The sequence below is a fragment of the Gracilibacillus timonensis genome, assembly GCF_900086715.1.
In the GTDB taxonomy this organism is placed as follows: Bacteria; Bacillota; Bacilli; order Bacillales; family Amphibacillaceae; genus Gracilibacillus; species Gracilibacillus timonensis.
In genome coordinates this window covers 1-57,671 of the sequence record NZ_FLKH01000007.1, presented here as the reverse complement: position 1 = coordinate 57,671, position 57,671 = coordinate 1, and the positions used below count along the sequence as shown (strand labels likewise).

At 40.0% G+C, this 57,671-nt stretch carries 54 protein-coding genes, 1 tRNA gene, 1 rRNA gene and 1 pseudogene (1 of these 57 running past the window's edge); 40 read left to right on the top strand and 17 right to left on the bottom strand.

Going from position 1 to position 57,671, the window contains the following annotated elements:
- From BN6556_RS00845 to BN6556_RS00815, 7 genes and pseudogenes are all read left to right on the top strand, one after another.
- Positions 1-195, top strand: partial view of a beta-glucoside-specific PTS transporter subunit IIABC gene (locus tag BN6556_RS00845; protein WP_066185941.1) — the 3' portion only. The gene continues 1,722 nt to the left of window position 1, outside the view; the window shows 195 of its 1,917 coding nt (coding positions 1,723-1,917); its start codon lies off the left edge, out of view; its stop codon occupies positions 193-195.
- 12 nt (positions 196-207) lie between these two features.
- Complete coding sequence (gene bglA / locus BN6556_RS00840) at positions 208-1,662, top strand: 6-phospho-beta-glucosidase BglA (RefSeq protein WP_066185937.1); 1,455 nt, start codon at positions 208-210, stop codon at positions 1,660-1,662.
- 194 nt (positions 1,663-1,856) lie between these two features.
- Positions 1,857-2,693 (top strand): MBL fold metallo-hydrolase, encoded by an 837-nt coding sequence (locus BN6556_RS00835; protein WP_078059867.1) that lies wholly within the window; start codon positions 1,857-1,859, stop codon positions 2,691-2,693.
- 55 nt (positions 2,694-2,748) lie between these two features.
- Entirely contained in the window at positions 2,749-3,513 is a 765-nt protein-coding gene (locus BN6556_RS00830; RefSeq protein WP_235817424.1) for a TIGR01458 family HAD-type hydrolase, read from the top strand.
- Positions 3,514-3,651: 138 nt separating this feature from the next.
- A pseudogene (locus BN6556_RS00825) lies at positions 3,652-3,951 on the top strand (group-specific protein); the annotation flags it as partial.
- Between the two features lie 1,185 nt (positions 3,952-5,136).
- Positions 5,137-6,594, top strand: a complete 1,458-nt coding sequence (locus BN6556_RS00820) for a protein adenylyltransferase SelO (RefSeq protein WP_066185928.1) — start codon at positions 5,137-5,139, stop codon at positions 6,592-6,594.
- Between the two features lie 87 nt (positions 6,595-6,681).
- The gene (locus BN6556_RS00815) at positions 6,682-8,988 is read left to right on the top strand and encodes a polyprenyl synthetase family protein (protein WP_066185926.1); all 2,307 of its coding nucleotides are present in this window, start codon (positions 6,682-6,684) and stop codon (positions 8,986-8,988) included.
- Here the strand turns inward: BN6556_RS00815 and BN6556_RS00810 are convergent.
- Positions 8,985-9,221: a hypothetical protein gene (locus BN6556_RS00810; protein WP_130860243.1), complete on the bottom strand. Its 237-nt coding sequence runs from the start codon at positions 9,219-9,221 to the stop codon at positions 8,985-8,987. The two genes, BN6556_RS00815 and BN6556_RS00810, sit on opposite strands and share 4 nt — an antisense overlap.
- 139 nt (positions 9,222-9,360) lie before the next feature.
- Here BN6556_RS00810 and fabI point away from each other — a divergent pair, with 139 nt between their 5' ends.
- From fabI to BN6556_RS00785, 5 genes are all read left to right on the top strand, one after another.
- Positions 9,361-10,140, top strand: a complete 780-nt coding sequence (gene fabI, locus BN6556_RS00805) for an enoyl-ACP reductase FabI (protein WP_066185919.1) — start codon at positions 9,361-9,363, stop codon at positions 10,138-10,140.
- A 261-nt stretch (positions 10,141-10,401) separates the two neighbouring features.
- On the top strand, positions 10,402-11,382 hold the full coding sequence (locus BN6556_RS00800) for a D-alanyl-D-alanine carboxypeptidase family protein (RefSeq protein WP_066185917.1): 981 nt from the start codon (positions 10,402-10,404) through the stop codon (positions 11,380-11,382).
- Positions 11,383-11,405: 23 nt separating this feature from the next.
- Positions 11,406-12,287, top strand: a complete 882-nt coding sequence (locus BN6556_RS00795; protein WP_066185915.1) for an ATP-grasp domain-containing protein — start codon at positions 11,406-11,408, stop codon at positions 12,285-12,287.
- Positions 12,284-13,132 (top strand): ATP-grasp domain-containing protein, encoded by an 849-nt coding sequence (locus BN6556_RS00790; RefSeq protein ID WP_066185912.1) that lies wholly within the window; start codon positions 12,284-12,286, stop codon positions 13,130-13,132. Before BN6556_RS00795 ends, BN6556_RS00790 begins: the two co-directional genes overlap by 4 nt.
- 5 nt (positions 13,133-13,137) lie before the next feature.
- The gene (locus BN6556_RS00785) at positions 13,138-13,986 is read left to right on the top strand and encodes a metallophosphoesterase (RefSeq protein ID WP_066185909.1); all 849 of its coding nucleotides are present in this window, start codon (positions 13,138-13,140) and stop codon (positions 13,984-13,986) included.
- A 328-nt stretch (positions 13,987-14,314) separates the two neighbouring features.
- Here BN6556_RS00785 and BN6556_RS00780 read toward each other — a convergent pair whose 3' ends face one another.
- Positions 14,315-14,695, bottom strand: coding sequence for an SLAP domain-containing protein (locus tag BN6556_RS00780; RefSeq protein ID WP_066185906.1), 381 nt, complete (start codon positions 14,693-14,695; stop codon positions 14,315-14,317).
- Positions 14,696-14,888: 193 nt separating this feature from the next.
- Between BN6556_RS00780 and BN6556_RS00775 the strand changes: the two genes are divergently transcribed.
- The gene (locus BN6556_RS00775) at positions 14,889-16,430 is read left to right on the top strand and encodes a PTS sugar transporter (RefSeq protein WP_066185903.1); all 1,542 of its coding nucleotides are present in this window, start codon (positions 14,889-14,891) and stop codon (positions 16,428-16,430) included.
- A gap of 83 nt (positions 16,431-16,513) precedes the next feature.
- Complete coding sequence (locus BN6556_RS00770) at positions 16,514-17,026, top strand: GNAT family N-acetyltransferase (protein ID WP_066185898.1); 513 nt, start codon at positions 16,514-16,516, stop codon at positions 17,024-17,026.
- 65 nt (positions 17,027-17,091) lie between these two features.
- On the opposite strand, the gene BN6556_RS00765 is transcribed toward BN6556_RS00770, so the two are convergent.
- Positions 17,092-18,453: a PFL family protein gene (locus tag BN6556_RS00765; RefSeq protein WP_066185896.1), complete on the bottom strand. Its 1,362-nt coding sequence runs from the start codon at positions 18,451-18,453 to the stop codon at positions 17,092-17,094.
- 11 nt (positions 18,454-18,464) lie between these two features.
- Positions 18,465-18,737: an ACT domain-containing protein gene (locus BN6556_RS00760; RefSeq protein WP_066185895.1), complete on the bottom strand. Its 273-nt coding sequence runs from the start codon at positions 18,735-18,737 to the stop codon at positions 18,465-18,467.
- 272 nt (positions 18,738-19,009) lie between these two features.
- Between BN6556_RS00760 and BN6556_RS00755 the strand changes: the two genes are divergently transcribed.
- Together BN6556_RS00755 and gndA are read left to right on the top strand one after the other, a co-directional pair.
- A complete protein-coding gene (locus tag BN6556_RS00755; protein ID WP_130860238.1) occupies positions 19,010-19,741 on the top strand; it encodes a Cof-type HAD-IIB family hydrolase in 732 nt (243 codons plus the stop codon).
- 112 nt (positions 19,742-19,853) lie between these two features.
- Positions 19,854-21,275, top strand: a complete 1,422-nt coding sequence (gndA, locus tag BN6556_RS00750) for an NADP-dependent phosphogluconate dehydrogenase (RefSeq protein ID WP_066185891.1) — start codon at positions 19,854-19,856, stop codon at positions 21,273-21,275.
- A 116-nt stretch (positions 21,276-21,391) separates the two neighbouring features.
- Here the strand turns inward: gndA and zwf are convergent, their stop codons facing one another.
- Entirely contained in the window at positions 21,392-22,873 is a 1,482-nt protein-coding gene (gene zwf, locus BN6556_RS00745; RefSeq protein WP_066185885.1) for a glucose-6-phosphate dehydrogenase, read from the bottom strand.
- Positions 22,874-23,145: 272 nt separating this feature from the next.
- Here zwf and BN6556_RS00740 point away from each other — a divergent pair, with 272 nt between their 5' ends.
- Positions 23,146-23,913 (top strand): TIGR01457 family HAD-type hydrolase, encoded by a 768-nt coding sequence (locus BN6556_RS00740; RefSeq protein WP_066185881.1) that lies wholly within the window; start codon positions 23,146-23,148, stop codon positions 23,911-23,913.
- A 438-nt stretch (positions 23,914-24,351) separates the two neighbouring features.
- On the opposite strand, the gene mreBH is transcribed toward BN6556_RS00740, so the two are convergent.
- Complete coding sequence (mreBH, locus tag BN6556_RS00730; RefSeq protein ID WP_066185868.1) at positions 24,352-25,359, bottom strand: rod-share determining protein MreBH; 1,008 nt, start codon at positions 25,357-25,359, stop codon at positions 24,352-24,354.
- 332 nt (positions 25,360-25,691) lie between these two features.
- Here mreBH and BN6556_RS00725 point away from each other — a divergent pair, with 332 nt between their 5' ends.
- The 6 genes from BN6556_RS00725 to pdaA all read left to right on the top strand — a co-directional run bounded on the left by BN6556_RS00725 (position 25,692) and on the right by pdaA (position 29,299).
- Positions 25,692-26,060, top strand: coding sequence for a DnaJ family domain-containing protein (locus tag BN6556_RS00725; RefSeq protein WP_078059864.1), 369 nt, complete (start codon positions 25,692-25,694; stop codon positions 26,058-26,060).
- Positions 26,061-26,120: 60 nt separating this feature from the next.
- Positions 26,121-26,606, top strand: coding sequence for a low molecular weight protein-tyrosine-phosphatase (locus BN6556_RS00720; RefSeq protein WP_066185866.1), 486 nt, complete (start codon positions 26,121-26,123; stop codon positions 26,604-26,606).
- A gap of 17 nt (positions 26,607-26,623) precedes the next feature.
- Positions 26,624-26,917: a YtxH domain-containing protein gene (locus BN6556_RS00715; RefSeq protein WP_066185863.1), complete on the top strand. Its 294-nt coding sequence runs from the start codon at positions 26,624-26,626 to the stop codon at positions 26,915-26,917.
- Positions 26,904-27,761 (top strand): YihY/virulence factor BrkB family protein, encoded by an 858-nt coding sequence (locus BN6556_RS00710; protein WP_162840585.1) that lies wholly within the window; start codon positions 26,904-26,906, stop codon positions 27,759-27,761. The genes BN6556_RS00715 and BN6556_RS00710 overlap by 14 nt, the downstream gene beginning before the upstream one ends.
- 97 nt (positions 27,762-27,858) lie before the next feature.
- Complete coding sequence (locus BN6556_RS00705) at positions 27,859-28,251, top strand: OsmC family protein (protein WP_066185858.1); 393 nt, start codon at positions 27,859-27,861, stop codon at positions 28,249-28,251.
- A 253-nt stretch (positions 28,252-28,504) separates the two neighbouring features.
- Entirely contained in the window at positions 28,505-29,299 is a 795-nt protein-coding gene (pdaA, locus tag BN6556_RS00695; protein WP_066185852.1) for a delta-lactam-biosynthetic de-N-acetylase, read from the top strand.
- Positions 29,300-29,342: 43 nt separating this feature from the next.
- On the opposite strand, the gene BN6556_RS00690 is transcribed toward pdaA, so the two are convergent.
- The 3 genes from BN6556_RS00690 to BN6556_RS00680 form a co-directional block, all read right to left on the bottom strand.
- Positions 29,343-31,430, bottom strand: a complete 2,088-nt coding sequence (locus BN6556_RS00690; protein ID WP_066185849.1) for an RNA degradosome polyphosphate kinase — start codon at positions 31,428-31,430, stop codon at positions 29,343-29,345.
- Between the two features lie 129 nt (positions 31,431-31,559).
- Entirely contained in the window at positions 31,560-33,086 is a 1,527-nt protein-coding gene (locus BN6556_RS00685; protein WP_066185846.1) for a Ppx/GppA family phosphatase, read from the bottom strand.
- A gap of 84 nt (positions 33,087-33,170) precedes the next feature.
- Complete coding sequence (locus tag BN6556_RS00680; protein WP_066185844.1) at positions 33,171-34,514, bottom strand: tetratricopeptide repeat protein; 1,344 nt, start codon at positions 34,512-34,514, stop codon at positions 33,171-33,173.
- A gap of 490 nt (positions 34,515-35,004) precedes the next feature.
- Here BN6556_RS00680 and BN6556_RS00675 point away from each other — a divergent pair, with 490 nt between their 5' ends.
- From BN6556_RS00675 to BN6556_RS00665, 3 genes are all read left to right on the top strand, one after another.
- Entirely contained in the window at positions 35,005-37,125 is a 2,121-nt protein-coding gene (locus tag BN6556_RS00675; protein WP_066185842.1) for an ATP-dependent Clp protease ATP-binding subunit, read from the top strand.
- 220 nt (positions 37,126-37,345) lie between these two features.
- Complete coding sequence (locus BN6556_RS00670; RefSeq protein ID WP_066185839.1) at positions 37,346-38,176, top strand: dimethylarginine dimethylaminohydrolase family protein; 831 nt, start codon at positions 37,346-37,348, stop codon at positions 38,174-38,176.
- A gap of 98 nt (positions 38,177-38,274) precedes the next feature.
- Positions 38,275-38,346, top strand: a tRNA-Ala gene (locus BN6556_RS00665).
- Positions 38,347-38,661: 315 nt separating this feature from the next.
- On the opposite strand, the gene BN6556_RS21425 is transcribed toward BN6556_RS00665, so the two are convergent.
- The gene (locus tag BN6556_RS21425) at positions 38,662-38,781 is read right to left on the bottom strand and encodes a GapA-binding peptide SR1P (protein ID WP_148436631.1); all 120 of its coding nucleotides are present in this window, start codon (positions 38,779-38,781) and stop codon (positions 38,662-38,664) included.
- A gap of 228 nt (positions 38,782-39,009) precedes the next feature.
- Between BN6556_RS21425 and ald the strand changes: the two genes are divergently transcribed.
- Positions 39,010-40,125: an alanine dehydrogenase gene (gene ald / locus BN6556_RS00660; RefSeq protein WP_066185836.1), complete on the top strand. Its 1,116-nt coding sequence runs from the start codon at positions 39,010-39,012 to the stop codon at positions 40,123-40,125.
- 37 nt (positions 40,126-40,162) lie between these two features.
- On the opposite strand, the gene BN6556_RS00655 is transcribed toward ald, so the two are convergent.
- From BN6556_RS00655 to BN6556_RS00645, 3 genes are all read right to left on the bottom strand, one after another.
- Positions 40,163-40,408 carry a DUF1450 domain-containing protein gene (locus BN6556_RS00655; RefSeq protein WP_066185833.1) on the bottom strand — a complete coding sequence of 82 codons (246 nt, stop codon included), beginning with the start codon at positions 40,406-40,408 and terminating at the stop codon, positions 40,163-40,165.
- A 97-nt stretch (positions 40,409-40,505) separates the two neighbouring features.
- A complete protein-coding gene (locus BN6556_RS00650; protein WP_066185831.1) occupies positions 40,506-41,192 on the bottom strand; it encodes an LrgB family protein in 687 nt (228 codons plus the stop codon).
- Positions 41,185-41,553 carry a CidA/LrgA family protein gene (locus tag BN6556_RS00645; protein ID WP_066185828.1) on the bottom strand — a complete coding sequence of 123 codons (369 nt, stop codon included), beginning with the start codon at positions 41,551-41,553 and terminating at the stop codon, positions 41,185-41,187. Before BN6556_RS00645 ends, BN6556_RS00650 begins: the two co-directional genes overlap by 8 nt.
- A 274-nt stretch (positions 41,554-41,827) precedes the next feature.
- On the opposite strand from BN6556_RS00645, the gene recX reads away from it, so the two are divergent.
- The 3 genes from recX to BN6556_RS00630 all read left to right on the top strand — a co-directional run bounded on the left by recX (position 41,828) and on the right by BN6556_RS00630 (position 43,435).
- Positions 41,828-42,640, top strand: a complete 813-nt coding sequence (recX, locus tag BN6556_RS00640; RefSeq protein ID WP_066185826.1) for a recombination regulator RecX — start codon at positions 41,828-41,830, stop codon at positions 42,638-42,640.
- A 55-nt stretch (positions 42,641-42,695) separates the two neighbouring features.
- On the top strand, positions 42,696-43,025 hold the full coding sequence (locus BN6556_RS00635; RefSeq protein WP_066185824.1) for a YfhH family protein: 330 nt from the start codon (positions 42,696-42,698) through the stop codon (positions 43,023-43,025).
- Between the two features lie 140 nt (positions 43,026-43,165).
- Complete coding sequence (locus BN6556_RS00630) at positions 43,166-43,435, top strand: YfhJ family protein (RefSeq protein WP_066185822.1); 270 nt, start codon at positions 43,166-43,168, stop codon at positions 43,433-43,435.
- 48 nt (positions 43,436-43,483) lie between these two features.
- On the opposite strand, the gene BN6556_RS00625 is transcribed toward BN6556_RS00630, so the two are convergent.
- On the bottom strand, positions 43,484-44,473 hold the full coding sequence (locus BN6556_RS00625; RefSeq protein WP_066185819.1) for a metal-dependent hydrolase: 990 nt from the start codon (positions 44,471-44,473) through the stop codon (positions 43,484-43,486).
- Between the two features lie 185 nt (positions 44,474-44,658).
- On the opposite strand from BN6556_RS00625, the gene mutY reads away from it, so the two are divergent.
- From mutY to BN6556_RS00605, 4 genes are all read left to right on the top strand, one after another.
- Positions 44,659-45,720, top strand: coding sequence for an A/G-specific adenine glycosylase (gene mutY / locus BN6556_RS00620; protein ID WP_066185815.1), 1,062 nt, complete (start codon positions 44,659-44,661; stop codon positions 45,718-45,720).
- 121 nt (positions 45,721-45,841) lie between these two features.
- On the top strand, positions 45,842-46,015 hold the full coding sequence (locus tag BN6556_RS00615) for a gamma-type small acid-soluble spore protein (RefSeq protein WP_066185812.1): 174 nt from the start codon (positions 45,842-45,844) through the stop codon (positions 46,013-46,015).
- A 179-nt stretch (positions 46,016-46,194) separates the two neighbouring features.
- Complete coding sequence (gene ntdP, locus BN6556_RS00610) at positions 46,195-46,722, top strand: nucleoside tri-diphosphate phosphatase (RefSeq protein ID WP_066185809.1); 528 nt, start codon at positions 46,195-46,197, stop codon at positions 46,720-46,722.
- Positions 46,723-46,751: 29 nt separating this feature from the next.
- Positions 46,752-48,500 (top strand): ABC transporter ATP-binding protein, encoded by a 1,749-nt coding sequence (locus tag BN6556_RS00605; protein WP_066185807.1) that lies wholly within the window; start codon positions 46,752-46,754, stop codon positions 48,498-48,500.
- Between the two features lie 52 nt (positions 48,501-48,552).
- Here the strand turns inward: BN6556_RS00605 and BN6556_RS00600 are convergent, their stop codons facing one another.
- Positions 48,553-49,641 (bottom strand): FUSC family protein, encoded by a 1,089-nt coding sequence (locus tag BN6556_RS00600; RefSeq protein WP_235817421.1) that lies wholly within the window; start codon positions 49,639-49,641, stop codon positions 48,553-48,555.
- Positions 49,642-49,764: 123 nt separating this feature from the next.
- Here BN6556_RS00600 and BN6556_RS00595 point away from each other — a divergent pair, with 123 nt between their 5' ends.
- Positions 49,765-50,970: an MFS transporter gene (locus BN6556_RS00595; RefSeq protein WP_286171961.1), complete on the top strand. Its 1,206-nt coding sequence runs from the start codon at positions 49,765-49,767 to the stop codon at positions 50,968-50,970.
- A 39-nt stretch (positions 50,971-51,009) separates the two neighbouring features.
- Here the strand turns inward: BN6556_RS00595 and BN6556_RS00590 are convergent, their stop codons facing one another.
- Positions 51,010-52,299, bottom strand: coding sequence for a glutamate-1-semialdehyde 2,1-aminomutase (locus BN6556_RS00590; RefSeq protein WP_066185798.1), 1,290 nt, complete (start codon positions 52,297-52,299; stop codon positions 51,010-51,012).
- A 151-nt stretch (positions 52,300-52,450) separates the two neighbouring features.
- On the opposite strand from BN6556_RS00590, the gene bcp reads away from it, so the two are divergent.
- The 3 genes from bcp (at position 52,451) to perR (ending at position 54,203) form a co-directional block, all read left to right on the top strand.
- Entirely contained in the window at positions 52,451-52,921 is a 471-nt protein-coding gene (bcp, locus tag BN6556_RS00585) for a thioredoxin-dependent thiol peroxidase (protein ID WP_066185795.1), read from the top strand.
- A gap of 68 nt (positions 52,922-52,989) precedes the next feature.
- Entirely contained in the window at positions 52,990-53,547 is a 558-nt protein-coding gene (locus BN6556_RS00580) for a cob(I)yrinic acid a,c-diamide adenosyltransferase (protein ID WP_066185792.1), read from the top strand.
- Between the two features lie 206 nt (positions 53,548-53,753).
- A complete protein-coding gene (gene perR, locus BN6556_RS00575) occupies positions 53,754-54,203 on the top strand; it encodes a peroxide-responsive transcriptional repressor PerR (RefSeq protein ID WP_066185787.1) in 450 nt (149 codons plus the stop codon).
- Between the two features lie 151 nt (positions 54,204-54,354).
- On the opposite strand, the gene BN6556_RS00570 is transcribed toward perR, so the two are convergent.
- Positions 54,355-54,705 (bottom strand): YgzB family protein, encoded by a 351-nt coding sequence (locus tag BN6556_RS00570; RefSeq protein WP_066185785.1) that lies wholly within the window; start codon positions 54,703-54,705, stop codon positions 54,355-54,357.
- Between the two features lie 170 nt (positions 54,706-54,875).
- Between BN6556_RS00570 and BN6556_RS00565 the strand changes: the two genes are divergently transcribed.
- Positions 54,876-55,748 carry a nucleotidyltransferase-like protein gene (locus BN6556_RS00565; protein ID WP_066185782.1) on the top strand — a complete coding sequence of 291 codons (873 nt, stop codon included), beginning with the start codon at positions 54,876-54,878 and terminating at the stop codon, positions 55,746-55,748.
- A 293-nt stretch (positions 55,749-56,041) separates the two neighbouring features.
- A 16S ribosomal RNA gene (locus BN6556_RS00560) occupies positions 56,042-57,606 on the top strand.
- Positions 57,607-57,671: the final 65 nt, after the last annotated feature.

The window sequence follows — 57,671 nt, the reverse complement described above, 5'->3', positions numbered from 1 at the left end:
GTAAAAGTGGAAGACGGTCAAGAAGTACAACAAGGCGATGAGTTACTAGAGTTTGACCAGGCGTTTATTAAAGATAAAGGATTACAAACAATTACCCCGATTATCGTAACAAACATGGGTGAGTTTCAAGAAATAGTGTCAGAAGATGTCCAACAAGTAACGGCTGGAGACAAATTATTTACGATTGTAAAATAGGAGGAATATGATATGAGTAAATTACCTGAAGATTTCTTATGGGGTGGCGCACTAGCTGCTCATCAATTCGAAGGTGGATGGAATGCTGATGGAAAAGGACCTAGTGTAGTAGATGTGTTAACCGCGGGAGCAAATGGTGTAGCCAGGCGAATTACCGATAAAGTGGAACCTGAAGAATTTTATCCTAATCATGAAGCGATCGACTTTTATCATCATTATAAAGAAGATATTGCGAAGTTTGCCGAAATGGGATTGAAATGTTTACGGACATCAATAGGCTGGAGCCGTATTTTCCCTAAAGGGGATGAAGCAGAGCCTAATGAAGCTGGATTACAATTCTATGATAATGTTTTTGATGAACTGATCAAGTATGGTATTGAACCAGTGATTACCTTATCACACTTTGAAATGCCATTACACCTAGCCCGTGAATATGGTGGCTTTCGCAATAGGAAAGTAGTAGATTATTTTGCCAAGTTTGCCGAGGTTTGCTTTAATCGTTATAAGGATAAAGTGAAATATTGGATGACTTTCAATGAGATTAATAATCAAATGGACGTCCGAAATCCACTGTTTTTGTGGACCAATTCAGGTGTAACCGTTGAAGAAGGCGAAGACGCCAAAGAAGTGATGTACCAGACGGCGCACCATGAGTTAGTAGCAAGTGCTTTAGCTGTTGCTAAAGGGAAAGAAATTAATCCAGCTTTCCAAATTGGTGCGATGGTTTCCCATGTGCCAATTTATCCTTATTCATCCAATCCGGAAGATGTCATGCTTGCTGAGGAGTATATGCGTGATCGTTACTTTTTCCCAGATGTGCAAGTGCGCGGATATTATCCAAGCTATGCCAAGAAGGAATTTGAGCGTAAAGGCTATGATATCGTGATGGAAGCTGATGATGAGGCAATATTACAAAAAGGAACTGTCGATTATCTTGGATTTAGCTATTATATGTCTACCACTGTAAAAAGCGGTGATGTGATGGATGATTCGGCTGATGTAACAAATGGCGGTTTGCCACATGGAGTGGAAAACCCATATATCAAAACCAGTGACTGGGGCTGGGCGATCGATCCGACTGGATTGCGTTATACGCTTAATCGCTTCTATGATCGTTATCAATTGCCGATGTTTATCGTTGAGAATGGTTTCGGAGCGATCGATACGATAGAAGCCGATGGTTCGATTCATGATGAGGCACGAATTAACTATTTACGTTCCCATATTGAGGCATTAGAAGAGGCCGTGATTTATGATGGAGTGGACTTGATGGGGTATACTCCTTGGGGAATTATTGATATAGTTTCCTTTACAACCGGAGAGATGAAAAAACGTTATGGCATGATCTATGTTGATCGTGACAACAAAGGAAATGGAACGATGGAACGTTCTAGGAAAGATTCCTTTGAATGGTATAAACAAGTGATTGCGACAAATGGAGCAGATTTAAGTTATCATCGTAAGTAGAAACGGGGAAATCTTGAGATCCATTAGCGATTTGCTTAGTAAATGAAATAACCATTTATTAAAACCTAAGTCTAGTAGCGATATGTTGACGGTGCTAGGCTTTTTATTGCTGAAAATGATATAGCTAGTTATTGTATTTGTCCTATATATTCGGTAAGATAAAAATTATCAATGAAGAAAGGGCAGGTGACAGAATGGTTTATAAACAAGGCAGTGAACTTACTAAAGAAATCCAATCAACAGAGGTGTATTCAAATGAAGTAGCCATATGGAGCTTGGGTCAGTCTGGCGTTATTCTGAAGGATAAGGATACAACTCTCTGCATTGATCCTTATCTAACCTATTCGATTGAGACAGGCAATCCAGATTCAGATGGAAAAAGAAGCTTTGCGCCACCACTAGAGCCAAGGCAATTGCAAGATATCAACGCGGTACTTATTACACATTTTCATGCGGATCACATGGATTTAGAAACGTTAAAGCCCATAGCGAAGGTGTCCGAAAAGACGAAATTCGCAGCCCCTGCTTCTCATGCCGATCAGCTTAGTGAACAGGGAATTGATCGATTGATTCGAGTGGCAGATGAATCAAGCTTTGAGATCAATCAGATAAGAATTACTCCTGTAGAGGCAGCCCACACTGAGTATGAACGGGATGAAGAAGGGAATCCCTATTATTTTGGCTATTTTATTGAAATGAATGGTGTGCGTGTTTTTCATAGTGGAGACACCGTTGCAACCAAAGAAATTTTGGAAAAGGTACAAGCCTTAAAGCCTGATGTTGCATTTTTGCCGATCAATGGTCGAGATTATGCGCGTACGGATAAAGGTTTGATTGGTAACATGAACTATCGAGAAGCGGCCGATTTTGGTGTAGCCGTTGGAACAGATTTGATTATCCCCAATCATTTTGACATGATGCCGAAAAACAGTGAGAATCCAGCCTATTTTGTTGATTATCTTTTTTCACACTATCCAGATCAGAAGTTTCATATGTTTACTGCAGGAGAGCGGTTGATTTATCGGAAATAGTAATTTTGATAGCGATTCAAACTAGTAAGGTATTAGCAAGGGGCTGAAAGTGTTGGTGAAGGCATTATTAATTGATCTAGAAGGTACGTTATATTTCAAAAACAGACCGATTGCAGGGGCAAAGGAAGCAATAGCGCATGTAAAAGATCTTGGGATTCCATTACGATTTCTGACTAACACAGATTCCAAAACCCCGAAGGACATGGAAAAGAAACTACAGCAAATGGGATTTGATATTACGGAAGCAGAGATTTTTACTCCAGTAACTGCCATGTTGCGATTTTTCCAAAAACAGGACTCAAAGAATGGGTATTTTCTCGTTAGCTCAGCGCTGCAGAAAGTAGTTGCGCCTTATGCTGTGGAACAGACATCGGCAGATTATGTAGTGGTTGGTGATTTTCGTGATCAAATGAATTATCAAGTTCTGAATAAGGCGTTCCAACATATTATGGCTGGTGCGGAAATTATCGCCCTGCAAAAAGGGAAATATTTTATTAGGGAGAATGGCTATAATCTGGATACCGGTTCCTTTGTCCAGATGTTAGAATACGCTTCGAACAAGGAGGCATACGTATTAGGAAAGCCCAGTAAGCAATATTTCTCCTTAGCACTTGATGAGCTTGGGGTAACAGCGGAAGAAACTGCTGTAGTAGGTGATGACCAGACAACAGATATACTAGGGGCAGAGGCCGTTGGTGCTACAGGGATTCTTGTTAAAACAGGAAAATATGCGGAAGTAAATGGGAGTCAAGTCAAAGTTGAACCGAATAAAGTGATTGATTCCATAAGCCAACTTCCTCTGATTTTAAAAGATATCTAAATCGAGATAATTGATAAGGAGGGGTTGCTGTGCATTTTTATATAGCCTCAAGTTTTAAAAATAGGAAAAAGGTAAAAAGAACTTGCTAATAAATTAAAGCAGAGAGGTTATACCTATACTTATGATTGGACTCAAAATGAAAAAGCCAATTCTTTTGAGAGGTTATCTAATATTGGGGAAAAAGAACGTGAAGGGGTAAAGAATGCAGATTTTTTCATTATTCTATTGCCAGGAGGTAAAGGGAGTCACATTGAATTAGGGATTGCTCTTGGACTGGGAAAACGAGTTTTTTTATATTCACCGGCTAATGATATATACGAATATGATAAAACATGCACTTTTTATCATATAAAAGGTTTAAATCGTTTTGTTGGAGCATTTGACTCGTTTACGGATTATTTATTAGAACATGAAGATTTAAATTGGAATGACATTTAATAAGTTGGTTTAAATAACTTTAGGCATGAGCAAAAGATAATAAGAAAAACCGGGCAAAATTCGCCCGGTCCTTTACCGACCACTCAAAGAAGTTAATGAACTGCCGATAAGATGGATGATGTAAAGTAGTTTGCTTTCTTTAGTGGTGAGTTTGCCCGTTTTTTTGTGCTAGGCGAGCGCTGCGGGAATATGCTGCGCTTTCCATGGGGACGGCTTCAGCTAACTAAAAAGAAAAGCACTTTTTAGTGGATCTTCAGCTCGTCCTGTTCCCATAGGAGTCTCCGCATATTCCCTCCGCTAGGTAAAAGTATAACAATGGTTGTTACTGCTAGAATGAAGGGTTCTAGGTACCTAGACAGTATTGTAGCAAAAGGAGAAAATCGTCAGCTGATTCTTCGGTTGCGTAATGATCATGCTACAAATATAAAAGTCATAACGTAGGATCAAACCGTTCTCAGAAAAAGGTTATGCGGTTTGCTTATTGGCAGAAATATAGTGTCTGGAACACTTCATCTTCGCAACCATTCGATTGTAGTGCTACTACCCAGCGGAGGAAATAGGTGGAGACTCCTGCGAGAAAAGCGCAGTGTGAAGACCCCGCAGGAAGCGATCTTTGCTGACGAGGAGGCTAAAGCCTTGTCTCGCGGAAAGCGGAACCTATTTCCGGAGCGTTTCCTAGCATTGACAAACAATCAACTTTACTACATGGAATAATGGAACTAGATACTTTACATCATACATCTTATCGGTATCACCATTCGTTCAAGATCAAAATCGGTCCACATCCTTTCATACTCAGAATTTTATACTTTCTTATTTTTCAAGAAAAAAGAATTGGGAACCACTCCAACTCCTCTTTCACTACGTTTACATGCTTCACGAGATTATTTTCACATCCATGTTTTAGAATGGAATGGTGGTTTTGTCGATAGGATCATCGCTTATCTTGTTCCTGTTAAAGCAAGGGTTATCCAATACCGAATATTCAATTTATCTATCGTGTGTGGTTAAAAAGTGAATGATCAAACAATCGATAAACAGGACAAAAAAGTAACCTTTCTCTGCTTTGGTAGTCATTCCGCAATCAAATCTCATGAATAGTAACGACAAACAGTGGTATGTTATGCTAAAAGAAATATTATAGCTTAACGTCAAAAACGCCATTAAATTTACGAGGTGATACAAATGATAACCGACCAGAATCCAGGATGGCATTTACGTCATAAATATCAGGATCTTCCTGATATTTTCTATTCTTCCGTTGGTCCGACCGAAGTAGCGCAGTCGAAAATCGTTCTCTTTAATGAGACATTAGCCGAGGAACTGGGGTTGGATGACACCCTGCTTCGTCAACTTCCAGACATTTTCACAGGAAATCAGTTGCCAGATGAAAGTAAGCCAATTGCTCAAGCATATGCTGGTCACCAGTTTGCTTCTTTCACCATGTTAGGGGATGGAAGGGCTGTCCTGCTAGGTGAGCAGCAAGCCGACGATGGAAGATTGTATGATATCCAATTAAAAGGTGCTGGGCGAACCCCTTATTCACGGGGTGGAGACGGACGGGCAGCATTGGGTCCTATGCTTCGAGAATATTTGATTAGTGAATCTATGCATGGACTGGGTGTGCCAACTAGCCGAGGATTAGCGGTAGCCACCACTGGGGAAAAGGTATATCGAGAAGAGGTCTTGCCGGGCGCAGTACTGACAAGGGTAGCGGACAGTCATATTCGTGTTGGTACCTTTCAATATGCGCGCCAATGGGGAAGCAAACAAGATTTGCAGGCACTAGCGGACTATACGATCGACAGGCATTATCCAGAAATTGCAGAGGACGAAAATAAATACTTGTCCTTCTTACACAAAGTGGCCGAAAGACAAGCCGCTTTAATTGCAAAATGGCAGTTGGTTGGTTTTATACATGGTGTAATGAATACCGATAACGTAGCCATTAGCGGGCAAACTATTGACTATGGTCCCTGTGCCTTTATGGATCGCTATGATCGCCAAACGGTTTTCAGTTCGATTGATCTCGAGAGGCGTTATGCTTATGGAAATCAACCCGAGATAGGCGCTTGGAACATGGCGCGTTTTGCTGAATCTTTGTTAATACTGATCGATGAAGAGGAGGAAAAGGCACTTCCACAAGCAAAAGAGGTTATTCAAAACTATTTAAGCTTGGTAGAATCCTATTGGTTGGATGGTATGAGGGCTAAATTAGGGATCGTAGATAAAACGGATGAAGATAAGGTGCTAATCGAGCGGTTGTTGAATTTAATGGAGCAGCATCGTGCCGATTTTACCAATACTTTTCGAGCCTTGACGCTTCTACAATTTGATCCTGCCTCAAGATTGTTTCAAGCCAAGGCCTTTCAAACATGGTTTCAAGAATGGCAAAGTAAATTGGCGCTGCAGTCAATGACTGTAACAGAAGCTTATCAACTTATGAAACAGCATAATCCTTCTGTTATTCCAAGGAATTATTTAGTTGAAAAGGTATTGGACGAAGCAGTGTCCAATAATGATTATCAGCCTTTGTATGACCTGTTGGCAGTTATGCAAAATCCTTATGCCTATACAGAAATGCAAGAAGCATATGCCGCTGATCCACCTGACGAAGCCTATCAGACTTTTTGCGGTACGTAAGCAAGCAGACGAGTCGAACTTGTCTGCTTTTTCACTTCTATCTAAACATGGTATACTAAGAAAAAAACGACAAGGATTGGTTATACCATGAGTGAACACTATTATGAAATGAAGCTGCGGCAGGCAGAGGATTATTTTCAATCATTACAAGCACAAGCAACCTCCAGTCATTTCGTCGATGCTTTGATAGATGACTTGCAACAATATGAAAAGTCCAAACAAAATATATGGGTGAACTTGGATAAGAGTGCTTCTCAGCTTGGACCATCACTCCTTACACAACTAGCTAGAGCTGGAATGTTGGATCATTACTTATTTCGCAGTGTTTCTTATATTTATTTACGGGATTTAGGGCGAGACGTTACTACACCAGTTATGCAAAAACGAATAGCAGAGATAACCAAAAGCGTGAAAGGTTACCTGAAAAAAAAGCAGCAGCGACTGTCCTTTGATTTAGCTGAATTATACCGATTAGCACAACAAGAATCGCTGGAAACTGTTTTTTTCTGGGTAACAGACAAGTTATCCAATATTTCTACATTAATGCCAGAAGGTATGGATCCCGCAGAAGCCAAACGTAAATTGATTAAAATTATTGCAGGCGTAGTGATCCACGAAATCGAAGAATTAAAGGATGAAACATCGTTGCATATAAGACAGCAACGGCTGGATCATGCGGTACGTATTGGTTATTATTATGGTTTAACGTATCCATTTATTGATGACCTACTGGATGCAGCTATCTTATCTCCGCAAGAAAAACAGAATTTCAGTTTTTTTATTCGGCAAACGTTATTAACTGGAGAGGTTGTTCCGCTTGAGGCTCAAGATTGGCAAGAGCAGAATCGTGATTTGATTCAAGCGGTACATGATGAGTTGGCGGAGGCGTTTACTTTTTTGAAGAATAATCAACCAGTTGAACGAGTGCAAGACTTTTTAGATAATGCCTATCTTTTCTTTCAGTCACAGGAAATTGATCGTAACAAGTGCCTGGATGATCCTTCCTACACAAACCATCAGTTATATGTGCCAGTCATTCTTAAATCAGCATCTTCGCGACTCATCGTGCGATCCTTTCAATCCTATTCCGAGGACAAACAAGTGGAGGATAATCTATTTTATTACGGTATTTATAATCAATTGTCAGATGATTTGACGGATTTACAGCAAGATTTAGCGTTGCAGAGTGTGACGCCGTATACCTATTTTCTAACCTATGCGGATGAGCAGGCGGAAATACGCAATCCCTTCCTGATGTACTGGTCGGTTATTTATTCTTTTATCCATACGGTTCATCAAGGAAAGTCAGAGATACGAAACCTGATATTGGACCGTGTGATTAATGGTTTGCAACGCTTGCAGGATCGGCTGGGTAAGGAGCGTTATCAGGCAATCATGCAGCAAATTTCCTTCGATGCCCGCTTTGATCAAGTCCTAAACCAAGTCGTTCAAAAAACAAAAAATGTAGCCTTTTTTGATAAATTAATGCGCGATCAATTATTAGATACTTTACGGAAAAAAAAGCAAGCGAAAGAACATTTTCTATCCATTATGAAAGATACCAAGTGGCAAATAGACCGTTATTTAAGACTGGATTCGCCTGAAAATGATTTGGAGAAGGCTGTTAATTACAGCTTAGAGGGCAATGCAAAGCGGGTTCGCCCGATTATGACCTGGGTAATGGCAAAAGAAGGGTTTGGACTAAGTGAGGCATTTATTCTTCCACTGGTGAAATCTGTAGAGTACATGCATACCGCTTCGTTGATTTTCGATGACCTGCCTTCTCAGGATAATGCCCCAACTAGAAGAGGTAGACTGACACTACATGAGAAATATAACCATGCACTAGCAGAATTAACCGCCTTATGGATGACACAGAATGCCGTCGAGGAACAGGCATCGATGAAAGAGGCTGATCCGACACTGGTGCTACAGCTTATCGCTTATTCCACTAGGACAACACAAAGGATGTGTCAGGGACAACTAGTTGATTTAGAGGCAAAAGGTAAGATATTACAGCTAGCAGAGTTGAAAGAATTATCGGTATATAAAACAAGTCTTGGATTCGAAGCGGCACTGATGATGCCATTAATTATGGCAGACGCACCAGAGGAAATGAAGCAGGCTGCTACTCAATTTGCCTATCATGCGGGTATTGTTTTTCAAATCAAAGACGATCTATTGGATGTGGAAGGAGAGAGTACAGCGTTAGGTAAGCAAGCTGGGCTTGATCGACTGAACCAAAGTGCAACCTTTGTCTCTATACTGGGAATAGAAGCGGCAAAAAAGGAAATGTGGGAGCATTATCAAGAAGCTGTCCTTTGTCTCAAACAGCTTCCTAGCTTGTCTTTCTTTCAACAGCTGCTAGATTTTATCTTATTCCGTAAGCATTAATAACGAGTCATGGTTAAATAGAAAATAAACACTAATAAGCCACCAAATCCAATGATATATGCTAGGAAAACAGGGTTAAATAAAATTGGGTGTTTGGCCGTTATTTTGGTATCTTGATCATGTTCCTGTTCTTGCTCATTAACCGTTTTACCAACGCGAATGGTATAGATAAGGCCAGCTACGCCAACGATAACGACAAGAATCGATAAAAAAATAACCACGGGTTTGGTCACCACCTTCCGCTTATTGATGATTAGTTTGTTACAGAGCATGTGAAATTATGCAAGAATGTTTTTTATTTTCTTTGGCAGTTATGTTATATTAGTATGAGGTACTAAATCGTAAGTCACACCGGTTGTGAAGGAGGATATAATGGATAATTTATTAAAACTAAAGGATAAGAATATTGTCATAATGGGTGTAGCAAATGAGCGCAGTATTGCGTGGGGAGTGGCGAAATCTCTTCATCAAGCTGGTGCCAATTTGATTTTTACATATCGGAAGGAACGTTCGTTAGCGAAATTACAGAAAGCGTTAGACAAAAACGAGATAGAAGCAAGGCTGATTGTTGCTTGTGATATTAATCATGATGAACATATCAAAGAGGCTTTTGCGGCAATTGGAACAGAAGTTGGTACCATCCACGGATTGGTTCATTCGATTGCTTTTGCTCATGGAGAAGATTTAAAGAATCGTTTTGTGGAGACAAGTAGAGAGGGATACGCCTTTGCTCAGGATACCAGTGCTTATTCCTTAATTGCCGTCGCCCGCGAAGCACAAACTTTGATGACAGAGGGTGGTTCGATTATTGCCATGACCTATCTGGGTGCGGAGCGTGCCGTGCCAGGTTATAATGTGATGGGCGTTGCGAAGGCCGCGTTGGAATCTGCGGTGAAGTATTTAGCCTTAGACTTAGGTGAGCAGAATATCCGAGTCAATGCTATCTCTGCTGGAGCGATCCGTACCTTAGCAGCGAAAGGAATTCCGTCTTTTAACGAAATTTTACACAAAATAGAGGCAGAAGCCCCATTAAAACGAAACGTAACGCAAGAAGAAGTTGGCGATATGTCTCTAGCCATGCTCAGTCAACTAGCTCGTGGTGTAACGGGTGAAATTGTCTATGTTGATTCAGGTTATAACATTCTAGGGTAAACCATGATCCATCAGCACACCTTTGCCCTGCTGATGGATCATTTTTGTCACAGTATGAAGTGTCCGGAAAATCCAAGAAATTAGGTGAGGGATGAACATTAAACATCCACTTAAGCCTCGCGCTTATCTATCAGTGGGGCTGTGTAGCAGGCTAAGTTTGCGACAGCCATAACGTCTGCGCTACTACGTCCTGTGTGTTAAAAACCCTTCCACTGATGACAGTCTCGTTTTATCAAGTACACATAGAGATGGAGAATCATAATGAAAAAACGATTAATGTGGTTGATTTTATTAATAGTTGTTATTTGCAGCGTGTTTTTTATTGCCTTTGATTTTAAACAGACTTTGACCGGTAGTATGGCGCCTGGCTCAAGCACTTCTGTTCTTAGTCATAGCTTGCCGGAGAACATTATGGATCGATTCTGGTTGATTGATGAGGTCGATTTAGAGGCGGAGTCGGCATTGCTCATTGAGGCAGATACAGGGCATGTCCTGTATGAGCATAATAGTGAGTTATCCGTACCTACAGCAAGTATGTCGAAAATGATGTCTGAAGTCCTTGTATTAGAGGCGATTGAAGCGGGGGCACTTGACTGGGACGATACCGTCAAACTCAGTGAATACGCCTTAGCTATCTCAAATCATCCCGGATATGCCAGTGTTGGTTTGTCGGATGATCAAGCCTACACGGTGCGCGAGTTGTTTGAGGCGATGGCTGTTTCTTCCGCAAATGGCGCCACAATCGCTCTTGCCGAAGCAGTAAGCGGTACGGAACAAGCCTTTGTACAGGAGATGAATTTGAAAGCAGCGGAACTGGGACTAGAGGATTCCTCGTTTGTAAATAGTACGGGACTAGACAATTACTTATTAGGTGATTACTATTCTACCGGTAACCTTAATGATACAAATAAGATGTCAGCAAGGGACCTGGCGAGTCTCGCAAGTTATTTACTGGATACGCATCCTGCCGTATCACAGGTGATGAGTCAGCCACAATATAGCAAAGGGAATTTGACCTCTCCCAATACGAATCAAATGCTATCTGGTGAGTTAGCCTATGATGGTGTGGACGGCTTAAAGACAGGTTATACGGATATCGCTGGTTATTGTTTTACTGGAACTGTGGAGCGTGATGGCGTGCGCTTAATCTCTGTTGTAACAGGAACATCGAGTGAAGAACAGCGTTTTATTGATACGGCCTCTCTATATGAACAGGCCTATGATTTAATCGATAATTGGTGAAAACAGTTGGGAGGCGAGGAGAGATGGGGAAAACTGGCTGGATTGTTTATAATGGCAATTTATACACCAAAAAATTCTCTGAACAAGTAGAATGGCTGCTCTATAGCGCCAAACAACTGAATATCGAAATGGAGGCAATCGCTAACCATGACCTGCTGGTGATGACCGATCAGACCGGGCCTACCCTGTTGACAGACAAACAAGCCCCTGATTTTGTGTTTTTTTGGGATAAGGACTTGTTTTTAGCCAGACAGCTGGAGCATCAAGGGATACGCCTTTTTAACAGCGCCAGAACGATTGAAATTTGTGATGATAAGGCATTGACCCATGTAGAGTTAGCCAGCCATGGTGTTCCAATGCCTCGAACGATTATTGCGCCAAAGGTATATGTAAAGCTGGAGGATGATCGCCACCTACAGAAGGTAATGGAGACAATCGGATTTCCGATGATTATTAAGGAAGCATTCGGATCATTTGGTGAGCAAGTTTATTATATTGAAAATGAAGAGGTATTACGAAAAAAGGTTCGTGAACTCGGTAACACTCCCTATATTTTTCAAGAATATCTCCCATCAAGCTATGGTAAAGATATCCGTCTGCATGTGGTTGGTGATCGGGTCGTGGCGTCGATGCTGCGAAAATCAGACGATAACTTCCGGGCAAACGTAACAGCGGGCGGGCAGATGTTTCCTTATCAGCCAACTAAGGAGGAGGAAGCATTAGCCATAAAAACTAGTCAGTTGGTTGGTGCCGATTTTGCCGGAGTGGATTTATTGTTTGGTCCCAAGCAAGAGCCGATTGTTTGTGAAATCAATTCAAACGCTCATTTTAAGAATATCTATGATTGTACAGGGATAGATATAACAAAGGATATGCTTTCTTATATTAAGGAGCAATTATCATGAATGGATGGTTGATTTATCGAGAGGAAGACGCAGAGAGGAATCAAGGGTTTATCACATGGCTGCAAGAAGAAGCGATTGAACAAGGTATTAACCTCAAGCTTGTGCTCTATCATACCCTTTCCTATGGTGTAAGGGATGGTGAGCTATTTGTAGATGCATGCTCTACTCTTCCTGATTTTGTTATGATGCGGGTGATGGACTCTCTATTATCCCAGCAATTTGAATACTTACAGATACCAGTTTTTAATAAGGCGAGGGTAGCCGAGATTGCTAACAATAAGGCCAAGACACATCAGCTCTTTGGTAGTTATGGTATTGCGATGGCGGACACCTATTTCTTGGCAAAAGATCAAGTGAATGCTTATGCGATGGAGCACCCGTTTATACTGAAAGAAGCAAAAGGCAGAAGCGGAAAACAAGTGTATAAAATAGAACAGCAAAAGGACCTGCCTAACGTAGATGGGGAACAATATATAGTCCAAGCAGCTGCTGTATATGGCAAAGATTTACGTGTGTTTGTGATGGGAAATGAAATAATTGGAGCAGTTCTGCGCTCTTCTGATCATGATTTTAAGTCCAATTATTCATTAGGTGGAACGATTAAGTTGTATACCTTATCTGAACAAGAAAAAAATGTGGTCAAACAGATTATGGATATTTTACCGGCCGATTTTATCGGAATTGATTTTGTTTTTGATGAAAAAGGAAGGCTGTTGCTTAATGAAATAGAAGATGTGGTGGGCAGCCGCTCTTTAGTAGATTTGACAAATATCAATATTGCCTCTATGTATATCAGATATATAGTAAGCACACTGTTGAATGGTAGTCGAGCGAGAGGAAAGTGAGAAATATGTCGAATAAACCATCGAAACCTTTTTACAAAAAGAAAGGCTTTCATCTTTTGACGATATGCTTATTGTTGGTGATGATTACGGTAAAGGTATACAGGGATACGAGTATATTTAAGCTGAATAAGATGCAACTAGAGAGTGAAAAGCTGGAAAAGGGAGATCGTTTTCAAATTTTACAGTTGACGGATGTCCATAACAAGGTGTTCCGCGATAATAATGACAAGCTTGTGGCAGAAATTGAGCAAACAAAGGCCGATATCATCGTAATAACCGGTGATTTAGTCGATCGAAAAACGGATGAATTGCAGGATGTGTTAAGCTTGGTGGATCGCTTGTTAGAGGTGAATCCACAGCTTTTCTTTGTCACTGGTAATCATGAATGGGAAAATTGTCACTATGGTTTATTAATGAATGAGTTAGCGTCTAGGGGTGTAACAATTCTTCACAATGCTAGTGAACAAGTGGAGCTCAATGGGGTAAGCGTTAATTTAGTTGGTATTGATGACGCCTCGACAGAACGTGAAGACCTACGACAGGCTTTTCATCAAGTAGATACAGACCAATATACCATTTTGTTATCTCATACACCGAATGTGACACAACATTATGCAGGAATTCCTGCTGACTTGATTTTGAGTGGTCATACACATGGCGGGCAAATCAGGTTCCCCATCATTGGCGCGCTTGTCGCTCCAGACGATGGGCTTTTTCCGAAATTAGAGAAAGGATTGTATCCTTTGGGTGAGCAGCAATATTTATATATTGACAGTGGCCTTGGTACGACAGGTGCTCCCATTCGTTTTTTAAACCAAAGTCAATTCAGCTTGATTGAGGTCACTAACGACTAGCATTCCGTTTACCGATGGAATGCTTTTTTGTAACAGGCAAAGCAAGTATTGCAATGGCGAGATTCGGGTATAACACTTCCTAACTATAAGAAAAAGCTGATAAAAATAGATCGACCAACCAACTTACTTATCTATTTTACCGACAGTGCTATTTGTTTTGGTTAGTACTAAAAGACTGGGTGTGATCGCATCTGTGAATTCAGAAAACATCTTTATAAAAGAGGTATAAGGGCGTCAACTTTCTTGATTTTATCTTCTTGCTTCGCTTGATGGTTGACTTTATTAATACCAAATAACATTATAAAAAAGTTCTTTGTTTTATTGTTTCTTAAGCCTGCGTAACCATTTCCATAGATGAAGAGTCAATCTCTGCAGGCTGTGTAACATCGGTGAAGATAAATGTCCATGGCATGCTTGTGTTTGTCGGGAGTCGCAGTCTGGGATCGGTGATGGAGAGCTTGGACAGAAATTGTTTATTTGATAGCAAATGTATGGTCTCGCATGTCAAATCAATGGTTTGGTTCGAAGTGTTATGGATAAGTACAGTAACAAGTAGGTGGTTGTGATGATTGACCGCTATACGAACGATGGTAAAGGACAGATCATGATGTGCCGTATCCTTCGTTTGTTGAAAAAGAGTTTCCAGTCTTTGGCGATCCTGAGAACTGATTGTACGATCCCAAGCTTCGGTAAATATTAGTTGCTGCACACGAATGCACCTCCTGAAATGATAGGGCTTAACTGTCCTTCATCGTGATATTACTATCTTAACAGGGAGTAGAGAGATAAAACAAGATAATTCTTTTAAAAGAAAAAATATTCAGATAATAGACTGGTATCTCAGCCTATCTTTTCTTATAATAAAGGAAGTTGCATCATTTTAAGGAACATGGGGGCACAATATGAAAAGAATAGCAATTATAGGAAGCAGTGGGGGAAACCTGTATAATCTGGGAGGAAAACACCCACAGCAATTATTAGAAGAGATAGAGAAACAAGCAGAGAGTGCAGGCATTTCGATTACAGCTGTTCAATTTATTGCAGCAAATGAGTCAATGGATGCTATCAAAGAGACTACCGAGGCAGCTATCTGGGAGAAGAATGAACAAGGCATGCACCCAGGGAAAAGTAATTTATTAATAGATATTAATGAACGAACGAAAGAAATCGACCAAGCGATTGCCAAACAGATAAGAGCAGGGGATATTGACGGGCTAATTGTCATGAGCGGTGATCCAGAAGGAGCCAATCTAAATGCCTTATCGGCCGCAGCGGAAACAAAGATACCTATTGTGGGAACAGGTGGGACTTCGATGGCGGCTATTGCTTCCATGGGTTGTCGTGTCATTTCCACTTCTGGCACAACGGGAACGACTAATAGGACAAGGGCGGTTTCCTTCATCACCTCGTTAAGTAAAGAATTTCAGCTTACCTACCGGCCGATTTTGGGGAGCGGGGATCGTGAGTTATCCAACGGGAGCGGTTTGCGAAATATCAGCATCCGCGGTATTATGATGGCCTCGTTACCAGGTTTTATCGCTTTGGCGTTAGTATTAGCATTAAGCAAGATTCCGGGTTTAGGAGCATTAGGCGATGTGTTTGATGTGTTATTAGGTGCTTTACCAGTTATGATTGCCGTTATTGCTGCCAAACAGATTTCTGAATTAGACGAGGTATCGATTGTAGCTGGCGTTATTGCAGGTATCTTATCGGTAGATGGAGGAATTATTGGTGGTTTAGTTGGCGGTATATTGGCTGGCTTAACCGTGAGGCTGTTATTTCGAAAATTTGTCGAATGGCGTTTCCCGATGACAACCGTTAATATTGGAGCCGGAGGAATATCGGGGCTTATCGCCGGATTATTGGTATTCTATTTGATCGCTCCGGTTGCTTTATATATTGGGGATGGTATTAAATGGCTGCTTGAAACGACGATTGCGTTTAATCCCATCGTCGCCGGAGCTATTGCAGGTATCTTGATTTGGCCAGCTATCATTGGCGGTATTTATCATGCGGCGATTCTCCCAATTGTGCTATTGGATATGGAGCAAACAGGTAATAGTTTTTTGGGCGCGGTCGATATGGTCGGATTGGTGATGGTGGCAGCTGGTATTAATCTTGCCAATATTATTAAACCTCGTGAAAAAAGTGAGGCAGCCGTCGCAGCCCCGGGGTTTGCGATTAATATGGGGTTTGGAACGTTTGTGGAATCAGCCTATCCGTTTATGTTTTCGAGCAAATGGATATTTGGCGGTGCGTTGCTTTCAGCTGGAATCGGTGGCGCTTTAGTTGGCTTTTTTGATATCAGGGGAACGGCCTATGTGCCAACTTTCACAGCACCATTGTTAGCCAACAATCCTGCTGGATTTATCATTGCAATGCTCGTGCCATGTGTGCTGGCTTTTATCATTACATTAACCGTTAATCTTATCCAGCGGAAATAAACATGAAATAACTCTTTTAAGGCTGTAGTAGTTAGATATTCATTTATTTCTAAGCTTAGTTGGGAAGAGAGAGGTGCTGTTTGATGTCTGGAAATATCCAAATTAGATTAGTACAAGAAAGTGAAAAATCCGTGCTAAGACAATTAATGGAACTATATTCATATGACTTTAGCGAATTCACTGGGATTGATGTGAATCTGTATGGTTTCTATGGCTATCGCTACTTGGATCATTATTGGACGGAAGCTGGCAGATCCCCATTTTTTGTGCTAGTGGATGGAAAATTGGCTGGATTTGTACTAGTTAATGATCATTGCCATATATCGAAGGAGGATAATGCTCGTTCTATCGGAGAGTTTTTCATTATGCGCAAATATCGAAAGACAGGAGTCGGTTCTAAAGCAGCTGCTCTGATTTTTCAACAATTCACCGCACACTGGGAAATACTTGTACATCCTGAAAACCAGGTTGCGGATAAATTTTGGCAAAAGATGATCGAACAGTATACAGATGGGAACTATCTAACAAAAAAAGTAGTAACAGAGGATTGGGAGGGTACGGGATATACCTTTTTTAGTCAAATCAATAAACGGTGATGGACTTGCAACACGCCAAGTAATCAAAATAAAACAAAAGAAAAGCTTCTTCTGCTTTTCTTTTGTTAATTAATCAGTGATTGAAGCGGTGCCGGAATTCGCCCGCCACGCTTGATCAGCTTGTCCGAGTTAAAGTTATTGACACCGATAATGGGTGCACGTCCAAGTAAACCACCAAATTCAACGATATCTCCTGCTTCTTTTCCTATCACAGGGATGATCCTTATCGCCGTTGTTTTTTTGTTGATCATACCGATCGCGGCCTCGTCTGCAATAATCGCAGCTAGTGTCTCCGGACTAGCGGAACCTTCTAATGCAATCATGTCTAAGCCAACTGAACAGACACAGGTCATCGCCTCTAATTTCGAAAGGTTAAGCGCACCATCCTCAATACCGCGAATCATACCATTGTCTTCACTTACTGGGATGAACGCCCCGCTAAGTCCACCCACATATGAACTGGCCATCGCACCACCTTTTTTGACGGCATCGTTCATTAAGGCCAAGGCCGCAATCGTTCCATGCGTTCCCACACGTTCTAGTCCAATCTCTTCTAAGATTTCTGCCACACTGTCATTAAGTGCGTTCGTGGGTGCCAAGGATAAATCCATAATGCCGAATGGTACTTGTAAACGATCAGCCACGACACGTCCAATCAGCTCACCGGCTCGGGTGATTTTGAAGGCGGTGTTTTTAATCACATCCGCCACCTGGCCAAGGTCCGCATCAGGGTAGCGTTTGAGTGCATTCAGTACAACACCAGGTCCGCTGACTCCAACACTTAACACCGTCTCACCTTCTCCTGCACCATGGAATGCCCCTGCCATAAATGGGTTATCCTCAACCGGATTACAGAAAACAACCAGTTTGGCGCAACCGATACTATTATCTGTTTTGGTGAATTCTGCAGTTTCGTGAATAATCTTACCCATTTGCGCGACTGCATCCATATTGATCCCTGTACGAGTCGTTGCCACCGAGATGGAGGAACAGACTCGCTCTGTTTGACTTAATGCCTCAGGGAGGGCATCTAATAAAACCTGGTCTCCTTTAGAAATTCCTTTATGTACGAGGGCAGAAAAACCACCAATAAAATCAACTTCTAATGCTTGAGCCGCTTTATCCAATGTAATAGCAAGTTCAACAGCTTGTTCCTTGGTAGCATGCCCTAACAATTCAGAAACAGGGGAGATGGCGATACGTTTATTAATAATCGGCACACCATATTCTTGAGCCACTTGATTCGCTGTAGCCTGCAAGTTTTGGGCAGTGGTAGTAATTTTCTGATACACCTGTTCCTTTACTTTGGCAAAGTCATGATCAGCACAATCACGTAGACTGATTCCCATCGTAACGGTACGAATATCGAGGTGTTCCATTTCGACCATTCGAATGGTCTCTTGTATTTCTGTAAAACCAATTGGCATGTTTATTCCTCCTACACACGATGCATTGCTTGAAATACATCCTCTAATTGGATGCTGATTTTTAAGCCTAACTCATTTTCGACTGGCTTGAATTGCTTCTGCAGCATGTTTAAATTATTAGTATCCTTGATATCAATTAACATGATCATCGTAAAGAAATCCTGTAAAATGGTTTGACTAATATCCAAGATGTTCATCTCGTTTTCAGAAAGGACGGTTGTGACTTTGGAAATAATACCTATCTGATCCTTGCCAACCACACTTACTACTGCTCGTTTTGCCATTCTGATCATCCTTTTTATGATTTTATTCTGATAAAAATGTCCTTCACTAAAGACGTAGGTTTGGTTTCATTTGGAGATGAAAGGATTATACCTGATCTTCATTACATTAAAATATAGCATTATTATGCCTTGCTATCAAATTTTCTTTATTTATCTAACATGCCTTCTTTCCCTTGAAATAGAATTTCACTTAATGTATAGCCACTGTTTTTGCTAAATTTCTTCGTTTGCCTTAAAATATAAGGAGAACTGATATGGAAAGGAGTACATACATGACAAAGGATATCAAACTAATTGCCCTGGACATGGATGGTACATTGCTAGGAGCAGACCATCAAGTATCAGAAAGAAATCAACATGCAATAAAGCAAGCACAGAAAAAAGGTGTTGAGGTCATTATTTCAACGGGGAGACATTATCAAACAAGTTCCAAAGTCGCAGAGGCATTAGGGATTGATTATTTGATTACGGTGAATGGAAGTGAGATTTGGACATTGTCAGGTGAGCTTATTTCTCGACAAACCATCCAACCTAACACGATAAAAAAGCTCGTTGATATAAAAGATGAACATAATGTTTGGGCCTGGCTAGCCTCCGTAACAGATTTATGGCGTGGGGAAGTACCGACTGATTTACTGGCACATCAATGGCTGAAGTTCGGTTTTGACACGAATGATCCAACAACAAAGGAGCTCATTGTCAAGACACTAGCAGAATGGGATGATGTCGAAGTGAGTAATTCCAGTCCCACCAATATTGAAGTGAACGCGATAGGAGTCAATAAGGCAGCCGCTATTGAGACCATTTGTGAGCGGTTAGGGATAACAATGAATCAAGTAATGGCAGTCGGCGATAGCTTGAATGATATTAAAATGATTGAAGAAGCTGGCTTGGGTATCGCAATGGGTAATGCACAAGAACCTGTTAAAAAAGTAGCCAATCAGCAAACGGCGGCTAACACTCAAGATGGAGTAGCGCAGGCCATTGAAAGATGGGTACTCTAAGAGAGTGCACGATTTTGATCCGTCATACGAAATGGAAGGCATTTATCCTTTATTTATGGTAAAATAGAGAGGGAAAATATTATAGTGATAATGAAAAGGAGCGAATAAGAGCATGGCTAAACAGCAATTTGGTGTCATTGGTCTTGCTGTTATGGGAAAAAACCTGGCCCTTAATGTAGAAAGCAGGGGTTATTCCGTAGCAGTATTTAACCGTACTTATCAAAAAACAGAAGACTTCTTAAATAATGAAGCAAAAGGTAAAAACTTCGTAGGTTCAGAAACGATTGAGGAATTCGTTGATTCGTTAGAAAAGCCTCGTAAAATAATGCTAATGGTACAAGCAGGACCAGCAACGGATGCAACGATTGCCTCTTTAAAACCCCTTTTAGACAAAGGGGATATATTGATTGATGGTGGTAATACATTCTTCAAGGATACGATGCGTCGTAATGCAGAACTTGATGAATCTGGCATCCACTTTATCGGTACTGGTGTATCCGGTGGAGAAGAAGGTGCACTTAAAGGACCTTCGATTATGCCAGGTGGTCAACAAGAAGCATATGAAAAAGTAGCACCGATTTTTGAAGCTATTTCTGCTAAAGTAAATGGTGATCCATGTGTTACCTATATCGGTCCGAATGGTGCAGGACATTATGTAAAGATGGTACATAATGGCATTGAATATGGGGATATGCAGCTGATTTGTGAAGCCTATTTCATTCTCAAGCATGTACTTGGTTTAGAAGCCGAAGAATTACATGAGGTATTTAAAGAGTGGAACAAGGGTGAATTGGATAGTTATCTGATCGAAATCACTACTGACATCTTCAAGAAAAAAGATAAAGAAACAGGCAAGCCAATGGTGGATGTCATTCTTGATACCGCTGGACAAAAAGGTACAGGTAAATGGACAAGCCAGAGCTCACTAGATTTGGGTGTACCATTACCTGTTATCACAGAGTCTGTGTTTGCACGCTTTATTTCCGCTATGAAGGAAGAACGTGTAGCGGCAAGCAAAGTATTACAAGGACCATCTGCACAAGACAAGCCTTATGAAGGGGATAAAGATGAGTTAGTCGAAGCCATCCGTAAGGCACTATACATGAGTAAGATTGTTTCTTATGCTCAAGGATTTGCGCAAATGCGTGCTGCTTCAGAGGAAAATGATTGGAACTTGCGTTATGGGGATATTTCGATGATCTTCCGTGGCGGATGTATTATCCGTGCCCAATTCCTCCAAAAAATCAAAGAAGCTTATGATCGCGATCCAGCTTTGGCTAATCTTTTATTGGATCCTTATTTCCAAGAAATCGTGGAGAGCTATCAAACATCATTGCGTAAGGTACTTTCCATTGCGATGGAACGCGGTATTCCAGTTCCAGGTTTTGCTAGTGCATTAGCTTATTATGATAGCTATCGTACAGCGACATTGCCAGCAAATCTACTTCAAGCACAGCGTGATTACTTTGGTGCCCATACGTATCAACGTGTAGATAAAGAAGGAGTATTCCACACCGAATGGTTGGAAGATTAATTTAAAAGAATCGACAAAGACGCCGGCTTTATGTCGGCGTCTTTGTTATAAGCTTTCTTAAATCTTAGCATAAAAAACAACCTATCCCTCGATTGGAATAGGTTGTTTTAAGGTGCTTATTCAGGTTTAACGTTCCACCACTCAAGACCGTCTTTATTTAAAAGCATATCAGCCTCTTTAGGTCCGTTAGTTCCAGACTTGTAATTAGGGAAGTCAGCTTTTTTACTAGCCCATGCATCTGCAATCACATCAACAAATTTCCAGGAAAGTGCTACTTCATCCCAGTGGGTAAAGTTTGTAGAATCACCGCGCATACAATCATGCAAGAGGATTTCATAAGCTTCCGGTGTATTCATTTTATCCTTTGCGTTGTTGTCATAGCTTAATGCAATCGGAGTAGAAGAAGCATTATAATCTCCTTTTCGGGCATTTACATGTAAGGTAATACCTTCATGAGGCTGTACATGAATCACCAATAAGTTGGACTGTGTTTCATTTCCTTGGCCATAATAAAGGTTCATAGGCAAATCCTTGAATTCAACAACGATTTGGGTTGACTTCTCTTTCATACGCTTTCCAGTACGAATATAGAAAGGGACACCTGCCCAGCGGAAATTATCAATCATCAGTTTAGCAGCAACAAAGGTGTCCGTGTTCGATTCAGGATCTACACCATTACCTTCACGATAAGAGGCAACTTCTTCTCCATTAACCGTTCCATTATCATATTGCCCACGAACAAAGTGCTGATCAATTTCATCTTCATTGAAGACGCGTAACGCCCTTAATGCTTTCACTTTTTCACTGCGAATCTCATCAGGCGTCAATTTAATTGGTGGTTCCATCGCGATCAATGCAAGCATTTGCAGCATATGATTTTGCACCATATCCTTGAGTGCCCCAGCGCTGTCATAATAACGGCCGCGTTCTTCTACACCCAGTACTTCACTGGAAGTGATTTGAATGTTGGAAATGTATTGATTATTCCATAAAGGTTCAAACAAGGCATTGGCAAAACGGATCACTTCAATATTTTGCACCATTTCCTTACCAAGATAGTGGTCGATACGATAGATTTGATCTTCGTTAAATGCTTCACGAATCTGATCATTCAGTTCTTTTGCTGACTGGTAATCGTGGCCAAATGGCTTTTCAATCACAAGGCGAGTCCAGCCTTCTGTTGTAGTCAATCCCTCTGATTTAAGGTTCGCGGCTAATGTACCAAAGAAATTAGGTGCCATGGAGAAATAGAAGAGACGATTACCTTCTGTTTCATGTTTGGCATCTAGCTCTTTAATTAAGTTCTCCAGTTCTTGATAGTGTTCCAAGTCTTGAATATCAAATGGGTTGTAATGGAAATGACTGGCAAATTCATCTTTATCAATATGAGGATCATCGAAGCTATCGATGGACTCCTTCACCTTTTCATGAAAAATTTCATTTGTCCACGGACGTCTTGCTACACCAATTACTGCAAAATTATCAGATAATTTTCCATTACGATAAAGTCTGTAAATGGAAGGGTAAAGTTTTCTATTTGCAAGATCCCCTGTCGCACCAAATATTACGATTACTGCTTTCGGGTTATTCGTTGTCATTGACTTTAACTACCTTTCTTCTAGTTTATTTACGAGTTATATGCATATGTGTCACGATATGCTATAATCATGTAGCAACTACAGTGATAAAGTAAAATTTATCAGGCATCATACTTTACTATTGTAGCATGTTATAAACTTCAATGGAATTATTCCACCTGATAACAATCAACTATAGTGCTAGTTGTCAATTGTCATAAATATATACTATCATTTATTATGAAAATAACAAATAAAATACATAGAATTTTTAAAAAATTTAGGAGGACACGATGAAACAATATAAAGGATTTTTAATTGACCTAGATGGAACCATGTATAAAGGAACAGAGCCTATTGAAGAGGCAATCTCTTTTGTGCAAAAATTGGAAGAAAAAAAGCTACCCTATTTGTTTGTAACCAACAATTCCACTAAACATCCCCGAGATGTCTCTGAAAAGTTGCAAAGCATGGGAGTACCAAGTACAGCAGAACATGTCTTTACCACGAGTATGGCAACCGCTCATTATCTGAAAGAACAAAAGCCTAATGGGAAAGTCTACGCCATTGGCGAGGAGGGACTGCACCTAGCTCTTGAAGAATGCGGACTGGAATTAGTGGAAGAGGATGCTGATTTTGTTGTAATGGGTTTGGACCGCACTATCACTTATGAAAAATTGACTAAGGGAGTTTTGAATATTCGATCCGGTGCCCAGTTTGTAGCCACAAATGGCGATGTTGCACTGCCAACTGAGCGCGGCTTCTTACCAGGTGCAGGCTCATTGATTTCTGTCTTGTCTGTATCCACTGGTGTAACACCAACTTTTATCGGCAAGCCAGAATCGATTATTGTGGAACAAGCGATAGAAGTGTTGGGCACAACAAAGCAAGACACCCTAATGATAGGTGACAATTACGATACAGACATCCTGGCAGGTATTCGTGCAGACATCGATTCCTTGTTGGTGCATACAGGTGTAACGACTGCAGAAGACCTCGAGGTTATCGAACAACAACCAACATTCACGATGAGCAGCCTTTCAGAATGGCCTTTTGAATAACAAGGATAAAAATGATGATGGACAGCGTGCTATGTTGCCCATCATCTCGCGGACTAGGGAGAGGAAAACACGCTCCTGAGTCCGTAAGAATAAATCTCACGGACAAAAAACCGGCAAAACGCGAAATACTGTCTGTAAGAATGGATCTCACGGACAAAAAACCGGCAAAACGCGAAATACTGTCCGTAAGAATGGATCTCACGGACAAAAAACCGGCAAAACGCGAAATACTGTCCGTAAGAATGGATCTCACGGACAAAAAAACGCACAAACGCGAAATACTGTCTGTAAGAATGGATCTCACGGACAAAAAAACGCACAAACGCGAAATACTGTCTGTAAGAATAAATCTAACGGACAAAAAAACGTCAAATCGCCAAATGCTGTCCGTAAGAACAACCTCTTATAGCTAAATCCGTCAAGCCCGGTATTTCCATATTATTTTGCCGCTTTTTGCAGTTTTTGAATCATTTGTAAGGATCGACCGGTTCCAACCGCTACAGATTCTAAGGGGCTGCTCGCAAGATGAACCGGTACATTTACTTCTTCGCCGAGCCAATCCTGCATTCCTTTTAATAAGGCACCTCCGCCAGTGATAGTAATCCCTTGGTCGACAATATCGCCGCTCAACTCAGGAGGGCAATCTTCAAGTGTTTCCGTTATAGCCTGGAAAATGGATTCTAACACTTCTTTGATAGCGTGATGAATTTCGCTTGAATGAATAGTTACCACTTTAGGTAAACCTGTGACAAGATCACGACCTCGAACATCCATTGTTTCTTCTCGGTGACCGTCCACGGCGTTCCCGATCTCAATCTTGACACGTTCTGCTGTGCTTTCCCCGATGAGGATATTATATTTCTTTTTGATATATTGGATAATCTCTTCGTCCATATGATCACCACCAACTCGCACAGAACGGCTGGCAACCACACCGCCAAAGGAAATGATTCCCACTTCGCTTGTGCCGCCGCCAATATCGACAATCATACTTGCTTGTGGTTCTGCTACTGGCAAGTCCGCACCAATGGCAGCCGCCACAGGTTCTTCGATAAGATGTACTTCTTTTGCACCAAAATTTTTGACTGCATTATCAATCGCTCGGCGCTCTACTGCCGTGCTCCCAGATGGGGTGCAGACAACGACACTAGGCTTACGCATTGATACACCAGCCTTTTTACTCACTTTTTTGAGAAAAGCTTTTAACATTTGAGTGGTACGATCAAAATCAGCAATCACGCCATCCTTTAATGGACGGATTGGAACAATATTACGTGGTGTTTTCCCAACCATTTCTTTTGCTTCATTTCCTACTGCTACGACTTGATTCGTAGACGTATCCACTGCCACGACAGAGGGCTCGTTTAAAATAATACCTTTGTTTTTAGTATAAATTAGTATATTTGCTGTACCTAAGTCAATTCCAATTTCAGTTGTTGAGAACATGATGTAACCTCCAGTTTATTGATTAGCTATTGTTAAGTAAATAAAACGCATATAAAATGTGTAAGTCATTGTTTATACTCTTCCCTATATAAAAAAACTCACTCTAATACATAATTATTCTTATGAAAAAAATAAATTATGACGGTTGTTGAAATAGTAAAATATTCATTTTTATAAAAGCTAACCAATGAAAAGAAAGACATTCTTATGTATACTGTTTGTAGAAGAACTACAATCAGCCTCACTTCAATATCGCAACCTTTATCAGTGTTTACAGCAATTACCGAGCAATTGGAACTGGTAATGATAGTGAGGGGAAAGGATGGTATATAGTGGATTTCATTTCGCAAATGGCAGAAGAGCGGATTAAACAAGCAATTGCTGACGGTGATTTTGATCAATTGGAGGGGAAAGGAAAACCTCAACGTCAAGACCCTCTGGCTGGTGTACCAGAAGATTTGCGAATGAGCTATCGAATTATGAAAAACAGTGGTTATCTTCCAGAAGAAGCAGAAATCAACAAAGAGTTAATGTCATTAAGGGATTTATTAAATGCCTGCACGAATGCAGAGGAGCAAGCAGATATTAGAAAACGGATATCGGAAAAGGAAATTCAATTTCAAATTTTAATCGATAAAAGAAAATGGAAGCAGAATCGTTCTGTTCGAAAATATAGTAATAAGTTGCAACGATTGTTCTAGTACTATTAGCAATAAATGATAGCAGAAATAGGATTAACAGGAGAGGTATGGTGGTATCATATGATTAAGGTGTTGTTTATTTGCTTGGGAAATATCTGCCGATCACCCATGGCTGAAGCGGTATTTCGTCAATTAGTGAAGGACAAAGGAGTGGAAGAGAAATTTATCATTGATTCTGCAGGTTTAGGTGATTGGCATATCGGCAGCCAGCCCCATGAGGGTACCAGACATAAATTGGATGAAAAGGGTATTTCTTATCAGGGACAGCATGCTCGGAAATTGACAGCAGATGATTTTGCTAACTTTGATTATATCATAGCCATGGATCAGCAAAATATCGATGAAATGTCTCGGTTTAATTATGCAGAAGAGACTGTCACTGTGAAAAAGTTAATGGATTTTGTTGACGACATGGAAGAAAACAATATTCCAGACCCTTATTTTACGAATAATTTTGATTACACGTATGAATTAGTCCAGTCCGGTTGTGAGCAATTATTTTATTATATATCTAACCAACAGGACTCGTCCTATAAAAAAATATAGAGAAAAGAGTTGAAATCATGAGTAGAGATAAAGTAATAAAAGGAGTAATCGCCGGTGCAGTAGTAGGTGGTCTTCTGACATTAACAAATAAAGATACAAGAAATTATGTAACAAAAGGAGTAAAAAATTGCGGCAGTCAAGTGTCCTTTTATCTGCATAACCCGGTTGAGGCGGTTCAACAATTGAATAATCAATATACACAATATTCGAAACAACTTTCCGCTACCCTGACATCTGTGTTAGATATCCTTAATCAAGTACAATCGGCAAGCAATAAACTACTTGAGCGAGATGAACATGAATCTAGCTGACAATCGTTTCGTTCAGTTCGTTAAACAATTGGTAGCTCGTATTTCGAGACACGATGTCCCAGGGTTGTCGGCACAGTTATCTTATTTCTTTCTGTTATCCTTGTTTCCATTTATGATTTTCTTCGTCACCTTGATGGGTTATTTACCCTTTGAAGATATTGATGTAATCAATTTCTTATCGGATTACGCTCCTGCTGATATCGTGAATTTGTTAAATAGTACGATTTCAGAAGTAATGAATAATCGTAATGGTGGATTGTTATCCATTGGTATTATTGGTACACTTTGGTCCGCTTCTAATGGTATTAATGCTTTAATACGTTCTTTTAACTCTGCCTATGATATTGAAGAAGCACGTCCATTTCTTATTGCAAGAGGTATTTCGATTATTTTAACGATTGCTATGATTGGTGTCATCATTATGGCATTTGCTTTACCCATTTTTGGACGGATGATCGGAGAGTATATCTTTTCTTTGATCGGTCTATCGGATGGTTTTGTAAGTTTATGGAATACCTTGCGCTGGGTAGTTTCTTCTGTTGTATTTTTTATTGTGTTGATTATGTTATACAAAATGGCACCGAGTAAACACGTTTACTTTAGACATACTTATCTAGGTGCGTTGTTTGCAACGGTTTTTTGGCAATTAACGTCATTAGGTTTTTCTTATTATGTATCCAATATGGCAAATTATTCTGCGACATATGGCAGTCTCGGTGGGGTAATCATTATGATGTTCTGGTTCTACCTGTCGGGTATTATTATCATCGTTGGCGGTGAGATCAATGCCTTGTTCGCTCAGAAGAAAGAGAGAAAGGCAATACGTGCGTCATCCGTAAGCTAGGCAGGAGAACATCTGCCTAGCTTATTTTCGTGATCAAGCTTATCGATTATCAGAGTGTGGTAAACTAACTATAACAAGGGAACAAGGAGGGAAGGCAATGGAATTTTATCTGAAACAAGGTGGGGTAAGGACTAATTTGGCTTATGGAGAATTAGATATTGCTGGTAATGAAGATAATGGTTACCGCCCATTTGAATTAATGGTAGCTTCGGTGACAGGCTGTAGCGCTTCTGTGTTCTGTAAGGTGTTAAAAAAGAAGCGGATCGATATTGATGATTTAAAGATTACTGCAGATGTGGAACGATCACCTCAACACGCCAATAAGATTACGGCTATCGAATTGCAATTTGTTGTTAAGGGTTCCCAACTAAAAAAAGATCAATTAGAAAAAGCTTTAGAAGTCGCCAGGAAAAATTGTTCGATGATTCGGACGATAGAGGAATCTGTCAACATTACTGAGAAGTTGGAAGTGATTAACCTGAGCCATTGATACTTGGATTTACTAAAGTGTGTTTGTCTGAGTATGATATGCACGCCTTAAGTTATTTAGAAAGGGTTCATCACCATAGACTCGAAATAGGCTTAAACCTATGGAATGATTTGGATCTGGAACCAATTCAAAGGTTCCGTATCTACTTTTGCTTCGTTGTTTATTTTTGGCTGGATTGCCAGCATTATTTTAGTGTAAAAAAGCATAAAAAACTGCCTGGATGTCAAAATAAAAGAAAAAAAGGTGAGTTTTTATGAAAAAATTATATGTATTGCTCTTGATTGGTTTATTTCTTTTTCCTTTGCAAGCTGAAGCAGTAAGTTATGGCTGGGGATATAAGAAAGCTGCCGATCATCAGCCACCTGAAGTAGGAAAATTTGAAGCAATCTTAGCCAAATATGACGCCTTCTATGTAGACCCATCTGGCGATAAGGATATCTATTTAACCTTTGACAATGGTTATGAGGCAGGATATACTAAACAAATTCTTGATGTATTAGCAGAGAAAAACGTACCAGCGACTTTCTTCTTAACCGGTCATTATGTTACTGATCAGCCATCACTGGTCAAACGAATGATAAAAGACAATCATATTATTGGAAATCATTCCGATGGGCATCGTGATTTTACTGCTTTATCAAATAAGGCATTCACTAAGGATGTAACAGTATTAACCGATAAATTAAAAGAAATCGATCAACAAGTAAATGTGAAATATATTCGCCCGCCGAAGGGAACTTTTAATGAAACGACTCTGGAATGGGCCGGTGAGCTGGGTTATACCCATATATTCTGGTCGCTTGCATTCGTTGATTGGAACCAAGGATCGGAGCAAGGCTGGGAACATGCGTATAAGCAAGTCATGGATCAGATTCATCCAGGTGCCATTGTATTAATGCATACCGTTTCACAAGATAATGCGGATGCATTGGCTTATTTAATCGATGATTTAAAAGAACAAGGTTATCAATTCAAAAGCCTGGATGACTTAATGTTAAAGCAGATGTTACCTAAAGAACTGCATCTGGGTACAAAACGGCCATCATAGTGAGTTGTTAAAAGAAGAGATAAGCAGCCCGACAAGAGGCTGCTTATTCTATGATAAAAGGTTGGTATGCTTGTTCGAAAAGGATTAACTGAGAATCTACATCGTTTTTGGGAGAAGTAATATGTGCATAGTTGCCATCGGGTGATTGGATCCGCGCTTTGGCTGTATCCTCCAGCATCAACTTTAGAATAGAAAGAATTCGTGCTTTGATCCGTCCTTCAAAAATAGGAAACATAAGCTCAACCCGTTTCACCATATTTCTTGTCATTAAATCAGCAGAAGATAAAAAGACCTTATCCTCTCCATTGTGATAAAAATAATACACGCGGCTATGTTCAAGAAAACGGCCCACAATACTGCGTACATGGATATTATCACTTACACCTGGAATTTTTGGTCGCAAGCAGCAAATACCACGAACGATCAGATCAATCTTCACTCCAATTTGTGAGGCCTCATACAATTTTTCAATTAAAAGTTTATCGGTTAAGGAATTCATTTTGGCAATAATATAACCATTTTTATAGCGTTTGTGGAAGTCCATTTCCTGATCAATATATGTCAATAAGTCGTTGCGAATATCAAATGGGGCCATTGATAAATGATGAAAGGTAGGTTTTTCGGTGTAGCCACTTAAATAATTAAAGAAATTAGTGGCATCCACACCAAACTTACGCTTTATCGTGACGTAAGACATATCGGTGTAAAATTTGGCTGTCTGATCATTATAATTACCGGTTCCTAAATGTACGATTCGTTCAATCCGCTGTTGATGTTTGCGAACAATCAAGGTGATTTTACTATGGGTTTTTAAGGAAATCATGCCATAGATAACATGACAGCCAGCTATTTCTAATTGTTTAGCCCACTGCACATTATTCTCTTCATCAAAACGAGCCTTCAATTCGACCAGAACAGTGACTTGCTTACCGTTTTCAGCAGCTCGTTTCAATCCGGCAATAATGGGGGAGCCACCACTTACCCGGTATAATGTCTGCTTGATCGCAAGCACTTCTGGATCATCGGCCGCTTCCCTGACCAAATCGACAATAGGTTCAAAGGATTCATAAGGATGGTGGAGAAAAATATCCCGCTTTCTTACCGCATCAAATACCGTTTCATCCTCATGTATATCTAGGGCTGGTTGTGGAATTAATGTTTCGTAAATTAAGTGTTCATTATCTTGCTCCAATTGGCTGTAAAACTCACCCAAGCAGGTGAGATCCAACGGTCCATTCATCACATATAAGTCTTTTTTATGAATGTCCAGCACGTGCAGTAAGAAATCAACCATTCCCGAATCCTGCTGTCTGGCGTCTACCTCTAGTCGAACGGCAGCACCAAATCGCCGTTTTTTTAATTCCTTCTCGATCTCCTTCAATAAATCATGTGCTCCTTCTTCGTGAATAGTCATATCTGCATTCCTTGTGATGCGAAAGGTGGTTACAGAAGTCACATGATACCCTTCGAAACATTTATGAATATAATAGCGAATGACATCTTCTAATAAAACATAATGGTGGGAGTCATCCATTCGCAAGAAGCGATCAAGTAGAGCAGGCACCTGTACAATCGCCGTTTTATGATGTTCTTGTTCATGGTCATAGTGATCGGCTAACTGCACGACGAGGTTGATAGATTTGCTTAGCAACATTGGAAATGCCCGATAGGCATCAATGGCCATTGGTGTGAGAATCGGAAAAATGTGTTCTGCAAAATAGTCACTTAAGCCGTCAAGCTGTTGTTTTGTTAAATCTTCCATCTGGATAATCCGAATATCTTCTTTTTCTAGTTCAGCGAATAATTGTTTATATAAGGTATATTGTTCCTGCACTAATTCATGATTAAAGTCGGAAATTCGAGCAAGCTGTTGTTTTGGTGTCAGAACGGATTTGTTATCCGGTCGGTTAAATTCCGCTTTTACTTGGTCTTTTAATCCAGCCACACGCACCATAAAGAATTCATCAAGATTAGATGAAAAGATGGACAGAAAGCGCAGTCGCTCTAATAATGGATTCTTTACATCACTAGCTTCTTCTAGCACCCGCTTATTAAAAGAAAGCCAGCTTAGCTCTCTATTGTTGTAATCAGCCGGTGGGTGGGGTTTAGTTTTTTCTGTGTTTTTAGTCATATGATATCACCCTTTTTGTGCAGTCAGAAGGTATAAAAAACTCGTGAGAGCAGTTGAACAACCTCTTATAGTATAACTTTCCATTGTTAAGCCTATGTAAAGTGTATGTTTGATTCGTGTAAAATAGTTCTATTTCATTTTGAATTTTAATTGAATATTTTGATGGATCGCTTTTTCTAAGTGTTTCTTTTGTTTTTCTGATTGATATTCTTCTGGCCGGGCATCGCCATCGCACAATAATGTAATGACTAAGGCCTGCTTCTTTTGCTTAAAGGAAATATCTTGCACTACCTGTCTTTTGGTAGCATCTAAACAATAACTGAATTTTAACATTGCCCCTAGGTGTTGCAGTTTTTTTCGTTCCTCTTTCAGAAACCATGACTTGTAAGGCTGGATAAACTGTTTGAACACGGTCTTGTTTTTGTAAGAAGCTACTAAAGCAAGCTTTAATCGATCTTTGTGCATCAGTCCATCTATCGTACGATTGGCCAATAAGTAGAAGCTATGCTGTGCGCTTGATTCGGCATCAATATATTCACCTAGGTGACAGAGACAGCTCGCTCTTTTTAACAGAAGCCAGTCTTGCTTCTTTAAATGTAGTAAACCATTCTCACGGCAATAATTAAAAAGGGCTTTAGCGAAAAACTGAACATGAGTCACTTGTTTTAGATCCAGGTCATAATCATTAATCAGTTCTTGAATGCTGTCTTCAAGGACATTGGGGAAAATCGCATAGCCCATCTCTTTAGATAATTGTTCGTAAAATACTCCATCGCGTAAGCCTTTGCGACTGAGAATAAAACTATCGGCTTGTATCGTTTGATAGAGGCTGTGAAATACTTCAATAGCAGGAATGATAATATCCGCTCGATCCTTGGATAATCCCTCTACTTTCGTTAAGTTTTCTGGCTTCAGTGAGGTGAGATAATTACTGACTTGCATAATATCTGTGTCATACATTTGATACTGATGTAACCCAGCTAACGGGTATTTTTTTAGGTTTTGATCGATTTGGGTCAAGTTACGAGCACTTCCACCGATGGCGATTAAAGGCACTTCACGATTTCTCAACCATGGTAATGTATCAAATTGCTTGATTAAGTAATGCCGAAGCTTATTTAACTCATTGGTGGTAGGAAGGGTATGTTTAAAGAAATCTTTTAGAGTCAGTGCACCAAAAGGAAAGCTATGTGATTCTTTTATTTCGCGGTCTTCGAAATAAGTTACCTCAGTACTTCCACCACCAATATCCACCGTGATTCCTGTAGTAATGGAGGTAGAGTTGACTACGGCCAAATATCCATAATAAGCCTCTTCTTTTTCTGAAAGAATACGCATCGCAAGCCCAGTCTGTTTACTTACTTGTTTTTCAATATCTTCTTGGTTAGCAGCTTGTCTAATCGTTGCTGTCGCTACACAAACAATATCCTGTAACGTATAGCTAGCCAAGACATCCTGGAAGCTTTGCAAGGTAGTGATTAATCGGTCAATACCAGCTTGGCTTACCGTATGATCTTCTTCGAGGAAAGTTCGCAGTCGGGCAACCGCCTTGACGTTCTCAATCTCTTTTAATCTGCCGCCTTTTTCTCTTAAATAAATCACAAGGCGCATGGTGTTGGAACCGATATCGATAATAGCAAAATATTGTTTCTCCATTATTGTCACATCCGTTTCTATAGGTAATATTTTTTTCGTATTATAACATATAAAAAGTGGCCGCCATTCTTTCATAAACGAGGTTCAAGAAGGGATATTACCTAGTAGCTGCTTATACATAGAAGCTTGTTCTTTATCCCCTTTTGCTAAATGACTCTTATATAAATATTGAATAGGGGCTGCATTCTTTGGTGATAATTCCATTTCCCATTCAAAGCATGAGATGGCCTGGTCATATTGTTCTAAATCATAATAGAGCTCCCCAAGGGCATATTGCTGGTCAGGGTTCTGCATCAATTTCTCCATATTGCGCAGTTTCTGTACGATGGGAAGTTCGGTATGCTCAATCCGTTTCAGAATGTCTCTTATTGGGATGACAGGGAGCAGTTTCTTTAGTACTTGCTGTAACACTTTTTCCAAGTGTGGATGATCTTCTTGATAAGTTACCGTTAGCTGCTTAAGTAAAGCCTGATAATTCCTGCTAAGTTCTTCTGTAGAGGCAGACTGTAGTGCCAGTTCAAAGGTCTCCTGCTGTTCTGCATTAATGGGTGACTGTAGATAATAGTGCAGCACGGTATCATATGCTTCTAGTGATAATAAATGCTTCATAATTTGCTCTGGTTCAAGGGTGGTTTGTAAGATATGCTGCCAAAAGTGAATCTGCTGGTCGGTCGTAAAATAATCGTTTAACAAGTTAGTTATGGAAGTATCTGTATGCAAGTGCTGATGTCGGATGTAATAAAGGTAAATTTGATCAAATATACGGTTATCCTGGTGGTATTGGTCAAACAACGACGGAACGAAAGGAGCAGGAAAGTCTTGGTCAACGATATAGTTCTCAATATAGAGCGGATCTTGCCAATCTTGGATTAGCTGAGGGATATGGTCATATGGTACTTTATATTTTTGGAAATCACGATGTTGCAGCATGTCATTAGCGAAGGTATCGTCAGGACGTGCCTCTGCAAAATGTAAGACGACCTGAAAGGCTTTTTTAAGTTGACCATTTCTTCGATAACGATAAAAGGCGTCCTTACAAAAGGTTTGAATTTTATGTGGTTGTATATAATGGTCAAACATTGCCAATACATAAAGCATTTCAGATGGATGATAGCTTTTTTTTAACTGCTGGACCATTTGATTGTTAGAGATAAGCGATGATTGATTTTGCAACTGTAAGAAAGCATTCGTTAAGAAATGATCAGCTGGATAGGATACTCCCGTTCGCAGTGCTCTTGCAAGATAGGATGTTAATTGGATAGAAGCAGTTTTCTTGATATTGATAAACTGATTTTTATAGCAGAATAGATAGTAGGAATGACGATTCTTTCCATATGCTTCGATGATTTTAGTTTGTCGGTAAATCGTTAAATGAGTGACTTTTAAACGGATTTTCCTTTTATTATAAAGCATTTCCAGCATGGCCATAAAGCACACAACTCCTTTTTGAGTGGATTAATGTAAGTGTAGCATAAAAGCAATGTTGGAGAAAAGTTCGACCTTCTAAAAATTGTTCAAAAATGACACATCGAATCTCCATATTGGCTTGTATAATAGGACTTGAAATGATGTTGACCTGGAACGAATCCCCCTTCCTGATCGGTAGTCAGCATTTTTTCATGATATAAGTTGAATGAAATCATTGTGGATTGATATCTGATAGGTGCTCTTGATCCCTTCGTGTGAATCGCCATTCACACGAAGGGATCAAACAAGGTATTATTAGGAAATAATGTGAGCAAAGACTTGCCTCACACATGTTTCTGATCGACCTTTTATGAAAAAAATAATTTTTTTGAGCAAAGATATTGAAAGTCAAAAAAGGTCAGAGTATAATAAGAATCAAGGAAGGTCAAAGATAGTCAAAGTCAAAGTTGACCTTGGCCTTCATCCTACTAATTTGAAGGAGGAATTATCTATGAAATGCCAACAATGTGGTGTTCATCAAGCAACTATTAATGTAAACCTTCGAGTCAATAATCAAACAGAATCATTACATGTGTGTCAGTCATGCTTTGAAGATATTAAAAATCAAATGAAACAACCATCAGGAATGTTTGGTGGACAAGGGTTTGAAGAATTCTTCGCTGGGGGAGCAAATGGCTCTGGAACAGCCCAAGCGCAAACCCGTACTAGAAAAGGTGGCAGAGGGAATGGCCTGCTTGATCAACTAGGTAAAAATCTAACAGATGCAGCAAGATCGGGTCAGATTGATCCAGTTATTGGGCGCGATCAAGAGGTAAAACGTGTGATGGAAACCTTAAACCGCCGCAGTAAAAATAACCCTGTTCTTATCGGGGAACCTGGGGTAGGTAAAACTGCTATTGCAGAAGGTTTGGCACTAAAAGTAACAGAAGGTAGTGTGCCAGCGAAATTATTAGACAAACAAATCTATATTTTAGATGTCGCTTCGCTGGTTGCTAACACGGGAGTGCGTGGTCAATTTGAAGAGCGTATGAAGCAATTGGTTTCTGAGTTGCAAGAGCGTCAAGAAGTCATCCTATTTGTGGATGAAATTCATCTGTTGGTAGGCGCCGGCACTGCTGAGGGTTCGCAAATGGACGCAGGTAACATCCTAAAACCAGCTCTTGCTCGTGGCGAGCTGCAATTAATTGGAGCAACTACGTTAAAAGAATACCGTCAAATTGAAAAAGACGCAGCATTAGAACGTCGTTTCCAACCTATTATGGTTAAAGAGCCAACATTGGAAGAAACAGAACAAATTTTACAAGGCTTAAAAGATCGTTATCAACAATACCATCAAGTAGGTTACTCTGATGAAGTATTGAGCGCTGCCGTTCGTTTATCGAAAAGGTATATTCAAGATCGTTTCTTACCAGATAAGGCAATTGACTTGATTGATGAGGCAGGCGCACGTTTGAACTTAACTGTCAGTGAATCAGATCATGACAGTATTCAAAGTCGATTGGATGAAATTGTTAAAGAAAAAACAGAAGCAGCAGAACAAGAAGACTATGAGCGTGCTGCTAACCTTCGCCACCAAGAGATTAAACTTGAACAAAAATTGGCGGAATCTCAAGAAAAACCAAAGGCTGAAGTAACGATCGAGGACATTCAATTAATTATTGAAGAAAAAACAGGTATTCCTGTCCGCAAGATTCAGGCAGATGAACAGTCTAAAATGAAGCAGCTAGCCGACAATCTCAGCCAGAAGGTAATCGGTCAACAACATGCCGTAGATAAGGTTGCCAAAGCAGTGCGTCGTAGTAGAGCAGGACTAAAATCTAAATATCGTCCCATCGGTTCCTTCCTATTTGTTGGTCCAACAGGTGTAGGTAAAACCGAATTGACCAAGGCGTTAGCTGAAGAAATATTTGGTACCAAGGATGCGATGATTCGATTAGACATGAGTGAGTATATGGAAAAACACACGATCTCTAAAATTATCGGTTCTCCTCCTGGCTATGTAGGTCATGAAGAGGCAGGTCAATTAACCGAAAAGGTTCGTCGCAATCCATATAGCTTGCTTTTATTAGATGAAATCGAGAAGGCACATCCAGATGTACAGAATATGTTCTTACAGATTATGGAGGATGGTCACTTAACCGACAGTCATGGTCGGACAGTCAGCTTCAAGGATACCGTGATTATTATGACAAGTAATGCCGGTACCAATGTCAAAAATATTTCAGTAGGATTTAATAGTGACAACAATGAAGCTGTTTCCGTGCTAGAGCATTTAACAGATTATTTCAAAGCGGAATTCCTTAATCGTTTTGACGCGATCATTCCGTTTAATGAATTAACAGAAGCAGACTTGTTGCAGATTGTTGATTTAATGCTTGCTGAATTATCCGACCATCTTCAAGAAGCAGAACTTGAAATAACAGTAAGTGATGAAGCGAAGAAATTCCTTGCCGATAAAGGCTATGATCCACGCTTTGGTGCACGTCCATTACGTCGTGTGATCCAAGACAAAGTGGAAGATGGCATTACCGACATTATCCTAGAAGAAGATCAGGTGAACAAAGTAGAAGTCACTTTTGAGAACGAGGATATTGTGGTTAGAAACGTCTAATAGAACGATTTAATAGGGCACCCTCACGTGATGAGGGTGCTTTTAGTGTATTAAACCACTTCTTAAAACATCATCCCAGCATGAAACTGGGCAAATAGCGTATGATATACAATGAGGCTTATCTGGTATATAATTCTGAAAGTCAATCAAGATTATCCCTGAAATAAAAGGGGTAGGACAGTAATAGCACACTTTGACAGGAAAGAGGAGTCAGCAATTCATGGTCTATCAAATAAATGAATACGATCACTTAACACGAGTGATCACTTGTCCACCAATGTATATGGAAATCAGAAATATTATTAATGAAACACAGCGAAAATATCAAAAGGAAAATATCAACACCCGTTTAGCCATGCAGCAATATCAGAACTTTGTGCAAACCTTGAAAAAATTAGAGATCGAAGTGATCGAGCTAACACCATCCCCAGATTTGAATGAACAAGTTTTTACCCGTGATATTGGTTTTACGATTGATGAACATTTGTTTACTTGCAAAATGGAACAGCCGATTAGAAAAGGGGAGGTAGAGGTCCTCCAGCAGACACTCCAACAGCATGACATCGATTATCAGCCATTAACGGTTGATACGATGGAAGGTGGCGATATTGTCATTACCGATGACATCGTTTATGCTGGTAACAGTAATCGAACCACTGCCAAGGCTATTCAACACCTTCAGCAATTGCTTCCAGACAAACAAATAGTACCATTACCGATGAGAAAGGATATTCTCCATCTAGATTGTTGTTTTAACCTAGTTAGTGAAAGGGAAGGTCTCATATATGATGGTGCTTTTTCCACTGATGATGTGCGACAGCTGCATAAACGATTTGATTTAATCGAGGTGTCAGCTGAGGAACAATTCTACATGGGAACGAATGTATTATCCCTTGGTGATGGAGTCGTTATTTCTTTGCCTGAAAATAAACGAATTAATCAAAAGTTAGAGCAGAAAGGATTCCAAGTGATAGAGGTACCCTTTTCTGAGATTATCAAGTCTGGTGGTTCATTTCGTTGTTGTACGTTACCTGTTCAAAGGAAATGCTAATTTGTCTACCTTACCGTATAACAGAAAATCTGCAATTAATATAAATTTATGCTTGAAGAGACGAATGAAATTGCTTATAATAGGTAAGGTAGCCTAAAGGGGCATTAGCTCAGCGGGAGAGCATCGTGCTGGCAGCGCGAGGGTCAGCGGTTCGAATCCGCTATGCTCCATAAAAAAAGAACCTGGCAGACTTATACCCGTCTGTCAGGTTCTTTTTTTGGATAATATAGCTGTTGCTTGGCGTTGATGATTTATTAAGATCAAAATAGATGATGACCAAAATTCAGGGAGTAAGACTTATAAATGTAACAAAAACGTGTTACAAGCAAGTCTTTGCTTGCATTATTTTCTGTTAATACCTCGTTTGATCTCATCATACCGCCTAAATGGATCAAGAACACCTATCCGATATCAATCCACAATAATTTCATTCAACTTATATAGGTTGTAAATTCCAAAAAAATGAACACGCTTTCTTTCGGGAGTTACCTTACAGTCTGCTGCCAGCATCTTGGGTTTTTGCAAAAGGAATAGTAAGTAGTAACTTTATCAGTAGAGAATACATCTATTGCATTTCCACAGTTCCCACAAATGATCTGACCCATTTTTTGCGGCTGTCTTGTTTTGTACATTATCAATTCCTCCTTAGATAGTTTATTCACTAATAATGTACACTATATAATTATAAAATGCAACGCAATTATCAAAAAAGCACACTAAATAACTCGAATCTCTTTACCATAAGCTATTTTTTTATGGGCGTTATTTTTCATGCGAAACAGGGAAGTACTATAATAAGATTAAATATCTCGTTCAAGAAAGTTGGTGTTGTTATGAAGATAGGGGTGCCTAAGGAAATAAAAAGTAACGAAAATCGAGTAGGGATGACTCCTGCGATGGTCTTGATGCTTACCCAGCAAGGCCATGAGGTAGCGATGGAGACTGGAGCAGGAACAGGAAGTAGTATTGCAGACGAGGATTATCAAAAGGCCGGTGCAACCATTGTACCAACGGCAGAGCAAGCTTGGGCGCAGGAATTGGTGATTAAAGTAAAAGAGCCGCAGCCAGAAGAATTCGCATTTTTACGCGAGGATCTGGTATTATTTACTTATTTACATCTAGCTGCCGAAAAAGAAGTGACCGAGGCATTATTAGAAGCAAAAACAACTTCGGTTGCTTATGAAACGATTCAGAACCCAGATGGTAGCTTACCTTTACTAGTACCAATGAGTGAAATCGCCGGTCGAATGTCTGTACAAGTGGGTATTCGCTTTTTGGAAAAAATATATGGTGGAAAAGGTATCTTACCAGGTGGAGTTCCTGGCGTGTCACCGGCGAACGTTATGATTGTAGGTGGAGGCATTGTAGGTAGTAATGCCGCAAAGATTGCGGTTGGACTTGGTGCGAACACGACATTATTGGATATCAATATCGAGCGTCTACGACAACTTGAAGATTCCTTCCAAGGCAAGATTCATACCCTGGCTTCTAATGAATTTAACCTAAGAGAACAAGTGGAAAAAGCGGACTTGATCATCGGAGCAGTGTTGATACCTGGAGCCAAGGCACCAAAACTTGTAACAGAAGAAATGGTGCAAACGATGGAAAAAGGATCTGTCATTGTCGATGTAGCCGTCGATCAAGGAGGATCGATTGAAACCATTGATAGGATTACCACCCATCAGGATCCGATATATGTTAAACACGGAGTCAATCATTATGCTGTTGCTAATATCCCAGGCGCAGTAGCAAAAACGTCAACCTACTCACTGACTAATATGACTGCACCCTACATCCTTAAATTGGCAAACCAAGGTTTGTTAGAATATGGACGACAGGATTCAGCCTTTGCCAAGGGAATTAACACCTACCAGGGTAAGCTTACTCATGAAGCCGTTGCAGAAGCGCACGATAAACGTTTCATAGATATATCGGCTATCTTTGAATAAAAAAACTAGAGCTCATAGAAGCTCTAGTTTTTTTAAATTATTGATAAAAGGCCAATTCTTCTTCAATCGCCTTTCTGATCTTATCTAATGTTTCTTCCGGCGTTTTTCCATGGACACGTTGGTTATTCACTAATGCATAGGGCTTTAATCTGCATAACCCGCAAAAGCTTAGACAATCACTGATTAATACCGCTACTTCTGGATATTCTGATTCAATAATATGTTCTATGTCCAACGTATTCATTAAATTACTATCACAAATTTCTACGACAACGATTCCCATAGCATCACCTTCCTATGTCTTTCCTGCAAGACATCAAGAGAATCATCAGTTAAAAATAACGCTTGTTCTACGGGTTGTCAACTTATCTGTTCACTCATTATATCAATGATAAGATAACAGGTACAAGGAAGGAGACCATCACTGCGCTAATAATCATCGATAAGGCACTTACTGCTCCTTCTAATTCCCCTAGTTCCAGTGCCTTAGCAGTCCCAATCGCATGAGAGGCGGTACCGATGCTAAGACCTTTGGCGACCGGGTGTGTAATTCGACATAATCGAAGAATGGAAGGACCAAACATAGCTCCACTTATTCCTGCTACCATGACAAATACGGCGACAAGTGATATATTTCCTCCCACAGTTTCTGTAATGCTAATGGCAATCGGTGCGGTAACTGACTTGGCTGCTACCGACTGAATCAGCCAACGATCAAAGCCAAGCAATAGGCTTCCCACAGTACCGGTGATAACTCCCATTAATGAACCAGCAAATATACCGACGATAATTGGCAGAGCAAATTTTTTGATCAAGCCAAGCTGCCGATATAAAGGAATGGCTAAAGACACGACGATGGGTCCTAGAAATAAATCAATCCACTGAGCACCCATCATATAAGTGTGATAAGGAATATCGCTAATTAATAGACATAACACGATGATAACTGTCGAAAGAAAGATAGGCAGTGTAAATGGGCTTGGTTTTAGATAATAAATCTTCTTTGTGACCTGGTAAAGGATGATTGTCGTAATAATTGCAGTCAATCCAATAAAAACATCAGTCATGAGCAGCCCTCCTGTTTTTTAGCAGTTGGTCTGTTATGAGACCAGTGATAGCAATGACAAAAAGGGTGCTAATAATAACAAGAAGTACTAGTAAACTCCCTTTACCATAGAAAAAATTAATATATTGAACGACCCCTACAGTGACCGGAATAAAGAAAAAAGGTATATCCTTCAGTAGCCAATCAACTCCTGATTGTAGCCAAGTGATAGGAATAACCTGCAGACTTAACAGACTAAATAGTAATAACATGCCAATCAAACTACCCGGAATAAAAAGGGAGAAGCAACTTTGAATTAGCTGTCCAATATAATTAAAAAGGAAAAGCGTACCAATTTGTAATACCATGATTAAATACTTCACCTGCAAAACCTCCGTTATTAATCATATGCCTTTTTTGAAATGCAGGCAAGCAGCAATTTTATATAAGTAAATGTAGACTGTTTGATATAATAGGATTTGAAAAGATGATGATATTGAACGAATCGGAGTATCGAGAAGTCGGGCTATGCAAGAGTAGCTGTTCCATCTATATCCATGTAATAAAGTTGTTTGTTACAAGTTTCTACTTCGAATACAAATTCTTATTTGACGAACAAATGTTTGTTTGTTAAAATAAATAAGTGAGGTGAATAATATGCCTGAAATTGCGAAGATCTCGGCTCAAAAAAAACGCAAGGACCGCTATAATATATTTTTCCAGGAAAACGGCCAGGAATATTATGGATTTAGTGTTGGTGAAGATGTACTTATTACTTATCATTTGCACAAAGGGCTTGAGCTCACTAATGAGACAATTGAAAAAATTCAGGAGCAGGATGCAGCGCATAAGGCCTATCTTTTCTCGATAAGATACTTAAGTTATCGGATGCGTTCCGAGAAAGAAATAGCTGATTATTTGCGGAAGAAGGAGATTGACCCTGACTATATTGAGGAAGTTATCACTAGGCTGAAGAAGGAACAACTTTTAGATGACTTGGCCTTTAGTGAAGCCTTAGTAACTACTAGAATACAGACTTCCAGCAAAGGTCCGCTCATGATAAAAAAAGAATTAGCCGAAAAAGGAGTAGCTCCAACAATTATTGAACAGGCAATAACGGCTTATACTTTTGAGGAACAAACCGCTAAAGTTGAAAAATGGGTAAATAAACAATTAAAGCCTTCCAGTAAAAAATCGCACCAACAGCAGATCAATAGCACGACACAATCGCTATTACAGAAAGGATTTACTCAAGAAGTGATTTCTGTAGTGTTGGCACAAATAGCTGACCAGCGTGATCAGGGCGAAGAGTATAAAGCCGCTGTCTATCAAGGAGAAAAATTAATAGCCAAGTTCCAAAAGAAAGAATCTGGCTATATGTTAATACAGAAGGTCAAGGCAGGTTTGTATCGAAAAGGCTTTCCAGTTGATTTGATAGACCGTTTTATTGATGAGTACATAAAAGAATAATCCCTTGCACAAACATGCTAAAATAGTAGTAAGAACAATAAATGGTGGTGTAATAATGGACCGTAGATACAGTACATATACAGTAGAAGAATTGCATGCCGAAGTAGCTAGTCTGAAAGAAAAATTGCAAAAGGCGGAGCAATGGGGAAATATAAGTGAGTATGAAATTTTACAGAGGAAAATGCAAATGGCTGCTGCTTATTTGGTGAATCCAGCAGATTTTGAAAAGGGTGCGCGTTATGAATTAGCTGGAGATCCCGGACAACAATTTGAAATAACCTATATTAATGGTGTATTTGCATGGGGATATAGAATTAATTTATTAGGCCAGAAATTTGAAAAGGAAGAAGCCGTACCACTTTCCATCTTAGGAGATAAACAATGACACTATATAGGTTTCACCGATATTCCCTGAAGTATTGCAACAATTAAGATAACGTCCAGTAGGAGGATTTTATTGGTTTTTCACTAAAATAGCATAGGGACACTTAACGCAGTGATCCATTTAATGAGGAGAAGATGACGATGCAGGAAGAGATACAGAAGTTATCAGAAGAACTAAAACAGAAAGATACCTCACTCACCTTATTAGAGGCGCGAAGTTGGGTTGAATTATTGTGGGAGGATTTTGAAGCATCCCGTGCAAAGGCTGGGCGTGAGTATGAAGGGGCGGATATCACCGCAAAGTTCGTTCGTCATTTTATTGATCAGTACGGCAGTAACCTGACAGATTTTGCTACCAGATATCCCAAGTATCAGCAAATGATTGATAAAAGTAATAAAACCATTCACTAACATAAAAAAACAGGGGAAGTTATCATCCCCTGCCTTGCTCAAGCTTGATTACGCCATTTTGCTGTCCATTTTTAATTTATCTTGAAGTTTTTCCTCTGAGAAAACCCATCCTGTATAGGAGTTCATTAGACGCATGTTGTCATCAATCTGTACAATGGCGATAAAAGTATAGTGGCCTTCCTCCGATCGATAGCGTAAATCGATGAAGCGAACTTCACTAAAATCATCGTATTCACTAATTTCCCAGCGATAAATAGGGGAAAATGACAGGAATGCCGATATATTTTTATCCTGTTTAGCAGCGGTTATCAATTCATTATCCGGAACTGGAATACGCGCAAATCGGTCTTCGATGGTAATATGACCATCTCCAACTCTGCCAACATAATAATAATTGGTGGTTGTTAAGGCAACTCGCCAAATGTTTTGTTTCGTTGTGGGCGAAGTCGCAATTTGTTCCACTCCGGCAAAATTGCCATGAATAATCTTGACAATTTCACGCTTGTCGATAAAACGTTTGATGTAATACAATAAAATAATAAAGTAAATTAATAACCAAGTATATCCTGGATTCGCTCCAAGCAACCAGGCAATAATGCCAATAACATGCAAGCTGAATATATAAGGGTCGAATGTACTGATAAATCCATATGCCACCCATTTTTTTGTGAATGGCCGATATGCTTGCGTACCATAGGCATTAAATACATCGACGAACACATGTAAGATTACAGCTAGAAATGTCCATAACCACAAGTGCAGAAAATTAACTTCTGGAACAAATAAATATATAAAGGAAGATACGGATATGCCCCAAAAAAAGACGGCAGGCATCGAGTGGGTAATACCACGGTGATGCCGAATATACACCGCATTGTTTCTCAGTTTTAAAATCGTATCAAAGTCTGGTGCGTGTGATCCGATAATCGCACCAACCATTATCGAAGTAAAAAGGGTTGTATCTTGTTGTACTACTGGATCTAATGTGGCTAGTCCACCTATGGCAATGCCCATCGTAATATGTGTGGCAGTGTCCATATTAGCTGCCCCTTTCTGTATAGAACGTAATTTCATTAACTCAATCATGTTAGAAGTGGTTGTTTAAAACCCTCGAATAAATAGTTAGTTTAACTACATTTTATTTTATCATGGTACTAACATACAGTAAAATCATTGCGATTGCACTATTCGCAATAAACCAATTAAAGAAGGATGAAGCTATTGTGTCATACACGTCTACTATTAATATACCCCAATTTCAACAGGATTTAATCAACTGGTTTGAAAAGGAGCAGCGAATATTACCATGGCGGGAAAATAAAGATCCATATCGTGTTTGGGTATCAGAAATTATGCTGCAGCAGACAAAGGTTGATACTGTCATTCCTTATTTCCAACATTTTATGAAGCAGTTTCCTGATTTAGAAGCATTAGCAGAGGCGGAAGAACAACAGGTGTTAAAAGCGTGGGAGGGTTTAGGCTATTATTCGCGAGCACGTAATTTACAAACGGCAGTTAAAGAAGTTGTCAGTGAATATCGCGCACAGGTTCCCGAGACCCCAAAAGAATTAGGTGAATTAAAAGGGGTAGGTCCTTATACCAAAGGGGCAATATTAAGCATTGCCTATAACAAACCCGAACCTGCAGTTGATGGGAATGTCATGCGAGTATTATCTCGAATTTTGCGAATTGAGGAAGACATTGCTAAAGCAAAAACAAGAAAAACCTTTGAAACAGCAGTTTACCAACTTATTTCAAAAGAAAATCCGTCTGCCTTCAATCAAGGACTAATGGAACTAGGGGCATTAGTCTGTACTCCCAAAAAACCGAGTTGCCTCTTATGCCCGGTTCAACAGCATTGTTTAGCCTTTCAAGCTGGAGTGGAAGAGACCTTGCCAGTCAAGGTGAAGAAAACAAAACAGTCTACGAAGCATTATGTAGCATTTATTATAGAAGATGAAACAGGCAGGTGTGTATTGGAGCAACGTCCAAATAATGGGTTGTTAGCTCAGATGTGGCAGTTTCCGATGGTGGATACCACGACAATTGATGAACAGCACTTAGAGGCATATATACAAGAAAAATTTCAAACGAAAGTATTGCAGACAACGGAGAAAGAACCGGTGAAGCATGTGTTCTCTCATTTAATTTGGTATTTAACAGTTAAACATATAAAAATAAAAGGAACGATTAGATTACCGGCTAGGATGAAACTTCTTACCAAGAAAGAAGTAGAACAATATCCCTTACCAGTATCCCACCAAAATATTTATCGGCAATTATAATAATCCAATGTCTTTTTTAAATCATTGGATTGTTACGGACTACCTCACATAAATCCTTATCATTTTTTTGCGAATAAAAAATGACAGCTTGGGTAAATTAAATGTCGTGGAGGTGATATCAATGGCTAAACGTAACAATCAAAACAACCCAAGCAAAACAAATGCAGAAGAAGTGAAGCGCCAAAACCAACAAGCGCAACAAGGTCAAGGTCAATATGGTACTGAATTTGCGAGCGAAACAAACGCACAGGAAGTACGCAAGCAAAATCAAAAATCTGAAAATAAAAAGCAATAGTTATAAAAGCCTAAGAAAGCTTGATTCTCAGCAGCAGGGAGTCAAGCTTTCTTTTTGTTACTATACATATTCCTAATAAAATAACCCAGACAAACACCAAGCTATAATTGTATTATTTTCAATTGTAAATATTTATCGTTATAATATGAGTTACACAAAATACAGAAAGGAAAATACGTATGGACGACCTTGAACCAGGAAAGACAATACAAATACAGAGTTATAAGCACAATGGTCAGCTCCATCGTGTCTGGGATACAACAACAGTGTTAAAAGGGACAAGCCGACAGGTAATAGGTGCGAACGATAAGACATTGGTAACGGAAAGTGATGGAAGGACATGGATTACGAGGGAACCGGCTATTTGCTTTTTTCATGTAGAATATTGGTTTAATGTGATCGGCATGTTGCGTGATGATGGGATATACTATTATTGTAATATCAGTTCGCCATTTGTTTTTGAAGATGGAGCGGTAAAGTATATCGATTATGATTTGGATGTCAAAGTATTTCCAGATATGACCTATAACATATTAGATGAAGATGAATATGTCTTGCACAAAAATCAAATGAAGTATCCGGAAGTGTTGGATAAAATTCTTAGGAATAATCTTGATCAATTATTACATTGGATCAGACAAAGAAAGGGGCCATTTTCAGCAGAGTTTGTAGATCAGTGGTATGAACTGTATTTGACATACAGATAAGCAAGTAGAAAGAAAAGAGGTAGAAACTTTTGAGTAGTATAAAAAGATATTTACAATATGTCTTCCCATATAAATGGAAGATATTAGTGACGGTATTGATTGGCATTGTGAAATTCGGAATTCCGCTTTTAATGCCGTTAATCGTAAAATATGTAATGGATAATATTATCGGTGCAGAATCGATGACAACTAGTGAGAAACTATCACAGCTATTTTGGTTGATGGGAATTGCTGCATTTTTATTTGTCCTTTTAAGGCCGCCGATTGAATATTATCGGCAGTACTTGGCGCAATGGACAGGTAACAAGATTCTTTTTGATATTCGTGAGCGTTTATTTGACCATCTTCAGCGGCTAAGTTTGCAATTCTATTCGAGAACAAAGACGGGTGAGGTTATTTCCCGTGTTATTCATGACGTAGAGCAAACTAAAAACTTTGTGATGACTGGCTTGATGAATATTTGGCTAGATATGATTACCATTGTCATAGCCATCGTGATTATGCTGTTTATGGATGTATGGCTGACAGTAGTAGCAGTGGCCTTGTTTCCGCTATATGCAATTTCAGTTAAGCTGTTTTATGGGAGATTGCGTCTATTAACAAAAAATAGATCACAGGCATTGGCAGAAGTGCAAGGTCATTTACATGAACGAGTACAAGGTATTCCGGTTACTCGGAGTTTTGCGTTAGAGGATTACGAAGAAGGAGAATTTGATAAAAGAAACCAGAATTTTTTTAATAAGGCTATTGATCATACCGTTTGGAATGCGAAGACATTTGCCGTGATGAATACTATTACCGATGTAGCACCATTATTGGTAATTGGTTTTGCGGGATATTTTGCGATTACCTCTGATTTAACTTATGGTACGATGGCAGCCTTTGTCGGCTATATGGACCGTGTATACAGTCCATTGAGAAGGTTAATCAGCTCTTCCACTGTATTGGTTCAATCGATTGCCTCCATGGATCGTGTCTTTGAACTGATTGATGAGAAGTACGATATTCAAGATAAGCCGAATGCTCAACCATTAACCAATGTAAAGGGACATGTTCGTCTTGACCACGTTTCCTTCCGTTACGAAGACGAGGAAGACTTAGTGTTGAAGGATGTTTCGCTTGATGTGAAACAAGGAGAAACTATCGCTCTAGTTGGTATGAGTGGTGGAGGGAAATCCACTGTTATAAGTCTCATCCCTCGTTTTTATGATGTGACGAGCGGACGAATTTCTGTTGACGGACACGATATCCGCGATGTACAGGCACGTTCACTACGAGACAAAATTGGAATGGTGCTGCAGGACAATATTCTATTTAGTGAATCCATTGCAATGAATATTCGCATGGGGAATCCAGAGGCATCCGATGAAGAAGTGATACAAGCAGCAAAGGCAGCAAATGCCCATGAATTTATCACTGAATTAAGTAATGGTTATGATACGTTAGTTGGTGAACGAGGAGTTAAGCTGTCAGGAGGGCAGAAGCAGCGTATAGCCATTGCACGAGTCTTTTTAAAGAACCCGCCATTATTAATTTTGGATGAGGCTACATCTGCCTTGGATTTGGAAAGTGAACATTTGATTCAAGAGACATTGGATAAATTGGCTTCCGACCGCACGACATTTATCGTTGCCCACCGTTTATCAACGATTACACATGCCGATCGTATTATCTTAATTGAAAATGGAGAAATCGTTGAAGAAGGTACGCATCATCAATTAATGCAACAGCAAGGCCATTATTATAATTTATATCAAGTGCAGGAATTAGACGATTAATAAAGCAAAAGCGCCCATGGCAATTGGGCGCTTTTTTACTGTGGTTTTGTTGTTATACTGGTTTGCGTCTCTTCTTGAAATCAAACTCCATATGTTTATGAAAATTTTGATAACTATATAAGATTCGTTCAAAGTGCAAAATCTCTTTGTGATATTCCATTAAGCGCGAGGCTAGTGGTAATAAGGCAAGCCGCTCTTTGTCGTCTTTTTCATAAACTTGGATCAATGCATCCACAAGGTGTGGAATATCTGGATCGGTAATATCTTCGATCGATTTACTTGGGTTCTTTTTTATCTTACCCATCGCACTTAACAAAAGGCGCTCATGTGAATATATAAGCTTATCTAATTCATCTATGAGAACTTTACGGAATTCTTTCGGTATATGTTCCACCTTATCGTCGTATTGGTGGAAGGCCTCTAAAGTTGCTAAAGATTTTTTGGATGTATAGATCATCTGTCGAAACAAAATTAACTTACGCATCCTGGGCATACGAGCCTTTTTGCGATAAATTCGTTCTTCGCTGAATAGTAAATAGGTATTATCGATTCGATGAATTTCCGCTTGAATACGCTCAATCTCTGTACGTAAGGCAGGGTCATCCGACAAGTGCTTTGTCGATATACGCAGCCATTGCAAAATATCAGAAGTAATTTGATCAATCGACTTAAACAAACGCAGTTCGTATTTTGGCGGAAGAAACAATAAATTAATGACAAACGCCGATAAAATACCAAGTGTTAATGCAGAGAAACGAACTCCTGCAAAATGAAGTAACATCATTTCCGTAGTCTCCATCACTGCGAGAACGGCAAAGATGGCTAAGGCAATAGTATTTTCGTTTACCTTGAAATACATGAGAACCCCAATCACAATAATTACAGTAAAACCAATAACCACTGGATCATTTCCTAAACTAAAAACAACCAATGCACCAATGCCTACCCCGAAGATATTGGCATAAATTTGTTCCAGCATCGTCTGAAAGGAACGATAAATATTAGGCTGGATTGCAAAAGCGGCGGCAATACCTGCATAGGTTGCTGCTTGTATTCCCAGCAATTGTGCCACATATATAGCGACAGTAATTGCTAATCCCGTCTTTAATATCCTTGCCCCAAGCTTCAATTTGTGCACCATCCTTCCCATTTTGTCCAATAATTTTAGTATACCAGAAAGTATTAAAAAAACTGAGTATGAAAACGTTAGGCGTGTAAACACTACTTATAGTAACATATAACTCGTTGAATGGAAGGGAATAATGTGAGAGGAAAAAATTTAGGTATTATTGCATTAGCATCCATCCCATTGGTGATGACATTAGGGAATTCTATGTTGATCCCAGTGTTGCCAATTATTGAAAAAGAAATTCAAATCAGCTCCTTTCAGTCAAGTCTTTTAATTACGGTTTATTCCGTGATAGCCATCTTATTAATCCCCTTAGCAGGTTATTTGTCTGATAAGTTTGGCAGAAAGAATATATTGCTTCCCAGCTTACTTATAACGGCAATTGGTGGTCTGGTATCCGCATTAGCTGCTTGGAAAATGGCGGATCCTTTTTATGTAATCTTGGCAGGCAGATTCCTACAAGGTATGGGAGCGGCAGGTGCATTTCCTGTGGTAATTCCGACAGTAGGAGATATGTTTGAGGATGAAACAGAAGTCAGCGCTGGACTTGGTATCATTGAAACCTCTAATACATTTGGTAAAGTACTCAGCCCAATTATCGGATCCTTCTTGGCTGTTTTTATTTGGTTTTTACCTTTTGTGTTTATTCCCATTTTTTCCGCTATTGCCATCGTGATGGTTTGGTTTTTATTAGACGCACCCAAACGAGCAGATGACAAAAAGAAGCAATCGTTTAAAGAGTTTTTACAGTGTATCCGTCAGGTTTTCCGTGATAATGGCAGGTGGCTTATTGGTACTTTTGTAATTGGGGCGATTAATATGTTTATTTTGTTTGCCTTTTTATTTCATTTTTCCTCCTTATTAGAAAAACAATATCAATTAGCTGGTGTCTTGAAGGGATTAGTGCTTGCCATACCATTATTATTCCTTTGTATCGCATCCTATGTCACAGGAAAAAAGATTGGTAAAAATAAATTGGTGATGAAATGGACGATCTTAACGGCTAATGTCATTAGCTTAGTCCCACTCTTATGGGTGAAGGATGATCTGCGTTTGACGTATCTTTCTCTGTTATTAGCAATTGCAGGTATTGGAATCGGTATTTCCTTGCCAGTACTTGATTCCCTTATTACAGAAGGAGTAGAGAAAGATATACGTGGCACCGTTACTGCTTTATATAGCAGCATGCGATTTCTTGGTGTTGCAGCAGGTCCTTTTATTATGGCTATCCTGATGGAAAAGGGGAACAGTTGGATGTATTATGTTTTGGCAGGGGCAGCTGCTGTAACCATCCTTCTTACGTTAACTGCCATTCGTCCCAGTCGAGAAGAAGCCACATAAAGGAGGCTGATCATGATAGCGATCAGCCTTCTTCTCTTCCTATTTCATCATAGAAAATGCATAGTCGATGCAGGCGATGGTATGATAAATATTTTCCTCTGTATGGGCAGTTGTTATAAACCAAGCCTCATACTTAGAGGGAGCCAAATTAATACCTTGTTGTAGCATTAATTTAAAGAACTGACCAAACCGTTCTCCGTCACTATTTTCTGCTTGACGATAATTGGTAACCTTTTCCCCTGTGAAATAAAGGGTAAGCGCACCTTTCAATCGATTAACCGAAATCGTTATATCATGTTTAGTAGCAGCTTCATACATACCATTCTCTAATAATGCACCCAATCTATCCAATTCTTGATAAATACCAGCTTGTTCTAATACTTCCAAACATGCGATTCCAGCAGACATCGAAGCAGGGTTTCCTGACATCGTGCCGGCCTGATATGCAGGACCAAGTGGTGCAACTTGCTCCATGATTTCCTTTTTACCACCATAGGCCCCGATTGGTAAACCACCGCCAATGATTTTACCAAAGGCTGTCATATCAGGTTCAACGCCTACTAGCTGTTGTGCGGATCCGTATGTGAAACGGAAGGCAGTAATCACTTCATCATAGATAACAAGGGATCCATTGTCATGGGCAAAGTCGTTCACTGCTTGTAGAAAACCATCTTTAGGTTCAACAATCCCAAAATTCCCTACGATCGGTTCGACTAATACAGCAGCAACTTGATCTCCCCAGTGTGCTAACGCCTCTTGTAAAGCAGCTAAATCATTAAAAGGTACTGTTATGACCTCTTGAGCAGTTGCTTTGGTCACACCAGCAGAATCAGGATTTCCTAGTGTGGATGGTCCAGAGCCGGCTTGTACCAACACTGAATCAAAGTGGCCGTGGTAACACCCAGCAAACTTGATGATTTTTTCTCGTCCGGTATAGGCACGTGCAACACGGACAGTGGTCATGACGGCCTCTGTGCCTGAATTAACAAAGCGTACTTTATCGAGAGAAGGAATCGCCGACTTTAATTTCTGTGCAAAAATATTTTCCAACTTGGTAGGTGTACCGAATAAAACACCATTTTCTGCAGCAGATTGGATCGCCTTAGTGATGTGAGGATGGGCATGACCAGTAATGATCGGACCATAGGCACCAAGGTAATCGATATATTGATTGCCATCAACATCCCAAAAATAAGCACCTTGTCCCTTCTCCATGTATACGGGTGAACCACCCCCAACTCCCTTAAATGCTCGGGAAGGGGAGTTGACTCCTCCAACAATATGTTCTTGAGCTTCTTTATGTAAAGCCTTTGAATTTGTGAATTGCATAACATAAACCTCCGCTAATTCTTAAATTAATAAGGTGCGTTATTATTATAACATTTAGTGCAAAAGTGGTAAAAGATAGATGTATATTAGTTGAGTGTTTGCCTGTTTTCCGATACCCTAGAAGTATTAAGAAGTAATGGAGGGATCTGTAATGACAGTAGAAGTCGGTCAAGCCGTTCAAGACTTTGAACTAATTAATAATAAAGGAGACAAGGTACAACTTTCAGATTATAAAGGAAGTCATATTGTTCTCTATTTTTATCCCAAAGACGATACGCCAGGTTGTACAACGGAGGCTTGTGATTTCCGTGATAACCATGAGAGCTTTCAGGAATTGGACGCGGTTATCCTTGGGATCAGCCCAGATTCAGAGGAGAGCCATAAGAAGTTCATCGATAAACATGACCTTCCCTTTGAATTGTTAGTAGACGAGGACAAACAAGTAGCCGAACAATTTGGTGTTTGGCAGCTTAAGAAAAAATTCGGGAATGAATCAATGGGAATTGTCCGCTCTACTTTTATTATTGATAAAGAGGGCGTTCTACGAAAAGAATTCCGCAATATTCAGGTGAAAGGGCACGTAGACAAGGCGTTAAATTATATACGTGAAGAATTATCATAAAATAAAGGGTGTGGGCCTATAGCTCGCGCCCTTTATTTTACATATTTTTGATAAAAAGGAGGAAAAGCATGCGCATCTACACAAGATCAGGTGATAAAGGAGAAACATCATTAATTTACGGGAAAAGAGTACCCAAAAACCATTTACGAGTAGAGGCATACGGTACTTGTGATGAGGTGAATGCAGTTATTGGCCAGGCTGTCAGCAGTTTAGATCAGGAAAACTTCTCAAACAAGCAGCACCTAATAAATGAACTTTTACAGATACAAACCATTTTATTTCATGTAGGCTCCGAGCTGGCGACACCTACAGATAAAGAAGTAACGTGGCAGTTAACACAAAATCATCTCGAACAGTTGGAAAGGCAGATAGATCATTGGCAATCCTATCTTCCAGAACTGCGTCAGTTTATTTTACCAGGAGGTCATATGGCAGCAAGTATACTGCAGTATGGCAGGACAGTAACGCGCCGTGCCGAGCGATTGGCGGTAGGCTTGAAGGAAGAGTTGGCGGATTCATTGGCAATTACTTATTTAAATAGACTGTCGGACTATTTATTTGTGGTTGCGCGTTTGGTGAATCACCAATTACAAGTGGCAGAGATCCCATTGAAAATCGATATTTAGAGGTAATAAAAGGCTATTTTCGCATCTTTGGCACAAAGAATTCATAAAAATCAGTTTGGACAAGTATACTTGCATTGACAGAATATCAGTAAAAGGAGTACACTAATTATAAGAATTATAAAGTAATAATTGTATTAATACTGGTGCTATTGTAATCTGGTATTATATAGAGAAGTTTTACAATTATGCAGTAGAAAGTGAGGTGCATGGCGGTGTCTGATCATAAGTTGCAAGAGGCTGTAGATAAGTTGAAATCTTCTGGTGTTCGAATCACGCCTCAACGTCATGCGGTGTTGGAATATTTGTTGAATGCGGACACACACCCAACTGCTGACGAAATCTATAAGGCATTGGAAGGTAAATTTCCGAACATGAGCGTAGCCACTGTCTATAATAATTTGCGGGTATTTCGTGAAATCGGTCTGGTCAGAGAACTCACGTATGGTGACTCTTCCAGTCGATTTGATTGTGATACATCTGATCATTATCATATTATATGTGAGACTTGTGGCAAGATTGTTGATTTTCAATATCCAAGTCTAGATGAAGTTGAAGCCTTGGCTGAGCAGATTACTGGATTTGAAGTCACCCATCATCGGATGGAAGTGTACGGGGTATGTCACGCATGTAAAAAAGAAAATAATAAAGCCATTTAATGCGCACACACACGAGCGTTTCACCAACTCGTGTGTGTTTTTGTGAGTAGGATAAATGAAATGTTCAGGTTAGTGGTGATCAAATACTACGGCAGTGATTTTAAGCATTGCCATACTAAAAGCTAATAGTAGTCCTAGATCTCCTTCACATTTACCTTCTTTTATTATATTTTTCATCGAATTCTTTACCTTCTAGATCCTTATCCAAGGTGAGTGGCTGCTTACAGTGCATGCAGGCATCCACACGACCAAGCATTTTGGTAGGTTTGTTACAGTTGGGACAGATAATTTTGACCGCCCTTGTCGAAAGCATACCGATCCAAAAATATATAACCGTACTTAATACAATAGATATTGTACCAAGTATCATGAGTAATAGCATCAGCCACTCTATGTTTCTAAACAACAAACCGGCATACATAATAACAAATCCAATAAAAACCAAGGCTAATGCAACGGTTCGAATTCTATTTATCTTATTACGATAGTTAATTTCCGCCATCTTTCTTCCTCCAACAAATAAATTAATTCCTGAATGGTAGTATAGCATAAAGCAGATGAAAATGCTTGTAAGTCAGCACCTGATTCAAGTAAAATCGGTTTAGATAATTTGTACTTAGGGAAAAAGTTTAAGAATAATAAGGCTGAAACACCATTAAGGGGGAGAACTACTTGGAGGATATACTACGTCCGATTTATCAAGAAAGAGCTAGCAACCGTAATACACTAGGCATATTAGTTATGGAGAAGAAAAATGCTGTCAGCCCTGAGACAGATAATTTTGATTCCATTTTATTGGTTATTGTAAAGGACTTTGAAGATAATTGGCTTGTGAAGCATTATGAATATGGAGAAAAATCAGCCGCTCTTCATATCGTGGATCAACACCAATTAGAGTCATGGATCAAGAATAGTACCTATAAGAGAGTGATAGAATGGGTTCTTGAGGGAAGAATAATTTATGATCGCAATGAGTATGTAGCAGACTTAAAAGAAAACCTTCAAACTTTTCCAGACGATCATAGAAGTCTGCGATTAACCATGGAATTCTCCAAGTTAACTCGAGGTTACAATGAATCAAGGCATCTATATGAGACTGGTAATTATTTAGACGCTTATAGCAGGTTGTTGCGCTCATTACATTATTTAGGAAGAATGGCCATTTTAGAGAAGGGTTATCACCCGGAAGTAGTGGTTTGGAATCAAGTGAAGCGGATTGATTTAGAGGTTTACCAAATCTATGAAAAACTTATCAAAAGTACAGAAGATATAGAGGATAAGATCAAACAAGCTTTAAATGATATTGATATATCCCTGACCAAGCGAACAGAACGATGTGCGGAGCATTTATTACAAGTAATGCGGACGCGTCAATCATCTTGGGGATTTGGCGAGTTAAAAATTCATCCAGAGGTATCTCCGTATGTCTATGATTTGGTTGGAATTATCGAATACTTAGTTTCTCAAAATATTGTGAATGTCGTACTGGAAGAGACTAAAAGTACCGCTGTTAAGCATCGGAAATATCAGGTGATTAACCTTTGATGGAACAACGTACTTAGCAGGCTATTATCTTGTATATAAAAAAGTTGTTGACATTAATATTGTAGCCATGGTATATTATTAGACGTCGCTGAAACGGGAAAGCAAACAACGGATTTATCAATAAAATAATTATTGAATAAAGTTGTTGACATTAACCAGCATAAGCGATATAATATAAAAGCTGTCGAAAAAAGCAGCCAAAACATTGATCATTGAAAACTGAACAAAACAACCAGTATGTGTAAGAAGAAAAGCAAAAAGCTAGCTTGTCAAAAGCGAGCACAAGTACAAACTATATTGAGAGTTTGATCTTGGCTCAGGACGAACGCTGGCGGCGTGCCTAATACATGCAAGTCGAGCGCGGGAAGGCAGCGGAACTCTTCGGAGGGAAGGTGCTGGAACGAGCGGCGGACGGGTGAGTAACACGTGGGCAACCTGCCTGTAAGACGGGGATAACTTCGGGAAACCGGAGCTAATACCCGATACCCCCTTATTTTCACCTGAAGAGAAGGGAAAAGATGGCCTCCGGCTATCACTTACAGATGGGCCCGCGGCGCATTAGCTAGTTGGTAAGGTAATGGCTTACCAAGGCGACGATGCGTAGCCGACCTGAGAGGGTGATCGGCCACACTGGGACTGAGACACGGCCCAGACTCCTACGGGAGGCAGCAGTAGGGAATCTTCCGCAATGGACGAAAGTCTGACGGAGCAACGCCGCGTGAACGAAGAAGGTTTTCGGATCGTAAAGTTCTGTTGTTAGGGAAGAACAAGTACCGTTCGAATAGGGCGGTACCTTGACGGTACCTATCGAGGAAGCCCCGGCTAACTACGTGCCAGCAGCCGCGGTAATACGTAGGGGGCAAGCGTTGTCCGGAATTATTGGGCGTAAAGCGCGCGCAGGCGGTTCTTTAAGTCTGATGTGAAATCTTGTGGCTCAACCACAAGCGGTCATTGGAAACTGGGGAACTTGAGTACAGAAGAGGAGAGCGGAATTCCACGTGTAGCGGTGAAATGCGTAGAGATGTGGAGGAACACCAGTGGCGAAGGCGGCTCTCTGGTCTGTAACTGACGCTGAGGTGCGAAAGCGTGGGGAGCGAACAGGATTAGATACCCTGGTAGTCCACGCCGTAAACGATGAGTGCTAGGTGTTAGGGGGTTTCCGCCCCTTAGTGCTGCAGTTAACGCATTAAGCACTCCGCCTGGGGAGTACGGCCGCAAGGCTGAAACTCAAAAGAATTGACGGGGGCCCGCACAAGCGGTGGAGCATGTGGTTTAATTCGAAGCAACGCGAAGAACCTTACCAGGTCTTGACATCTTTGGATGTCTCTAGAGATAGGGAGTTCCCTTCGGGGACCAAATGACAGGTGGTGCATGGTTGTCGTCAGCTCGTGTCGTGAGATGTTGGGTTAAGTCCCGCAACGAGCGCAACCCTTAATCTTAGTTGCCAGCATTCAGTTGGGCACTCTAAGGTGACTGCCGGTGACAAACCGGAGGAAGGTGGGGATGACGTCAAATCATCATGCCCCTTATGACCTGGGCTACACACGTGCTACAATGGATGGTACAAAGGGCAGCGAAGCCGCAAGGTGAAGCCAATCTCATAAAACCATTCTCAGTTCGGATTGCAGGCTGCAACTCGCCTGCATGAAGCCGGAATCGCTAGTAATCGTGGATCAGCATGCCACGGTGAATACGTTCCCGGGCCTTGTACACACCGCCCGTCACACCACGAGAGTTGGCAACACCCGAAGTCGGTGGGGTAACCAATTGGAGCCAGCCGCCGAAGGTGGGGCCAATGATTGGGGTGAAGTCGTAACAAGGTAGCCGTATCGGAAGGTGCGGCTGGATCACCTCCTTTCTAAGGATAGAACGGAACACCTCTTACGAGGTGCCACATACTAGGTTGTTTGGTTCAGTTTTGAG

What these genes read in the sequence shown, in the direction of transcription:
- bglA (WP_066185937.1), top strand. Translation starts at nt 208, where the DNA reads ATGAGTAAATTACCTGAAGATTTCTTATGGGGTGGCGCACTAGCTGCT.
- BN6556_RS00690 (WP_066185849.1), bottom strand. Translation starts at nt 31,430, where the DNA reads ATGACTAAAAACACAGAAAAAACTAAACCCCACCCACCGGCTGATTAC.
- BN6556_RS00785 (WP_066185909.1), top strand. Translation starts at nt 13,138, where the DNA reads ATGTCGAATAAACCATCGAAACCTTTTTACAAAAAGAAAGGCTTTCAT.
- BN6556_RS00650 (WP_066185831.1), bottom strand. Translation starts at nt 41,192, where the DNA reads ATGACTGATGTTTTTATTGGATTGACTGCAATTATTACGACAATCATC.
- BN6556_RS00815 (WP_066185926.1), top strand. Translation starts at nt 6,682, where the DNA reads ATGAGTGAACACTATTATGAAATGAAGCTGCGGCAGGCAGAGGATTAT.
- fabI (WP_066185919.1), top strand. Translation starts at nt 9,361, where the DNA reads ATGGATAATTTATTAAAACTAAAGGATAAGAATATTGTCATAATGGGT.
- BN6556_RS00705 (WP_066185858.1), top strand. Translation starts at nt 27,859, where the DNA reads ATGGAATTTTATCTGAAACAAGGTGGGGTAAGGACTAATTTGGCTTAT.
- ntdP (WP_066185809.1), top strand. Translation starts at nt 46,195, where the DNA reads ATGGACGACCTTGAACCAGGAAAGACAATACAAATACAGAGTTATAAG.
- BN6556_RS00615 (WP_066185812.1), top strand. Translation starts at nt 45,842, where the DNA reads ATGGCTAAACGTAACAATCAAAACAACCCAAGCAAAACAAATGCAGAA.
- BN6556_RS00580 (WP_066185792.1), top strand. Translation starts at nt 52,990, where the DNA reads ATGCGCATCTACACAAGATCAGGTGATAAAGGAGAAACATCATTAATT.
- BN6556_RS00570 (WP_066185785.1), bottom strand. Translation starts at nt 54,705, where the DNA reads ATGGCGGAAATTAACTATCGTAATAAGATAAATAGAATTCGAACCGTT.
- mreBH (WP_066185868.1), bottom strand. Translation starts at nt 25,359, where the DNA reads ATGTTCTCAACAACTGAAATTGGAATTGACTTAGGTACAGCAAATATA.
- bcp (WP_066185795.1), top strand. Translation starts at nt 52,451, where the DNA reads ATGACAGTAGAAGTCGGTCAAGCCGTTCAAGACTTTGAACTAATTAAT.
- BN6556_RS00630 (WP_066185822.1), top strand. Translation starts at nt 43,166, where the DNA reads ATGCAGGAAGAGATACAGAAGTTATCAGAAGAACTAAAACAGAAAGAT.
- BN6556_RS00765 (WP_066185896.1), bottom strand. Translation starts at nt 18,453, where the DNA reads ATGCCAATTGGTTTTACAGAAATACAAGAGACCATTCGAATGGTCGAA.
- BN6556_RS00820 (WP_066185928.1), top strand. Translation starts at nt 5,137, where the DNA reads ATGATAACCGACCAGAATCCAGGATGGCATTTACGTCATAAATATCAG.
- BN6556_RS00790 (WP_066185912.1), top strand. Translation starts at nt 12,284, where the DNA reads ATGAATGGATGGTTGATTTATCGAGAGGAAGACGCAGAGAGGAATCAA.
- BN6556_RS00670 (WP_066185839.1), top strand. Translation starts at nt 37,346, where the DNA reads ATGGTCTATCAAATAAATGAATACGATCACTTAACACGAGTGATCACT.
- BN6556_RS00715 (WP_066185863.1), top strand. Translation starts at nt 26,624, where the DNA reads ATGAGTAGAGATAAAGTAATAAAAGGAGTAATCGCCGGTGCAGTAGTA.
- BN6556_RS00800 (WP_066185917.1), top strand. Translation starts at nt 10,402, where the DNA reads ATGAAAAAACGATTAATGTGGTTGATTTTATTAATAGTTGTTATTTGC.
- zwf (WP_066185885.1), bottom strand. Translation starts at nt 22,873, where the DNA reads ATGACAACGAATAACCCGAAAGCAGTAATCGTAATATTTGGTGCGACA.
- BN6556_RS00835 (WP_078059867.1), top strand. Translation starts at nt 1,857, where the DNA reads ATGGTTTATAAACAAGGCAGTGAACTTACTAAAGAAATCCAATCAACA.
- BN6556_RS00635 (WP_066185824.1), top strand. Translation starts at nt 42,696, where the DNA reads ATGGACCGTAGATACAGTACATATACAGTAGAAGAATTGCATGCCGAA.
- BN6556_RS00655 (WP_066185833.1), bottom strand. Translation starts at nt 40,408, where the DNA reads ATGGGAATCGTTGTCGTAGAAATTTGTGATAGTAATTTAATGAATACG.
- BN6556_RS00740 (WP_066185881.1), top strand. Translation starts at nt 23,146, where the DNA reads ATGAAACAATATAAAGGATTTTTAATTGACCTAGATGGAACCATGTAT.
- pdaA (WP_066185852.1), top strand. Translation starts at nt 28,505, where the DNA reads ATGAAAAAATTATATGTATTGCTCTTGATTGGTTTATTTCTTTTTCCT.
- BN6556_RS00760 (WP_066185895.1), bottom strand. Translation starts at nt 18,737, where the DNA reads ATGGCAAAACGAGCAGTAGTAAGTGTGGTTGGCAAGGATCAGATAGGT.
- BN6556_RS00710 (WP_162840585.1), top strand. Translation starts at nt 26,904, where the DNA reads ATGAATCTAGCTGACAATCGTTTCGTTCAGTTCGTTAAACAATTGGTA.
- BN6556_RS21425 (WP_148436631.1), bottom strand. Translation starts at nt 38,781, where the DNA reads ATGGGTCAGATCATTTGTGGGAACTGTGGAAATGCAATAGATGTATTC.
- perR (WP_066185787.1), top strand. Translation starts at nt 53,754, where the DNA reads ATGGCGGTGTCTGATCATAAGTTGCAAGAGGCTGTAGATAAGTTGAAA.
- BN6556_RS00770 (WP_066185898.1), top strand. Translation starts at nt 16,514, where the DNA reads ATGTCTGGAAATATCCAAATTAGATTAGTACAAGAAAGTGAAAAATCC.
- BN6556_RS00675 (WP_066185842.1), top strand. Translation starts at nt 35,005, where the DNA reads ATGAAATGCCAACAATGTGGTGTTCATCAAGCAACTATTAATGTAAAC.
- BN6556_RS00775 (WP_066185903.1), top strand. Translation starts at nt 14,889, where the DNA reads ATGAAAAGAATAGCAATTATAGGAAGCAGTGGGGGAAACCTGTATAAT.
- gndA (WP_066185891.1), top strand. Translation starts at nt 19,854, where the DNA reads ATGGCTAAACAGCAATTTGGTGTCATTGGTCTTGCTGTTATGGGAAAA.
- BN6556_RS00720 (WP_066185866.1), top strand. Translation starts at nt 26,121, where the DNA reads ATGATTAAGGTGTTGTTTATTTGCTTGGGAAATATCTGCCGATCACCC.
- BN6556_RS00795 (WP_066185915.1), top strand. Translation starts at nt 11,406, where the DNA reads ATGGGGAAAACTGGCTGGATTGTTTATAATGGCAATTTATACACCAAA.
- BN6556_RS00755 (WP_130860238.1), top strand. Translation starts at nt 19,010, where the DNA reads ATGACAAAGGATATCAAACTAATTGCCCTGGACATGGATGGTACATTG.
- BN6556_RS00625 (WP_066185819.1), bottom strand. Translation starts at nt 44,473, where the DNA reads ATGGACACTGCCACACATATTACGATGGGCATTGCCATAGGTGGACTA.
- ald (WP_066185836.1), top strand. Translation starts at nt 39,010, where the DNA reads ATGAAGATAGGGGTGCCTAAGGAAATAAAAAGTAACGAAAATCGAGTA.
- BN6556_RS00600 (WP_235817421.1), bottom strand. Translation starts at nt 49,641, where the DNA reads ATGGTGCACAAATTGAAGCTTGGGGCAAGGATATTAAAGACGGGATTA.
- BN6556_RS00590 (WP_066185798.1), bottom strand. Translation starts at nt 52,299, where the DNA reads ATGCAATTCACAAATTCAAAGGCTTTACATAAAGAAGCTCAAGAACAT.
- BN6556_RS00680 (WP_066185844.1), bottom strand. Translation starts at nt 34,514, where the DNA reads ATGGCCATGCTGGAAATGCTTTATAATAAAAGGAAAATCCGTTTAAAA.
- BN6556_RS00685 (WP_066185846.1), bottom strand. Translation starts at nt 33,086, where the DNA reads ATGGAGAAACAATATTTTGCTATTATCGATATCGGTTCCAACACCATG.
- recX (WP_066185826.1), top strand. Translation starts at nt 41,828, where the DNA reads ATGCCTGAAATTGCGAAGATCTCGGCTCAAAAAAAACGCAAGGACCGC.